Source organism: Photobacterium sp. GB-36 (assembly GCF_003026135.1).
GTDB lineage: Bacteria > Pseudomonadota > Gammaproteobacteria > Enterobacterales > Vibrionaceae > Photobacterium.
In genome coordinates this window covers 115,343-173,013 of sequence record NZ_PYNY01000006.1, presented here as the reverse complement: position 1 = coordinate 173,013, position 57,671 = coordinate 115,343, and the positions used below count along the sequence as shown (strand labels likewise).

Annotated in this window: 58 protein-coding genes (1 of these 58 cut by a window edge); 22 read left to right on the top strand and 36 right to left on the bottom strand. The window is 38.5% G+C overall.

The annotated features are described in order from the left end of the window. From flgL to flgB, 11 genes are all read right to left on the bottom strand, one after another. Window positions 1–900 carry a flagellar hook-associated protein FlgL gene (gene flgL, locus C9J46_RS08280; protein ID WP_107208356.1) on the bottom strand — a complete coding sequence of 300 codons (900 nt, stop codon included), beginning with the start codon at window positions 898–900 and terminating at the stop codon, window positions 1–3. Window positions 901–910: 10 nt separating this feature from the next. After that, window positions 911–2,278 carry a flagellar hook-associated protein FlgK gene (gene flgK / locus C9J46_RS08275; RefSeq protein ID WP_107208355.1) on the bottom strand — a complete coding sequence of 456 codons (1,368 nt, stop codon included), beginning with the start codon at window positions 2,276–2,278 and terminating at the stop codon, window positions 911–913. Between the two features lie 5 nt (window positions 2,279–2,283). Next, window positions 2,284–2,766 (bottom strand): rod-binding protein, encoded by a 483-nt coding sequence (locus tag C9J46_RS08270; protein ID WP_107287752.1) that lies wholly within the window; start codon window positions 2,764–2,766, stop codon window positions 2,284–2,286. A gap of 9 nt (window positions 2,767–2,775) precedes the next feature. Beyond that, window positions 2,776–3,897, bottom strand: coding sequence for a flagellar basal body P-ring protein FlgI (locus C9J46_RS08265; RefSeq protein WP_107290752.1), 1,122 nt, complete (start codon window positions 3,895–3,897; stop codon window positions 2,776–2,778). After that, window positions 3,897–4,565 carry a flagellar basal body L-ring protein FlgH gene (gene flgH / locus C9J46_RS08260; protein ID WP_005364296.1) on the bottom strand — a complete coding sequence of 223 codons (669 nt, stop codon included), beginning with the start codon at window positions 4,563–4,565 and terminating at the stop codon, window positions 3,897–3,899. The genes C9J46_RS08265 and flgH overlap by 1 nt, the downstream gene beginning before the upstream one ends. A 9-nt stretch (window positions 4,566–4,574) precedes the next feature. Beyond that, window positions 4,575–5,360: a flagellar basal-body rod protein FlgG gene (gene flgG / locus C9J46_RS08255; protein WP_107290751.1), complete on the bottom strand. Its 786-nt coding sequence runs from the start codon at window positions 5,358–5,360 to the stop codon at window positions 4,575–4,577. Between the two features lie 35 nt (window positions 5,361–5,395). After that, window positions 5,396–6,127, bottom strand: coding sequence for a flagellar basal body rod protein FlgF (locus C9J46_RS08250; protein WP_107246772.1), 732 nt, complete (start codon window positions 6,125–6,127; stop codon window positions 5,396–5,398). A gap of 12 nt (window positions 6,128–6,139) precedes the next feature. Continuing rightward, on the bottom strand, window positions 6,140–7,336 hold the full coding sequence (gene flgE, locus C9J46_RS08245) for a flagellar hook protein FlgE (RefSeq protein WP_107246773.1): 1,197 nt from the start codon (window positions 7,334–7,336) through the stop codon (window positions 6,140–6,142). Window positions 7,337–7,406: 70 nt separating this feature from the next. Next, a complete protein-coding gene (gene flgD / locus C9J46_RS08240) occupies window positions 7,407–8,084 on the bottom strand; it encodes a flagellar hook assembly protein FlgD (RefSeq protein ID WP_107208348.1) in 678 nt (225 codons plus the stop codon). Next, window positions 8,084–8,518 (bottom strand): flagellar basal body rod protein FlgC, encoded by a 435-nt coding sequence (gene flgC, locus C9J46_RS08235; RefSeq protein ID WP_005364289.1) that lies wholly within the window; start codon window positions 8,516–8,518, stop codon window positions 8,084–8,086. The genes flgD and flgC overlap by 1 nt, the downstream gene beginning before the upstream one ends. Window positions 8,519–8,520: 2 nt before the next feature. Continuing rightward, entirely contained in the window at window positions 8,521–8,883 is a 363-nt protein-coding gene (flgB, locus tag C9J46_RS08230) for a flagellar basal body rod protein FlgB (RefSeq protein ID WP_107246777.1), read from the bottom strand. 831 nt (window positions 8,884–9,714) lie between these two features. Between flgB and flgA the strand changes: the two genes are divergently transcribed. Continuing rightward, complete coding sequence (gene flgA / locus C9J46_RS08220; protein WP_233217723.1) at window positions 9,715–10,509, top strand: flagellar basal body P-ring formation chaperone FlgA; 795 nt, start codon at window positions 9,715–9,717, stop codon at window positions 10,507–10,509. Window positions 10,510–10,680: 171 nt separating this feature from the next. Here flgA and C9J46_RS21910 read toward each other — a convergent pair whose 3' ends face one another. Next, entirely contained in the window at window positions 10,681–11,253 is a 573-nt protein-coding gene (locus C9J46_RS21910) for a prepilin-type N-terminal cleavage/methylation domain-containing protein (protein WP_107259785.1), read from the bottom strand. 245 nt (window positions 11,254–11,498) lie between these two features. Between C9J46_RS21910 and flgM the strand changes: the two genes are divergently transcribed. The 3 genes from flgM (at window position 11,499) to C9J46_RS08200 (ending at window position 13,091) form a co-directional block, all read left to right on the top strand. After that, the gene (flgM, locus tag C9J46_RS08210) at window positions 11,499–11,780 is read left to right on the top strand and encodes a flagellar biosynthesis anti-sigma factor FlgM (protein WP_107259787.1); all 282 of its coding nucleotides are present in this window, start codon (window positions 11,499–11,501) and stop codon (window positions 11,778–11,780) included. 30 nt (window positions 11,781–11,810) lie between these two features. Then, window positions 11,811–12,278: a flagellar protein FlgN gene (gene flgN / locus C9J46_RS08205; RefSeq protein ID WP_107290750.1), complete on the top strand. Its 468-nt coding sequence runs from the start codon at window positions 11,811–11,813 to the stop codon at window positions 12,276–12,278. A 75-nt stretch (window positions 12,279–12,353) separates the two neighbouring features. After that, entirely contained in the window at window positions 12,354–13,091 is a 738-nt protein-coding gene (locus tag C9J46_RS08200) for a lytic transglycosylase domain-containing protein (protein WP_107259789.1), read from the top strand. Between the two features lie 284 nt (window positions 13,092–13,375). On the opposite strand, the gene C9J46_RS21650 is transcribed toward C9J46_RS08200, so the two are convergent. Next, a complete protein-coding gene (locus C9J46_RS21650; RefSeq protein WP_199187097.1) occupies window positions 13,376–13,528 on the bottom strand; it encodes a hypothetical protein in 153 nt (50 codons plus the stop codon). A gap of 419 nt (window positions 13,529–13,947) precedes the next feature. On the opposite strand from C9J46_RS21650, the gene C9J46_RS08190 reads away from it, so the two are divergent. Together C9J46_RS08190 and C9J46_RS08185 are read left to right on the top strand one after the other, a co-directional pair. Further along, the gene (locus tag C9J46_RS08190; protein WP_107287751.1) at window positions 13,948–14,757 is read left to right on the top strand and encodes a PhzF family phenazine biosynthesis protein; all 810 of its coding nucleotides are present in this window, start codon (window positions 13,948–13,950) and stop codon (window positions 14,755–14,757) included. Window positions 14,758–14,878: 121 nt separating this feature from the next. Further along, the gene (locus C9J46_RS08185; protein WP_107208340.1) at window positions 14,879–15,169 is read left to right on the top strand and encodes a YkgJ family cysteine cluster protein; all 291 of its coding nucleotides are present in this window, start codon (window positions 14,879–14,881) and stop codon (window positions 15,167–15,169) included. A gap of 70 nt (window positions 15,170–15,239) precedes the next feature. Here the strand turns inward: C9J46_RS08185 and C9J46_RS08180 are convergent, their stop codons facing one another. Beyond that, on the bottom strand, window positions 15,240–15,827 hold the full coding sequence (locus C9J46_RS08180; RefSeq protein ID WP_107290749.1) for a YceI family protein: 588 nt from the start codon (window positions 15,825–15,827) through the stop codon (window positions 15,240–15,242). A gap of 45 nt (window positions 15,828–15,872) precedes the next feature. Beyond that, a complete protein-coding gene (locus tag C9J46_RS08175; protein WP_107246785.1) occupies window positions 15,873–16,418 on the bottom strand; it encodes a cytochrome b in 546 nt (181 codons plus the stop codon). Window positions 16,419–16,670: 252 nt separating this feature from the next. Between C9J46_RS08175 and C9J46_RS08170 the strand changes: the two genes are divergently transcribed. After that, window positions 16,671–17,366 carry a pseudouridine synthase gene (locus C9J46_RS08170; RefSeq protein ID WP_107208393.1) on the top strand — a complete coding sequence of 232 codons (696 nt, stop codon included), beginning with the start codon at window positions 16,671–16,673 and terminating at the stop codon, window positions 17,364–17,366. Between the two features lie 120 nt (window positions 17,367–17,486). On the opposite strand, the gene C9J46_RS08165 is transcribed toward C9J46_RS08170, so the two are convergent. Then, on the bottom strand, window positions 17,487–17,993 hold the full coding sequence (locus tag C9J46_RS08165; RefSeq protein WP_105061909.1) for a lactoylglutathione lyase family protein: 507 nt from the start codon (window positions 17,991–17,993) through the stop codon (window positions 17,487–17,489). A 99-nt stretch (window positions 17,994–18,092) separates the two neighbouring features. Here C9J46_RS08165 and C9J46_RS08160 point away from each other — a divergent pair, with 99 nt between their 5' ends. From C9J46_RS08160 to dtpA (C9J46_RS08140), 5 genes are all read left to right on the top strand, one after another. Beyond that, window positions 18,093–18,968 carry a LysR family transcriptional regulator gene (locus C9J46_RS08160; RefSeq protein WP_107208337.1) on the top strand — a complete coding sequence of 292 codons (876 nt, stop codon included), beginning with the start codon at window positions 18,093–18,095 and terminating at the stop codon, window positions 18,966–18,968. Window positions 18,969–19,023: 55 nt separating this feature from the next. Then, the gene (locus C9J46_RS08155) at window positions 19,024–19,437 is read left to right on the top strand and encodes an NUDIX domain-containing protein (RefSeq protein ID WP_107290748.1); all 414 of its coding nucleotides are present in this window, start codon (window positions 19,024–19,026) and stop codon (window positions 19,435–19,437) included. Window positions 19,438–20,009: 572 nt separating this feature from the next. Then, the gene (dtpA, locus tag C9J46_RS08150) at window positions 20,010–21,488 is read left to right on the top strand and encodes a dipeptide/tripeptide permease DtpA (RefSeq protein WP_107208335.1); all 1,479 of its coding nucleotides are present in this window, start codon (window positions 20,010–20,012) and stop codon (window positions 21,486–21,488) included. 189 nt (window positions 21,489–21,677) lie between these two features. Beyond that, on the top strand, window positions 21,678–21,971 hold the full coding sequence (locus C9J46_RS08145) for a SemiSWEET transporter (protein WP_107208334.1): 294 nt from the start codon (window positions 21,678–21,680) through the stop codon (window positions 21,969–21,971). A gap of 552 nt (window positions 21,972–22,523) precedes the next feature. Continuing rightward, the gene (gene dtpA / locus C9J46_RS08140) at window positions 22,524–24,014 is read left to right on the top strand and encodes a dipeptide/tripeptide permease DtpA (RefSeq protein WP_107287748.1); all 1,491 of its coding nucleotides are present in this window, start codon (window positions 22,524–22,526) and stop codon (window positions 24,012–24,014) included. A 68-nt stretch (window positions 24,015–24,082) separates the two neighbouring features. Here dtpA (C9J46_RS08140) and C9J46_RS08135 read toward each other — a convergent pair whose 3' ends face one another. Next, window positions 24,083–25,339 carry an adenylosuccinate synthase gene (locus C9J46_RS08135; protein WP_005364252.1) on the bottom strand — a complete coding sequence of 419 codons (1,257 nt, stop codon included), beginning with the start codon at window positions 25,337–25,339 and terminating at the stop codon, window positions 24,083–24,085. A gap of 179 nt (window positions 25,340–25,518) precedes the next feature. Here C9J46_RS08135 and C9J46_RS08130 point away from each other — a divergent pair, with 179 nt between their 5' ends. Next, window positions 25,519–26,424, top strand: coding sequence for a LysR family transcriptional regulator (locus tag C9J46_RS08130; RefSeq protein ID WP_107208332.1), 906 nt, complete (start codon window positions 25,519–25,521; stop codon window positions 26,422–26,424). Window positions 26,425–26,527: 103 nt separating this feature from the next. Here C9J46_RS08130 and C9J46_RS08125 read toward each other — a convergent pair whose 3' ends face one another. The 6 genes from C9J46_RS08125 to C9J46_RS08100 form a co-directional block, all read right to left on the bottom strand. Beyond that, window positions 26,528–26,992 (bottom strand): copper resistance protein NlpE, encoded by a 465-nt coding sequence (locus C9J46_RS08125; protein WP_107246790.1) that lies wholly within the window; start codon window positions 26,990–26,992, stop codon window positions 26,528–26,530. An 82-nt stretch (window positions 26,993–27,074) separates the two neighbouring features. Continuing rightward, the gene (locus C9J46_RS08120) at window positions 27,075–27,380 is read right to left on the bottom strand and encodes a hypothetical protein (RefSeq protein WP_107208330.1); all 306 of its coding nucleotides are present in this window, start codon (window positions 27,378–27,380) and stop codon (window positions 27,075–27,077) included. Between the two features lie 90 nt (window positions 27,381–27,470). Beyond that, a complete protein-coding gene (locus C9J46_RS08115; protein WP_107290747.1) occupies window positions 27,471–28,259 on the bottom strand; it encodes a hypothetical protein in 789 nt (262 codons plus the stop codon). 1,001 nt (window positions 28,260–29,260) lie between these two features. Beyond that, entirely contained in the window at window positions 29,261–29,599 is a 339-nt protein-coding gene (locus C9J46_RS08110; protein WP_107206979.1) for a hypothetical protein, read from the bottom strand. Window positions 29,600–29,826: 227 nt separating this feature from the next. Then, window positions 29,827–31,737, bottom strand: coding sequence for an alkaline phosphatase D family protein (locus C9J46_RS08105; RefSeq protein WP_107287747.1), 1,911 nt, complete (start codon window positions 31,735–31,737; stop codon window positions 29,827–29,829). An 80-nt stretch (window positions 31,738–31,817) separates the two neighbouring features. Beyond that, window positions 31,818–32,696 carry a LysR family transcriptional regulator gene (locus C9J46_RS08100; RefSeq protein ID WP_107206981.1) on the bottom strand — a complete coding sequence of 293 codons (879 nt, stop codon included), beginning with the start codon at window positions 32,694–32,696 and terminating at the stop codon, window positions 31,818–31,820. A gap of 119 nt (window positions 32,697–32,815) precedes the next feature. On the opposite strand from C9J46_RS08100, the gene C9J46_RS08095 reads away from it, so the two are divergent. Next, window positions 32,816–34,192 (top strand): MATE family efflux transporter, encoded by a 1,377-nt coding sequence (locus C9J46_RS08095; RefSeq protein WP_107206982.1) that lies wholly within the window; start codon window positions 32,816–32,818, stop codon window positions 34,190–34,192. A 98-nt stretch (window positions 34,193–34,290) separates the two neighbouring features. On the opposite strand, the gene C9J46_RS08090 is transcribed toward C9J46_RS08095, so the two are convergent. The 7 genes from C9J46_RS08090 to C9J46_RS08060 form a co-directional block, all read right to left on the bottom strand. Continuing rightward, window positions 34,291–34,950, bottom strand: a complete 660-nt coding sequence (locus tag C9J46_RS08090) for an alpha/beta hydrolase (RefSeq protein WP_107206983.1) — start codon at window positions 34,948–34,950, stop codon at window positions 34,291–34,293. Window positions 34,951–34,988: 38 nt separating this feature from the next. Continuing rightward, window positions 34,989–36,266, bottom strand: coding sequence for an ABC transporter substrate-binding protein (locus C9J46_RS08085; protein ID WP_369917491.1), 1,278 nt, complete (start codon window positions 36,264–36,266; stop codon window positions 34,989–34,991). A gap of 19 nt (window positions 36,267–36,285) precedes the next feature. Then, a complete protein-coding gene (locus tag C9J46_RS08080) occupies window positions 36,286–37,731 on the bottom strand; it encodes an ATP-binding protein (RefSeq protein WP_107206984.1) in 1,446 nt (481 codons plus the stop codon). A gap of 84 nt (window positions 37,732–37,815) precedes the next feature. Further along, complete coding sequence (locus C9J46_RS08075) at window positions 37,816–38,547, bottom strand: response regulator (RefSeq protein WP_107206985.1); 732 nt, start codon at window positions 38,545–38,547, stop codon at window positions 37,816–37,818. A gap of 270 nt (window positions 38,548–38,817) precedes the next feature. Beyond that, window positions 38,818–40,077 carry a glycine betaine/L-proline ABC transporter ATP-binding protein gene (locus C9J46_RS08070; RefSeq protein ID WP_107259811.1) on the bottom strand — a complete coding sequence of 420 codons (1,260 nt, stop codon included), beginning with the start codon at window positions 40,075–40,077 and terminating at the stop codon, window positions 38,818–38,820. Further along, window positions 40,074–40,967, bottom strand: a complete 894-nt coding sequence (locus tag C9J46_RS08065; RefSeq protein ID WP_005364222.1) for a proline/glycine betaine ABC transporter permease — start codon at window positions 40,965–40,967, stop codon at window positions 40,074–40,076. The genes C9J46_RS08070 and C9J46_RS08065 overlap by 4 nt, the downstream gene beginning before the upstream one ends. 97 nt (window positions 40,968–41,064) lie before the next feature. Next, on the bottom strand, window positions 41,065–42,066 hold the full coding sequence (locus C9J46_RS08060; protein ID WP_107206987.1) for an ABC transporter substrate-binding protein: 1,002 nt from the start codon (window positions 42,064–42,066) through the stop codon (window positions 41,065–41,067). A 324-nt stretch (window positions 42,067–42,390) separates the two neighbouring features. Here C9J46_RS08060 and yidA point away from each other — a divergent pair, with 324 nt between their 5' ends. Continuing rightward, window positions 42,391–43,200: a sugar-phosphatase gene (yidA, locus tag C9J46_RS08055; protein ID WP_107206988.1), complete on the top strand. Its 810-nt coding sequence runs from the start codon at window positions 42,391–42,393 to the stop codon at window positions 43,198–43,200. Between the two features lie 63 nt (window positions 43,201–43,263). On the opposite strand, the gene C9J46_RS08050 is transcribed toward yidA, so the two are convergent. Both C9J46_RS08050 and C9J46_RS08045 read right to left on the bottom strand, forming a co-directional pair. Further along, on the bottom strand, window positions 43,264–43,641 hold the full coding sequence (locus C9J46_RS08050; RefSeq protein WP_107290746.1) for a YgiW/YdeI family stress tolerance OB fold protein: 378 nt from the start codon (window positions 43,639–43,641) through the stop codon (window positions 43,264–43,266). A gap of 200 nt (window positions 43,642–43,841) precedes the next feature. Then, window positions 43,842–44,441, bottom strand: a complete 600-nt coding sequence (locus tag C9J46_RS08045) for a TetR/AcrR family transcriptional regulator (RefSeq protein ID WP_107207113.1) — start codon at window positions 44,439–44,441, stop codon at window positions 43,842–43,844. A 187-nt stretch (window positions 44,442–44,628) separates the two neighbouring features. Here C9J46_RS08045 and C9J46_RS08040 point away from each other — a divergent pair, with 187 nt between their 5' ends. From C9J46_RS08040 to C9J46_RS08010, 7 genes are all read left to right on the top strand, one after another. Continuing rightward, window positions 44,629–45,741 carry an efflux RND transporter periplasmic adaptor subunit gene (locus C9J46_RS08040; RefSeq protein WP_369917489.1) on the top strand — a complete coding sequence of 371 codons (1,113 nt, stop codon included), beginning with the start codon at window positions 44,629–44,631 and terminating at the stop codon, window positions 45,739–45,741. Between the two features lie 4 nt (window positions 45,742–45,745). Continuing rightward, the gene (locus C9J46_RS08035; RefSeq protein ID WP_107206990.1) at window positions 45,746–48,790 is read left to right on the top strand and encodes an efflux RND transporter permease subunit; all 3,045 of its coding nucleotides are present in this window, start codon (window positions 45,746–45,748) and stop codon (window positions 48,788–48,790) included. A 178-nt stretch (window positions 48,791–48,968) separates the two neighbouring features. Further along, window positions 48,969–49,832, top strand: coding sequence for a phospholipase A (locus tag C9J46_RS08030; RefSeq protein WP_107207115.1), 864 nt, complete (start codon window positions 48,969–48,971; stop codon window positions 49,830–49,832). A 171-nt stretch (window positions 49,833–50,003) separates the two neighbouring features. Further along, window positions 50,004–50,492 (top strand): TIGR00645 family protein, encoded by a 489-nt coding sequence (locus C9J46_RS08025; RefSeq protein ID WP_107206991.1) that lies wholly within the window; start codon window positions 50,004–50,006, stop codon window positions 50,490–50,492. Window positions 50,493–50,631: 139 nt separating this feature from the next. Further along, window positions 50,632–50,976, top strand: coding sequence for a hypothetical protein (locus C9J46_RS08020; protein ID WP_107206992.1), 345 nt, complete (start codon window positions 50,632–50,634; stop codon window positions 50,974–50,976). Between the two features lie 111 nt (window positions 50,977–51,087). Next, window positions 51,088–53,004, top strand: a complete 1,917-nt coding sequence (locus tag C9J46_RS08015; RefSeq protein WP_107246811.1) for an ATP-dependent DNA helicase RecQ — start codon at window positions 51,088–51,090, stop codon at window positions 53,002–53,004. Between the two features lie 115 nt (window positions 53,005–53,119). Then, on the top strand, window positions 53,120–53,419 hold the full coding sequence (locus tag C9J46_RS08010) for a DUF406 family protein (protein ID WP_005364200.1): 300 nt from the start codon (window positions 53,120–53,122) through the stop codon (window positions 53,417–53,419). A gap of 63 nt (window positions 53,420–53,482) precedes the next feature. Here the strand turns inward: C9J46_RS08010 and C9J46_RS08005 are convergent, their stop codons facing one another. The 4 genes from C9J46_RS08005 to phaC form a co-directional block, all read right to left on the bottom strand. After that, a complete protein-coding gene (locus C9J46_RS08005; protein WP_233217721.1) occupies window positions 53,483–53,779 on the bottom strand; it encodes a DUF1496 domain-containing protein in 297 nt (98 codons plus the stop codon). Between the two features lie 97 nt (window positions 53,780–53,876). Continuing rightward, window positions 53,877–54,281, bottom strand: coding sequence for a DUF4332 domain-containing protein (locus C9J46_RS08000; protein WP_107206995.1), 405 nt, complete (start codon window positions 54,279–54,281; stop codon window positions 53,877–53,879). A gap of 111 nt (window positions 54,282–54,392) precedes the next feature. Next, window positions 54,393–55,802, bottom strand: coding sequence for an undecaprenyl-phosphate glucose phosphotransferase (locus C9J46_RS07995; protein ID WP_107246813.1), 1,410 nt, complete (start codon window positions 55,800–55,802; stop codon window positions 54,393–54,395). 211 nt (window positions 55,803–56,013) lie between these two features. Continuing rightward, on the bottom strand, window positions 56,014–57,671 hold the 3' portion of the coding sequence (gene phaC / locus C9J46_RS07990) for a class I poly(R)-hydroxyalkanoic acid synthase (RefSeq protein WP_107206997.1). The gene runs 118 nt beyond the window's last position; only the last 1,658 of its 1,776 coding nucleotides appear in the window; its start codon lies beyond the right edge, outside the window; the stop codon is at window positions 56,014–56,016.

The window sequence follows — 57,671 nt, the reverse complement described above, 5'->3', positions numbered from 1 at the left end:
TTACAATCGCTTAAACAATGAAAGGTCGTTAATTTTCATATAGCTTGCCTGTGTAGCCTGAAGCGCAGCCATGTAATTATTTAAACGAACCGATGCTTCACCATAATCCAACGCTTCTAGATCATTGGTTACGGCTTCAACAAATAACTTATTATCACCATGGCTGGTTTCCATTAAATCTAAATTATTATGGCGCCCACCAATATCGGTTACTGCTGCTAATACATTATCATGCGTCGTATCTAGAGTATTTAACGTTGCTTGTAAGGTGTTATTGAGATTTGCTGTCGGGGCTTGTAACTCGGTTATCGCGGCGTCAATCTGATTTAAGATATTATTACCGCCAAGATCGAGCATTTCTTGTGAAGCAAAATTGGCTTCCATCGTAACGCCTTTGGCTACCGTCACTACCCGCTTATCACTATTACCTTCAAAAATATAACCACCAGCAGGTTGTGCTGTAATCGCTGGGACATCACTTTGAGTACCGGAAAAAAGGTAATTACCCTCTTCATCTTGAACATTAAATGAAGACATAAAAGCATCGCGTAAGCTGACTAATTTATTCGCATAACTTTCTCTATCAGCATCTGAGATGGCACCATTTGACGCTAGTAACAACGTATCTCGCATATCTTTTAACGTATCACTTGCAGCCATTAAATGAACTTCTTGCGACGATAACGCGGTTTTCACATTATTAATGTTGTCTTGGTACTGATTTATCGCGCTATTTTCACGATCTAAATTCAATAAGTTAATAGAATCAATTGGGTTATCAGATAATTTGAGTAAGCGCTGACCAGTCGACATCTGCGCTAACACTTCCCCTAAGCCTTGGTTATTCTTTGATAGGCTAGTTAACATTAGCTGGCTAAATTGCGTATCACTGACTCTCATCATTCATCCCTTACAATAATCGTAATACTGAGTCGAACAGTTCATTGGCTGTACTGATCACTTTCATGTTTGCTTGATAAGCATTAGTAAATGTCATTAGGTTTGCCGCTTCTTCATCACTGTTAACCGCACTTAAATTATCTCGTGCTGCATTGGCTTGACTAAATAAGGTTTCTGCGGCTTTTTGATCAACGGCGGCTTGTCGCGTTTCTATTGCCGTTTTACCCACCATAGAAGCAAATGCATCATTCAAGGTCACACTCCCTAACCCTGTGATCGCCATTGGTTTCGTCGACAAATTGATCAAGGCTTGTAACGTATCACTGTTACCCGGTGTCCCATCTGAAGATAATGCCAGCTCAGCCGGTGTGATCGCGGTGATATCAAGGCTGGCCGCTGGTGAATTGGGATCGAATGAAAACAATGCTTGGCCTGGATTACCGTTTAAATCAAAACCCGTCGCGAGTACCTGATTAAATTCGGTTGCTAGGTTTTGTGCCATCTCATCAAGGGCTTGTTGGGTCGGTTTTAAGGTGTCTTTAAGATAGCTATCAAATGCTCCTAACTGCCCTCCTAACTCACCTGTAACTGCAAAGGTTTGCCCAGAAAAATTAATTTCAATATTCTTAATAAACGGCTCATTAACTATCGGAGTCGATTTTAATTGCGCAGCATCACTACCTAAGATCAAGGGCTGACCCGATGCCAGAGTGACTTGTAGGCTACCATCTGGTTGCTGGGTTGAACTGATCTCTACTACTTCAGATAGTTGTTTAATTAATACATCACGTTCATCAATAAGCTGAGAAGGATTACCGCCTGTCGCTTGTGTCTCAACAACGCGATGGTTTATATCAGCAATGTTGTTCATTAAGCTATTAGCATGCTCAATCGACGCCGTGGCCTTGTCACTGATACGTTTACCTTGACCATGTAAAGATTCAGACAAGGTATTAAAGCGACGAGATAACGCTTTAGCTTCATTAATAATTTGCTGGCGATTAGGGGTAGATTCAGGTTTAAGCGTCGCGTCATTTAGCGCCGAATATAAAGAATCAAGACCAGCACTAATGTTAAAGCCCTCGCCACCTAAAAGGCTTTCGAGCATCGTCATATTGTCTAAATTCGCATTGCTTGCTGCTTGTTGACTGGTTGCTGCCCATGTTTGCTTTACAATAAATTGGTCTGAAATACGACGTATGCTGGCAACGTCAACACCACTTCCCGCACTTAATATATCGTTGCCAGCAAGAGCACTCATCATTGCCTGCTGTCGACTAAATCCTGGCGTATTAACATTAGCAACATTATGAGCAGTAACATCAAGCGCCGTTTTATTGGCATTTAACCCTGTTAAACCAATATTAATCATATTCATAGCGATTACTGCTCCTTGTAAGATTGCAATGATTGTTGAAAAGCAGTACACGTTCGAATCGCCAATTGATTGGCCGCTTCATTGTTAACAGGCTTTGGTGTGTCTTGTTTTTCCAGTACTTGATGAGTTAATGCGGCACTATTTTGAACATCATTAAATCCTTGGTTAGGATTTAACTGTTTCATCAACATTTCTTTAATGCCTGTTTGCTGTTGTTTCGCCATTTCAATCGCTAACTGGCCATCATAAAAGTCGCGATAGACGCTCTGTTGTTTACTGGAAAATGGATTATCTTCATCAGCCAAGACATCACTGCTACTTCGCATCTGGCGTAAAACCATTTGTAAAAACATCGCTTCAAATTGCCCTGCAACCACCTCTAAACCTTGCTCATCAGATAGCGAATGTTTGATTTGCTGCAAACCATTATTATCATGGTATAGAACATTATTTTTGTTCATTACGCTGATATTGTCGTCGAACTTCATCTAACTCTCCTAAATCACTACCAGTTCTGCATTCAATGCGCCTGCTTCATGTAGCGCTTGTAGAATAGACATAAGATCATCAGGTGACGCACCTAAGCTGTTCACGGCATTTACGATAGTATTAAGCTCAGTCCCTTCAGGCCAAATGTACATTTGTGCCTCATCTTGGTTGATATCAACTTTAGAATTATTGACTCGCTCTGTTGTACCTTGGCTAAAAGCGTTAGGCTGGCTGATTTGATCACTTTCTGAAATCGTCACGGTAAGGTTACCGTGGCTCACAGCCGCTTCACTCACACGGACATTTTTGCCAACCACAACCGTTCCTGTTCTTGCATTAAATACCACCCGCGCGGCTGTTCTCCCTGTCATCACTTTTAAGTCTTCCAACATCGACATAAAAGTCACCCGCTGTTGTAGGTCTTGCGGCGCACGCATTTCCACTCGACCTTTACTTACCGCAGTCGCCACTTTTGGACCGAAAGTCGCGTTGATTGCACGGGAAATATTTTTCGCGGTGGTAAAACTCGGTTGGCGTAAATTTAACGTGACGATGCTGCTGTTATTAAAGTCCGTCGGTATTTCTCGCTCTAACGTGGCACCATTAGGAATTCGCCCTGTTGTGGGTGTATTGACCGTGATTTTTGAACCACTTTGCCCTTCTGCTTTTACCCCTCCAACGACGACATTCCCCTGTGCAACAGCATAAACTTCACCATCGATACCTCTAAGTGGCGTCAATAATAAAGTACCGCCACGTAGGCTTTTTGCATCACCAATAGAGGAAACAACAACATTAAGCTCTTGACCGGGTCCCGCCATCGCTTCAACGGTGGCTGTCACACTCACTGAAGCGACATTTTTTAGCTTTGGATCGATCCTATCACCAATTTGTACCCCAAACTGACGCAGCATATTGGTGATAGACTGGCTGGTAAATTTCACTTGATTTCGATCTCCTGAGCCATCAAGACCAACCACCAAACCATAACCCACCAGCTGATTTGAGCGTATGCCTTGCACATCCACTAAATCCATCATAGGAACTGCTGTTTTAGCGCTAACGTTAAGTGGCATCCAACCCAACGTTACCCACAAAAAAGACAGGATAAAATAAACTATTTTTTTCATTAGAAAGGCATCCATGGGCTAGTGAAAAATTGCGTTAACCAGCCTGCAGCATTGCTATCAGCCAGTGCGCCTCTGCCAGAATAAGTGATCCTCGCATCACCAATACGTTGAGAAGACACTTGGTTATGACGATTAACATCATCAACCCGAACCACGCCTGTTAAGCGTATGTATTCATCCCCTTGGTTTAGTCGGATCCACTTTTCACCACGGATCATCAGCACGCCATTAGGTAATACTTTATGTACAGTGACAGTGATTGCCCCTTGCAACTTATTGCCTTGAGTGCTGGCAGCAGTACCATCAAAACCACGATCACCGCTAACACTGGCTGAGAGATCATCAAAGGTTTTATTACCTAATGTTGGCGCTGCAAATTCAATAGAGGAAGATTTACCAAACTTGGTATTGGCTTTTTTGCTTGACTGCGTTTGCTCATCCAACTCCACCGTTAATACATCGCCGACCCGATAGGCACGGCGATCTTGAAACAAGGTCATCGAATAATTATGGCGATACAAGCTGCCATGCTTGGCTTCAGGTAAGCTGTAATCAAGATCCGGTGGCGCAAATGCAGCATCATTAGGTTCAGGCGGAATAAACTCTTCACGCACCGCACAACCTGATACAAATGAGAGAAAACATAGCAGCATTAAAAGCGTCTTCATCCTCACTCCTTACACGGCTTGAGCGACAAATTTCAGCATGTCATCAGCGGCAGAAACGACTTTGGCATTCATTTCATAAGCGCGTTGAGTGGTGATCATATCAACCATTTCTTCAACCACTTGCACGTTCGAACCTTCTAGCGCCCCTTGTTTCAAACTGCCTGCGCCATCAGTGCCTGCAATCATCTCTTGCGGCTGACCACTGGCTTGTGTCTCTTTATAAAGGTTACCGCCCACCGCTTCTAAGCCTGCTGGATTAATAAATTTCGCTAAGGTAATTTGCCCTAACTCTTGCGGCTGAGGATCCCCTGCTAGCGTCGCCGTGACAAGGCCATCAACACCAATGGATATCGTATTCGCTTCTTCAGGTATTTGAATTTGCGGTTGAAGTGGCAGACCTTGTCCGTTCACCATTAAGCCTTCAGAGTTAACGTGAAACTGGCCATTACGGCTAAACATCACTTCACCATCGGAATTTTCTATTTGGAAAAAGCCCGATCCCATTACAGCAAGATCCAACTGTTGTTGGGTATTTTGTGAATTCCCTTGCGTAAACACTTTTTGTGTACCGACTACACGCACACCACTACCAAGCTGTACTCCACTCGGTAATTGATTTAACTGATCAACTTGCGCCCCTGGTTGACGTTGAATACTGTAAAACAAATCTTCAAAAACAACACGATCACGCTTAAAACCTACCGTATTAACATTGGCAAGGTTGTTGGAAATCGCAGTCATTTTTGTATCTTGTGCTGCCATTCCTGTTTTACTGACCCAAAGTGCTGAATGCATGATGACTCTCCTTGTAATTATGTTTACCTACGTGATTAACGTGGGTTCATTAAGCGGGTTCCAGCTTGTGCTAAAGTTTCTGCGGTTTTCATCATTCGCACTTGCATTTCAAAGTTACGAGTTAGCGACATCACACTAACCAGCTCATTAATCGCCGACACGTTACTGCCTTCTAAATGCCCAGCCGTCATCGCTACACTCGGGTCTTGAGCAAAGACTTGGTCATTTACTGGATGTAATAAGCCATCACTTTGTTTTTGCAGTTGATTAAACTCCGGATTAACCAACTTTAATTGTCCGACTTCAAGCTTGGCACCACCGCCAGGAGGCACCACAGTCACCACACCTTTATCGCTGATTTCCACATCTTGATGTTCTGGTAGCACTAAGGCTTCCCCTTCTGACATCAATGGAAAACCGTTAACTCGCATCATGCCTTGATCATCAACACGAATGTTGCCAGCACGGGTATAGGCTTCATTACCAGCGACAGTTTGTACGGTAAAAAAGCCATCACCATTAATCGCAATATCCAGTGCGCGCCCTGTTTTGATCACATCCCCTGCATCAAAGCGTGTCGCTGCTGAGTTAGTTACAACCATAGTGCGACCATCAAATCCCGCGCCCTGTAACGGGATACTTTTCACTCGCTCCATATCAGCACGAAAACCTGCTGTGTCAGCATTTGATAAGTTATTTGAACGCACGTGCTGCGCTTTCATCACTCGGCTTGCGCCACTGGTTGCGGTATATAAAAAACTATCCATAACAGCCTCTCACTACACCGCGTTAAAGAGTGATTGCGTTAATTTATCTGACGTCGATATAGTTTTGGCATTCGCTTGATAGTTGCGCTGAGCGGTCATTAGGCTTACCAGTTCACTGGTGAGATCAACATTTGAGCCTTCTAAAGCGCCAGCAACTAATCCACCTAAGGTCCCCGTACTTGGCGCACCATTAACTGGGGCACCCGAGCTGAAGCTTTGGATCCAAGAAGTGCCATTGGTTTTTACCAATCCTTGAGGGTTGGCAAAATCAGCCAGCATCACTTGACCTTGTAACTGAGATTGTCCATTAGTGTAAGTAGCAAACACCATCCCATTATCTTCAACACGCACACCAGCAAGCTCACCCGAGGTATAGCCATTCGGCGCATTGGTACTCACGCCAAAATCCGCACCAAACTGAGTCGTCCCAGCTATATCAATATTGATATTCGCCGCATCCGCACCTGCAGGGTTGAAATTCACAACAAAAGGAGTCGTTGGTGATTGCAATGTACCGTCGGTATTAAAAACAACATTTTGGGTTTGCGTCGGGGTAGCCGCGCCATCAACGACCACATTTACCTGCCACTCATTGGCATTGGTTTTGGTGAAGTACTGTGTAACGGTGTGGGGGTTACCTAAAGAGTCATAAACTTTAGAAGTATAAGAAGAGTTAAAGCTGTCAGTCGCATTAGGGTCGAAAGGATTAATGGCAGGATCAATCACACTAGAACGGGCATCTAAGTTAGCCACAAAAGCAAGCTCATCTGTCGCTTTTGCTGGCAGTGAACCGGTGGTGATTTTTAAATTACCGACTGCGCCAGCTTGTAAATTGTTATTCGCATCAACGGTATAGCCTTGAAGCTTGGCGCCATTATTACTAACAATGTTGTTATCTTTATCAGAACCAAACACGCCTGAGCGGGTATATAAGGTTTGCCCAGTATGATCTTTAGTGACAAAAAATCCGCTTCCCGAAATCGCCAGATCTAACGGTCGACCAGTCCCTGTAATTGAACCTGTTTTATCAAAGTTCTGCGAAATAGCGGCAACTTCAACCCCTCCGGCTTGCATACCATTGTATACCGCTGAAAATTCAGTACGTGACTCCTTAAAACCCGAGGTAGAAACATTGGCAATATTATTACTAATAGTATTTAACTGAACATTGGTTGCGTCTAATCCACTTAATGCGATATCAAAACTCATAACTTCCTCTTCTCTTCATTCCTTGATTACTTTCGTTCACGGTCTAAACCAAGCGAAAGCTTAAATAGATTTACTCGCCAAACTGGCTAATTTGATAAAACGGTACTCGACCAATACCTTCAACATTTACCAACGCGGCACCGCCATTAGAGGGCACGCGGACCTGCGATACTTCTCCTGCGAGCAGAACACTGGGTTGTGGTATATCTTTCGCCACCTCAACACTGATTTGATATTGCCCTTTAGCTAAACCCAACGCGTTAGGATCAATCGTAAATTCTACTTCCCCCTTATTTTTAGGGCCTAACGGCATCACTTTTTTATTACCAAGTTGATCTGTTAAAACAATCGAGACGGTACTCGATGCATGGTCTAATTCGATCCGTCCTTGCTGCTTAGCATCCGTTAATGCAACCTCATTACCTTCAACATAAACGGTTTGCCCTACTAACCCTGCCGTTGACAGGACTTGCATGTTATCCAGTAAAACCATGCTGTTTTGCATCAACTTCGCCATATTCTCGGTACTTTCAACCTGAGAAAATTGCGCTAATTGGCCGACATATTCAGTGCCATCAAGCGGATTTAACGGATCTTGATTTTGAATTTGAGCCACCATTAAATTAATGAATTCATTTTTTAATGAGTTAGCATCGTTGGCATTATTCGGGTTACCCGCGACAGCCATATTGGTCGACTCAATCGCAGGCACATCGGTACTCAGTGCGTTAAATTGTGCAATGGTCATCAGTTACCCTCACCTAAACGAAGCAACCCTTGCTGCATGCTTTTTACATTACTCAGCACTTCTACATTGGTTTCAAAACTGCGGGTAGCTGACATCATGTCTGCCATCTCTGCGACTACATCTATATCAGGGTAATAAACATACCCCTCTTCATTGGCCAGTGGGTTACTCGGCTCAAAGCGTTTTTCAGCCTCTCCAGCATGTTGAACCACATCCATAATGCGCACTTCAGCACTCGGGTAATCTGCTTGATCCCCTGTTAATTGAGTTTTGTTGTAAACGGTGGCGAATACAGGTTTTAACGCCTTGTAAGCATCATTAGGATTAGCGGCAACAGCATCGGCATTCGCTAAATTACTTGCGACAGTATTTAAACGTATGGTTTGCGCATTCATTGCAGAACCCGCTATGGAATAAATATCAGTAAATGCCATTGTTAACGTCCTTTAATCACGGCAGCTAAGCCCTTAAATTTCATATTCATAAACGTTAAGCTGCTCTGAAAATCCATGTTGTTTTTAGTAAACTTTGCCTGCTCGACACTGAGCTCTACCGTATTGCCATCTTTTGAGTTCTGGTAAGGCACAGCGTAACCATCAGACACCACAAGTTGTGTCGGGGCTTTTTGTACTTTTCCAAAACCCATTTGACTTACAATGGCATCAAAACGAATATCTTTTGCTAGGTATCCAGGGGTATCTACATTTGCTAAATTACTGGCAAGCACTTTGGCTCTTTGCACCCGAAAATCGAGCGTTTGAGGATGAACACCAAGTGCATTTTCAAAACTTATTGCCATTAACCACTCCTTAGACAGTACAACCAAGATTGCAATAGAGTGTATTAATCCAAAATTCGTGCCAAAATATTTTTTAAATATTATCAGGGAGTTATATTTAAATACGGAAAGTTAACTTCCCATAGGGGAAATAATCGGAAAGGAAATAACACGATTGAACTAAATGTAATTATTCCTTTGATACTATTAATGAATCTATTTCAAACTTAATAACAGTTTTTATATTTAACTATCTCTATCTCAACATTTAAATATAATAAATATCTAGACATACCTGCATAAAAAGCTTGACTAAACACTAGGTATGAAGTTATTTTCCGCTCTCAAACCACATCATCCACATAGAAATATAAGTCTAATAAGTATTGGCACTAATCTTGCTCTTAATTATTAATACAAAAAACTTATCGAGAGAAAAATGTTTAAATTTATAGTTAGTTTTATTTTATTATGCTTATCACAATCAAGTTTTAGTGAAGAGATAACCATAACATTTATAGGAAAAGTAACGGAACCCGCAGAAAGAATAATATCAAGCAAAATCAAGAATATAGATGATATCAAGTCAGATAAAAGCCGTTTTAGTATCAAAGAAGAAGAGATACCATCAAACCCTTTAGCAAAGTTATATATCATGACTTACTATTGATGCTAAGTTATTATTAACAATTGAGTTTTAATATTTACAAGAGCACTCTTAAACCTAAATTATTTATTAAATCATAAGGTTATCATCAATAAATCAGATAACTTCATCTAATTAATGCCTTTGTAGAAAGCGACTATTAAAGGCATGCTAATTTAACATTAATAATGTAACTAAGAGTGAACATGTTGAAGATACTTGAAGTGGTGTCAAACCCAGCAAAAAAAGCATTTGTGAGTTTAACGTATTTAATAATTCTAGTTATATTTTTACCTTTTAGCGTTTTTGCTGATAATTTACAAGAGGTTAAATTAATAACCTCAAATAGCGTTAATATACAGAAAATTAAAAGCACCTTGGTAGACGAAATAAAAAATGAAATCCAGCATTACAGTGATATTCATGGCTGGAAAAAAGTGGTTCCAAATATAAAGGTCAATATTCCGAAGGCCATATCATCATTACCTCATTGCCCTGAACCTGTTCGTTTTACTGCACAAGATAATCAATCTCAGCCCGTAGGCAGATTAAAAAGACAAGTTAAGTGTGAAAGCCCAACAGTGAACTGGCGACTCAATGCAACGGTTTATGTCCAATTAACACTTCCAGTAATGGTAGCCCGCACGTTAATCCATCGCGACGAGGTTATTACAATGGATATGCTCGACAGCAAAAAACTGCAACTAAAAGCACCTAAGAACATCATCACTGATGCGGATCAAGTGATAGGGTTACATGCCATCCGTCGAATTCGCCAAGGACAACTGATTACTGAAAACGTGTTAAAAAAGCCGTTTCTGATTAACAAAGGGGATCAAGTACTGATTGTCGCTAAGAAAGGTAAATTTGAAGCATCAACCAAAGGAATGGCGTTAGAACATGGAAAAATGTACGAACAAATTAAAGTAGAGAATACAGCAACTCAAAAAGTCATTCATGCTCGTGTTGTTGCACAAGGGAAAGTAGAAACAATATTTTAAAATAAGCAAAAATAACCGCTACATTAAATATAAGCATTGATAACAAATAGAGCTCAACTTGTTGTTTTATGCTTCGCATCCCGACATTACATAAGAACAATCAACAATGATTATGCTTCTGTGAGAAAGCCCTATTCTTTTAATGAATAGAGCTACTTAATGTTTCGGTTATCAGCAATCAGATGTGAACAATGTAAAATGTGGTTTAGCTAGATTATCAACGTTATATTGTAAGTAGCATTTCTTTTGTTCAGGGTGACTATAGTAATCATTTACTTGTGGGAAAATTCTAAAATCACCGTCTGTATTTGTATAAAATTCAATGTTTAATTTGTGTGTTGCATTACCCTTTTTATCCAGAGGGTATACGTCAATATTAGCCAGTTTTTTTATTGCTTCGATGCCTGAATATTCAGTTTTAGAGCTAATAGAGCTAAACCACGGGTAATTATCATAATTTGATATACGAATGCCTTTATTTTCATTACTCGGTGTAGTGGAGCTTCCACTAAGCATAAACCTATAGCCATACTTATCAGTATAAATGTTTGCAGATGGTAATTCCGTCTTTGCTGCAAATATAGCAAATGAAGACTCTAAGGCCCCTTTTGTCGCTTTTAGGGTAGCTATTCTTGCATCACGCTGAATATTTAAGAATTTTGGGACTGCAACGACAGCTAATATTCCTAGAATAACAATAACAACGACGATTTCTATCAGTGTGAAACCTTTACTTTTTTTCATTCAAGACGCTCAACATGAAAATGGATTAAGCCATGCGTGATTTTAAACAATCACAATGAGTTTTCGGTATGCATAACAGCTTTGTTTCTTCGAGACCGTTCGATTACTATATCCACGAACGTTATCTATCGTATACGCTCTAACACTATTTTCGATAAAAATACTGAAACTGTCATTTCTTATTTAATCTTCCTATGAGTTTGGTCGCCTAAGTAAACTAAGCGTCTTGTTTAGGAATTAAAACGATGAAAATAGATAAAATTGCAACCGCGCAGTTTTCCCATACCCAGTTAAAACCAGCAGAACAACAGCCAAGTACTCTGCCCATCAAAAATAACGTCATAAACACACCCAGCACCATTGATAGCCAACTGTTAGCACAAGCACAGCAACCGTTAAATGCTCTACCTGATGTGGATATGGCAAAAGTGGAACAAATCAAAAATGCTCTAAACCGTGGGGAAATCAACCTCGATATTGAAGCGCTTTCGAGTGCGATTTTGCAATTTCATACCGGTCATGAATAAACACATTGCTAATATTATATGGAGTAAAACATGCCTAATCCTCACAATAAACAGCAAATGCTCACTGTACTTATAAAAGACATTCAGTGCGATATTGTTGATTACCGCCAGCTTTATCAACTGATGTTAAAACAGCACCAATGCTATTTGAAATTTGATGGTACGTTACTTTCGCAGCTAACGGAACAACAACTGCCACTGCTAAGCAAACTGACACAACGAAGCCAACAGCGCGCACAACAACTACATAAGCTCGGTTTACCCATTAATAATCAAAGCATGAATAAACTGATCCATGCTTTACCAAATGCAATAAAAAGCAAACTTCAGCAACAATGGCAAACGTTAGAAACCTTAGTAAAACAGTGCCATGACTTAAATCAGCGCAACGGAATATTATCAGCGAACTTCAGCGAATTGCTCAATCAAGTGTATACTCAAATGCCCCAACATAATGACAATAACGCTTATAGCTCACCGCATTTAATGCAGTATTAAAATTAAAGGCTAATGAGGTATCATTTGGGCAATAAAAAATGCACTATTCTCTCTCTACCTCTCAGTATGTTCATCATGCTGATTTTGTTATTGTTTGCAAATCCTAACCAAGCATCCACGCCAATACCCACCAAGTACCAAACGCAATTTGAACAACAAGTCAGTAAACATTATCAACGATTATCACCGCATAAAAAAGTGATCAATAAACAGTTCACGCGCCATCAAACAACGGTACAGCATATAATCAAACGGCTTGATGCTAAAAAGCTACCGCGTAATCTGGTATTAATACCAATGATTGAATCGACATTCGATCGCCATGCCGTCTCTCACGCAAAAGCGGCTGGTCTTTGGCAGCTCATGCCCGCAACAGCAAAGCGTTTTGGTTTAACTGTCTCCAAGACTAAAGATGAAAGATTCAATATTGCCCGTAGTACCGATGCTGCTATACAGTATTTGATCTTTCTCTATAACAAATTTGATCAAGATTTAAAGCTGACTTTAGCAGCCTATAATTCAGGGGAAGGACGTGTACAACGGGCATTAAAACGCGTCGTGGATAAACATTTTTCAGCTCTACGCTTACCGAATGAAACCGTTGATTACGTGCATAAATTTTACGCTTTAGAAAAGTTGGTCGATCTTGATACGTTAGTAAGCTCAATACCGAGAGCCCAGTCTCCCTTCGCAATCAATGCAGTATCTATTAATAATGATGTCGTGTTTCTAAAACAATTATTTGAAACCAAAACAGTGATTAACATGAAACCCATAAAGCCAATCATTACGCTTAAATCTTTATCAGACTAATCTAAAGAAAAATAACATAATTAATCAGCAGGTTGCCTAGTTGCAATAAAACGTTAGGAGAAAAATGCAATAGAAAAAACAATAAAATTACGGTAATAACAGAGGAAGTTTGCGGCGCCCAAAAATCTGAGAGCATATCGCTATTTGTTTCTCAGATACTTGGTCATAATGTATAAGGCTTTGATATAAATTGCTAAGGTAGTCTTGTTCCCAATGACTTAACGTTCAAAATAGAGTAATAATGCATGCATCATTAATCTTCTGAATAATTAATGAGCTATTGATCATAGCTCCCACTCTTTATCCCATTCGCGCTGCATGTGTAAGTTTTCAATTCGCTCGCGAACACTCACTTTTCTTTCTGTTGTCTTTGGTGCTACTTTTCTTTTTGTTTTAGCTTCTGTAGTTGTTCGTTTGATGTCAGTTTGCTTTGTCATGAATGTCTCTCTGTTAATACATAATCGTAAATAGCTATATCGGTCGATAATTGAATGTTGCCGTTATCAAGCAACAATAGTGCATGATATGGAAAGATATAGATAAGCTAGGAGGTCAATATATGGCTTTGCTGGTGAAGTTATTCAATTCATTAAAAGTAATATAAAGACTTGTTTACATAATACCAAAATTATTGCATAACTTCCACACAAACATTTTTATTCGGATTTGTAAACTGATTTTTTCTAACCAAATACCTTATGGTTCGCTTCTTGTTGTTCCCTGATGTAGATAATTAAAATCATCTATATATGGATGAATAAAAAACTATATATCAGAAACTTAACAATGAGTTAACAACATACGCAGGGTGACTTGCTACGATAATAATAAATAAGAGAAAGAAGAGTAGGAAATAATGGATATCGAGATCTATCAAGTTGATGCTTTTACCAATGAAACATTCAAAGGTAATCCTGCGGGTGTTTGCATTACAAAAGAAACGTTATCGAATGATTTAATGCTATCGATTGCAGCGGAAATGGCAGTATCAGAAACCGCTTTTTTATCATTAAATAACATGAACTTAAAATGGTTTACACCTCAAGCTGAAGTCAAACTATGTGGCCATGGTACACTTTCCGTTACTCATATTTTAAAAGAAAAAAAACTTTTTAACGTTAATGATACCGTGACATTTAATACCCTGTCAGGATCATTAAGCGCCTTAATTAGATCATCAACTATAGAACTCGATTTTCCGGCACCAATACTTGATTTTAATATCACACCATCCACAGAATTGTTAGCGTCTTTAGGCATTGAAGCTACACATGTTATTGCTTATGGTATTTTTGATTCGAAGATATTTATTGAAGTTGATAACGAAGAGATTGTATTAAATCTTGCGCCAAACTTTGATCGCCTAACAAAAATTGATGGTCGTGGTGTGTTAATTACTGCACCAACTCAGCGTGATGATCTTGATTTTATCTCTCGCTTTTTTGCCCCTTGGGTTGGCGTTAATGAAGATCCCGTAACAGGTTCAGCACACTGTGCTTTAACACTTTACTGGTCAGAAAAGCTCAATAAAGTAAAACTTAATGGTTATCAAGCATCTGCGCGTGGTGGATATGTCAGCACCGAGTTATTACCCAATGAACGTATAAAACTCATAGGCTCAGCGATTACAACCATAAAAGGTACAATGCAGTTACCTAATGTATAACGACATCTGATATATACGATATTTAGAACATGGCACATCATTGGAAAACATAAGATAGCAATGCCGTTTTGGGGTATGATGCGGCATTGAGTTACTTAAAGATAACTGTGTTTTTCAAGCTATGAACATCCCAATTAAAAATGAAACCACACCTGAAGTCTCATGCTCTAACTGTAAAGCATGCTGCTGCCGTTTAGAGGTGATGATTATCTCAGATACAGGTGTACCAGAAAGGCATATCAAACGAGATATGTGGGGAGGTGAAACTATGCTTCGACTCGCTGATGGTTGGTGCTCTGCACTTGATAGAGAGACCTTCATGTGTACGATTTATGAAAACCGTCCTTGGATTTGCCGCGAATTTGAAATGGGCTCTTACGAATGTGTTGATGAGCGTACTGAATTTCTATAGCTCCAATATCTATCACTAACGAGTTAGCGCTTACATTTTATATAAATGCTAACTCGTCTACCTTACTCAATTAAAGGCGGATCCCTTCAACATTGAGTTCTAACTCAACCTCTGTAGAAGCAGGGCCTAAATTTGTTTTAATATCATAATCTTTCAATGAGATCATTGTAGTACCAACAAATCCACGACGATAGCCGCCCCACGGATCATTACCTGCACCAACATGTTTAACATCAATCGTAACCGGCTTTGTAACGCCATTTAACGTTAAATCACCTGTCATGGTAGCGTTGCCATCCCCCGACTCTTTAAAAGAGCTACTAACAAAAGTCGCTTCTGGAAATTTTTCAACATTTAAAAAATCACTGCTGCGTAAATGTTTATCACGCTCAGCATGGTTGGAGTCCACACTCGCCGTTGCTATATTCACTTTAACTTTTGATGCTTCAGGCTGCTTTTCATCATAACTAAACTCACCATCAAAGGTATTAAAACGCCCTACCAACCAACTGTAACCAAGATGCTGGATACGAAATTGAATCGATGCATGTGAGCCATTAGTATCGATTTTATAATCGTCTGCTAGCGCTACTGATGACATACTAGCCGCAGCCAAAAGTGTGCAAGGAATAAAAGATCTTAGTAGGCGCTTTTTCATCATAATCTCCGTTTATGTCGTAATACGTCTTATCTAATTTTGTCATTATGCTTTGCCTAGCATGCGTTTTAGCGTGTTATCTTTATCTATAAAGTGATGTTTTAACGCGCCAATAGCATGTAAAAGAGCAAAACCAATCAACACACAAGCACCATACCAGTGAATAGTACCCGCGATATCTTCTTGATTTTGAATACTTGTAAGCGTTGCTGGAATATCAAATACACCAAAGATACTGATCGCTCTTCCATCGGCAGTTGAGATCAAGTAACCACTGAACATCACCACAAATAACAGCAGATACAATAGCCAATGCGTTTTTTGTGCGAGCCATTGCTCCCATTGAGCATGACTAGAAAGAGTGGCTGGTGCGTCAGTTAATGCTCTTAATAGCAACCTTACGATCAATACAAAGAATAAGATCAAACCAGTACTCTTATGAGTATCAGGCGCAGTGTTATACCAAGCATGATAATAATTTAAATCAACCATCCACCAGCCAAGCGCAAATAATCCAACGACAGTCAGCGCAACCAACCAGTGAAGTAAAATAATCATGGGGTTCCAATTTTTATTTGGTGTTTTTTTCATGGTTATTCGCTCGATGAGGAAAGTTGTTTTTAGCATAATAAACAAATAAGTAACAATTTATTAACCAACTTTGTCAGTGTTTGTGTATCAGACCGCTATATTTATTCGCATAGAAGATAAAAATGGATATTTACCTGTAAAGTGATAATGCTCTTTCGCATAAAAAACACTCGCTAAATTAAGGTTCAGGATTGCTAAATAGAAATGATAACGGATAATAATGCGCTTGTTTCCCTACTTGTGTTCAGTGTTATGCGTCTTGATAAATTTATTTGTAAAAGTACCCAACTGACTAAAGCAGAAGCCATAGAGCGAATACACGCCGGTAATATTAGCGTCAACGATGCTGTAATTATCAATGAAACAACACAAGTACATGAGAATAATACCGTTATCATGGATGGCAAAAGGCTAATTGCGCGTGAGTTTCGCTATATCCTAATGCATAAACCTGCGGGCACTATCTGCTCAAATATTGATGAAGTTTATCCCTCTCTATTTAACTACCTTGATATTGAAAATATCGCTGAATTACACATTGCAGGGCGTTTAGATGCGGATACCACAGGAATGGTACTGATCACTGATGATGGGCGTTGGTCATTTAACATCACATCACCAAATCAAAAATGCAGTAAAGTTTATCGGGTTGGTTTGTCTCGAGATATTGCGGCAGACGTGGCCGAAAAATTTAAAGCAGGGATCAAATTACAAGGCGAACAAAAGTTAACCGCACCAGCGATATTAACCATTATTTCAGTGAAAGAAGTATTGCTGACGATTACTGAAGGCAAGTTTCATCAGGTTAAGCGCATGTTTGCCGCTGTTGGTAATCGCGTCGTGTCTCTTCACCGTGAAGCGATTGGCGAGGTGACGCTTGATCTTGAAGTCGGGCAATGGCGTTACCTAACCAAAGACGAAGTCACCTCTTTTATTAAAGCTGATTAACCAAAACAAATACTGAAATATACAAAATCCGACTCATTTACCTTTCCTCAAAGAAAATGTAAAGCCGGATTTTGGTTATAACAACACCGTATTATTTACAACAAAGCTAACACTTAACGCTTATTTATATGCACCAGCACTGTAGTGTAATTCATAGCTATGAGAGTAAATTTCAATGATGTTACCAAATGGGTCTTCCATGTAAATCATACGGTATGGCTTCTCACCAGGGTAATAAAAACGTGGTGCTTTCATACGTTTTTTACCGCCAGCTGCAACGATCTTTTCTGCAAGCTCTTCAACATTAGGATCTTGAACACTAAAGTGGAATACCCCTGTCTTCCAATACTCGAAGTTATCTTCAGGATTGGTTTGGTTTTTAAACTCAAACAGTTCGATACCAATACGATCACCTGTTGATAAATGTGCAATACGAAAACGCTCCCAGTTACTACCAAAAACATCTGTGCACATTTCACCAATCGCGGAATCATCTTCAATAATTTCTGTTGGTTCCATGATCACATACCACCCCAGAACTTCGGTGTAAAACTTAACCGCAGCATCAAGGTCAGGTACTGAAATACCAATATGAGAAAAGCTACGTGGGTAAGTCTGATTTGTCATGGTTTGTTCTCTTCATCGTTATTGTTGATGTGAGTAGATTACAAATCACATGTTATTAAGTAAAATTATCATTCATAATAAAAATGAGTACGTTTTGTAATGATTAATCCCATTTGGTTACGTAGCTTTTGTACTTTGGTAGAAACTGGACATTTTACTCATACCGCTGAAAAGCTTTATATGACGCAATCCGGTGTCAGCCAACATATAAAGAAATTAGAGCAATATTTAGAGCAACCTCTGCTCACTCGCCACGGAAAAAAATTCACGTTGACTCACGCTGGTGAACGCTTGTACAACGAAGCTAACCAAATTGTATTGTCGCTTACAGATTTAGATAAAAGGATCAGTATTGATCCTCGTTATGAAGGCATGGTACGCATTGCTTCTCCTGGTAGCATTGGTTTGAAGCTCTACCCTCATTTGCTGGCTTTTCAACAACAATATCCTGAATTAGTTATTGATTATCGCTTTGCACCTAACCATGAAATAGAAACCTTACTTGCAGAGCAGCGTATCGATATTGGCTTTATGACACGCCTTTCAAATAAAGCCGATATAACCCTGAATGCCATGGGTAAAGAAGCGCTTTTGCTGGTTACGCCAGCCTCTATTTCATCGCCAAGTTGGGACAAGCTTACTGAGTTAGGTTTTATTGATCACCCTGATGGGGTTTATCATGCAAGCCAGTTACTCAGTGTTAATTACCCTGAGTTTAAGCATATTAACCAATTTAAGCGGTCAGGATTTTCTAACCAAATTAACCTTATTTTAGAACCCGTGAAACGAGGACTAGGGTTTACTATTTTACCTCGTTACGCTGTGGATGCCTTTCAAGATAAAGCGCATGTAAATATCCATTTATTTAACAATGAAGTCAGCGAGAATATATACTTAGGCACTCACGCCAACCGATTTATTCCTAACCGCGTTGCAGCTGTGATTGAAGAAGTAATGACCTGTCTAAGTGCTTAAACTATAAGAATGAAAAATGGCGCAACGTTTTTAGAGCAAATTATTGAGTAAATAAATGAGTAAAGTAATTGATAAGCTCGCTTGGGTTTTAATTCAAGACGGTAAATTTTTAGTAGTAAGATCTCAAGGTAAAGCGCTGTTTTACCTTCCTGGTGGTAAACGTGAAGCCGGTGAAAGTGACATTGAAGCACTAACCCGTGAAATCAAAGAAGAACTGTCCGTTGATCTTATACCAAACAGTATTAAGTACATGGAAACATTTACGGCTCAGGCCGATGGTAAGGCAGAAGGCATCTCAGTAAAACTGACGTGTTACTTTGCTGATTATTCTGGGGATCTTATACCTGCAGCTGAAATCGAAGAACAAAGATTCATTGATAGTACCGATGAAAGCCTGTGTTCTACCGCTGCATTAGCGGTATTAAAGTGGCTAGAAAAAACCTCACTGATTGCAGGAACACTTACCTAACAGATAAATATAGGTGTCGTTCAATCGGCACCTATCAAGAGTGTTAGACAAGCCCGAGCATCTTTGCAAGTAAATATCTTAGGTAATTCCTATCCATTGTTAGTTAATCATTATCGTTAATTCGTAATCGTAAATCGCTCTGCTATTATTTTAAATCCATATTCAACCTATTAACATCCTTCTTTACATCCCTCGTTAAAACGTATAACTATATTTAATAATTACCCACTTTATTTGCATATATAGCTAATATACAATCGTTCACACATGCTAGCCTTTATATTTTTCGCCATTTATTTACTGATATTTGGCAGCCACTCGAATTTTTTAACTCTTTTTTATTACTGTATTTCAATAATAAGATTGCAGCCAAAAAACTAACGCAAGCCACTGTTTTAACTACACATTAAAACTAGTGGCAATTAAATACAACCAACCAAAATTAACAACTTATATTTAGGTAATTGCTGATGACGGATAATACTAGTACTTTTTCAAATAGGTGTCTTTTTCTAACACTGAATAGCTAAAAATACAGAAAATAAAATAATTATAAAATTTAAGGGTACGCAATGTCCGAAGTAAATATATTTAAACAACCAAAACCTTTCTATTTAATATTTTCAATTGAATTTTGGGAACGCTTTGGCTTTTATGGTATGCAAGCGATTTTAACTGTGTATATGGTTAAAATTCTTGGTATGTCGGAATCTGCGTCATTTACTTTATTTGGTGCCTTTTCAGCACTGGTGTATGGATCTGTCGCGATTGGCGGCTGGGTGGGTGATAAAGTATTAGGAACCAAGCGTACCATCACACTGGGTGCCATTATTCTTACTGCGGGTTATGTTTTTCTTGGGCTTTCAGCCAGCCATGAAAATAGCAGTCCTATGCTGATTTACATGGCGATGGGCTTTATTACTATGGGGAATGGTTTATTTAAAGCGAACCCTTCAAGTTTATTAGCCAAAGTTTATGGCGAGAATGATCCCCGTTTAGACGGTGCCTTTACCTTGTATTATATGGCGATAAATTTAGGCTCTTTTTTCTCAATGCTATTAACACCTTGGATTGCAGAAAAATTTGGCTATGATTTGGCGTTTTCCGTCAGTGCTATCGGCTTGGTGATCACGATTGTGAATTTTATAATCAGTCACTCTACCGTGAAAAACGTTGGTTCAAAACCTGATATGAAGCCTGTTAATGTTGTGCATTATATTAGTGTATTAGTCGGTGCAATTGTGCTGAGCTTCGTCAGTGCTTTTTTGCTACAACATTTATTCTACGCACACGCTATTTTGGTGGTAGTGGGAATCACTATTGTTGCGTTGTATTTCAAAGAAGCATTAAAAACATCTGGTATTGAACGCGCTAAAATGTTGGTGGCATTTTTATTAATGTTACAGGGCATTGTTTTCTTTGTACTGTATTTCCAAATGCCAACCTCGCTTAATTTCTTTGCTATCCATAATATCTCTCATGATCTGTTTGGTATTAGTGTTGCGCCAGAACAATTTCAAGCGCTGAATCCACTATGGATCATGATTGCTAGCCCTGTTCTTGCCATTATTTATAATAAGTTTGGTGATCGTTTCTCTATGCCGTTCAAATTTGCACTCGGCATGGTGCTATGTAGCTTTTCTTTCTTAGTACTGACTTTTGGTTCGCACTTTGCCAATAGCCAAAGTGTTATCAGCTCTAACTGGTTAGTGTTATCTTACTTCTTCCAATCTATTGGTGAGCTGCTAGTATCTGGTCTTGGATTAGCGATGGTCGCTCAGCTTGTTCCTCAACGTATGATGGGATTTGCGATGGGTATGTGGTTCTTAACATCAGCAACGGCTGCGGTTCTTGCTGGCTGGGTAGCAACACTAACAACAGATTCAAGCAAGATTGTGGATCCACAACAAACATTAGCCATTTATAGCCATGTCTTTGGGGTGATTGGCTATGTTACTGCCGCGATTGCTCTACTTACCCTAATTATTGCGCCAAAACTAACACGCGTGATCTACGCTAAAGAGACAACAGAAGAAACTGCTGCAGCATAATATTTTCTAGCGATTTCTTTTAACGAAAATTTGAACAATGTACCCAAGCAGCTTCAAACAATAGGTTTTGATAATACGATAGGCCTTGTAGTTTGAAATTACTTGGGTATATTTTTAGCATTTTATCAGCAATATAGCTAAACTTTTAAAAATATTATTTATTATTAGTTGTTTAGGAGTTTAATTCATATGTCGCTGTTGGAGAGTTTAGGGAAGAAACTTGAACCGCTCATGTTGTTTATGGGGTTAGTAAGCCCAATTGCAACATTGCCTCAGTTATATAAGCTTTTTATATCCCATCCCAATCATGCCCATGGTTTATCGTTAACCACCTGGTCTATGTATGCGCTTATTTCTTTGCTCTGGTTTATTTATGGTCTCTACCATAAAAACCCGACAATTTGGGTTGGTAATTTTTTAGGATTTCTCGCTTACTTTGCCATGATGGTAGGCATAGTAATGAAGGCAGGTATCACCTTCTAGGTATTCATAAAAATGAAAGAATGGAATATCTTCCCTTCTTTTCATTAGTTTAAAGAAAATGGGCGAGTTGATAATTAACACGCTCATTTATTGTGATAACAAAGGCCATCTCAATATTGCATATTAGCTACTTCGCTATCATTAATTCGTAAATCACTCTGCTTTTTTAAAACCTATATAAACCTATTACCTCCCCCCCTCTTACGCATCGCTCCCAATATAAAACAAAGTTTTATATTTATTCATTTTTGGTGCGATTTTAAGTAATACACAACCTATTAAACACTGTGTAATTGATATTTTTCAGTCACTCGATATTTATAACTTTTTTCTCTATTATATTTTAACAATAAAAAAGTTGACCATTATAAATGTAACCTATTGTTTTTATGTTATAAATAAAAAACATAAAGCCATTAATTGCAATCAACCAAAAATAATAACTTATATTTACCCAATTGCTGATGACTATTCAAAATAGTAGCTTCGTCAAGAATGCAACCTTATCACAACAAAGATACAAAAAAACAACAATGCAAACTAAGGAATGTAATGTCTGACGTTAATATATTTAAACAACCAAAACCCTTCTATTTGATATTCTCCATCGAATTTTGGGAACGCTTTGGCTTTTATGGAATGAATGCAATTTTGACTGTTTATATGGTCAAAATTCTTAATATGCCAGAGTCTGCTTCCTTTACATTATTTGGTGCCTTTACAGCATTGATATATGGTTCAGTAGCGCTTGGCGGTTGGGTTGGTGATAAAGTTTTAGGAACCAAACGTACAATTACGCTTGGTGCAATCGTCCTGACAATAGGTTATGCATTACTTGGTCTTTCAGCGAGTCACGGTAATGGTAGCCCATCTATGATTTATATCGCGATGGGTTTCATTGCTATGGGTAATGGTTTATTTAAAGCTAACCCTTCAAGCTTACTGGCGAAAGTATACGGTGAAAATGACCCTCGCTTAGATGGTGCTTTTACCATGTATTACATGGCGATTAACTTAGGCTCGTTCTTTTCAATGCTTTTAACACCATGGATTGCTGACAAATTCGGTTATAACTTTGCGTTTTCAGTGAGTGCTATTGGTTTAATCATTACCATTGCAAACTTTATTGTGAGCAAAAAAACCGTTCAAGATGTTGGCTCCCCAGCTGATATGAAACCCATGAATAGCTTTTACTTTTTATGTGTTGTTATTGGTACAGTCGCTTTAAGCTTTGTGAGTTCATTCTTGCTTCAGCATTTATTTTACGCACATGCCATTCTAGTCGTTGCAGGTATTGCTATTGTTTCACTGTACTTTAAAGAAGCTTTTTCAACATCAGGCAACGAACGAGCAAAAATGCTCGTTGCTTTTGTACTTATGCTTCAGGGAGTTGTGTTCTTCGTACTTTACTTCCAGATGCCGACATCATTGAACTTCTTCGCCATTCACAATGTTGAACATAACATCTTCGGAATATCCGTTGCTCCAGAACAATTCCAAGCACTAAACCCAATGTGGATTATGCTTGCAAGCCCACTATTAGCGATTCTTTACAATAAGCTAGGCGAACGCTTTTCAATGCCGTTCAAATTTGCATTCGGTATGGTGCTATGTAGCCTTGCTTTCTTAGTCCTTCCAGTAGGTGCTAAGTTTGCAAATAGCCAAAGCATTATTAATTCTGGTTGGTTAGTGGTCTCTTACCTATTCCAGTCTATTGGTGAATTATTGGTATCAGGTCTAGGTTTAGCCATGGTGGCACAGCTTGTACCACAACGTATGATGGGCTTTGCTATGGGAATGTGGTTCTTAACCTCTGCAACAGCGGCTGTTATCGGTGGCTGGGTAGCATCATTAACAGCAGTACCGAGTAATATTGATGACCCACATCAGACACTTATCATATATAGCAAAGTGTTTAATGAAATTGGTGTTGGTACAGCCGCAATAGCTCTGATTACATTACTTATTGCGCCTAAATTAACGCGTATTATTTATGCAAAAGATACAACAGAAAAAAACAGTAACAGCGGCGGCTTAGAATAACAAATACAACAGCGGTCGTGTTAATAATTAACACGACCGCTGTTTTTATTTTTTACTTTGAACGTATATTAGCGAAGGATCATTTGATCACGCTCAGGACCAACAGAGACCATTTTAACTGGCACGCCCATTAGCTCTTCAATACGAAGTACGTACTCTTGTGCACCTTTAGGTAGCGATTCAAATGTACGACAACCTGTAATATCTTCTTCCCAACCAGTCATTTGCTCGTATACAGCCGTTAGTGATGCAGTTTGAGGCCAAATTGGGTTTTCAGTATGCTCACCGTTGTAAGCCACACAGATTTTCAGATCTTTCATACCTGTTAGACAGTCGATCTTAGTTAGTGCAATTTCAGTTGCTGCTTGTAGTTCAACACCGTTACGAGTAGCCACTGCATCGAAGTAACCCATATCACGTGGGCGACCGGTTGTTGCACCGAATTCTTTTGCATCTTCACGGAATTGATCTTGATCTTCCATTGCAGTGATCAACGTACCCGTACCTACTGAAGAGCTGAATGCTTTTGCTACTGCAATAACACGCTCAGGATGAAGAGCAGGTAAACCACTACCAATACCAGCGTAAGCTGCAGTTACGTTAGAAGATGTTGTCCATGGGTATTCACCGTAAACTAAGTCACGACCCGCACCCAGTTGTGCTTCAAACAACAACGTTTTGTCTTCTTTTTGTAGTGCTTTAAGTGGCTCTGTTACGTTACAAATACTGTCACGCCAAGGTTGAGAAACCTCTAATAGCCACTCTGTCATTTCTTCTGCTGTTTGGGTGAATTCAAAAGATGGGTATAGCGCTTTAAGTTGAGGAAGTTTCCAATCCATCATGAATTGAATACGTTCACGTAACACTGCAGGTTGTTTTAACCAACCAACAAGAATACCTTTTTTCATTACACGATCGCCGTATGCAGGAGCGATACCTTGACGTGTTGAACCGTAAGCACCATCACCTAGACGTTGTTCTTCTAAGGTATCTTCCAGTGCGTGAAGCGGTAGACATAATGTTGCACGATCTGAGATGCAAAGTTTCACTTCAACACCTGATGTTGCTACTTCTTCGATTTCTAAAGACAGTTTTTCAGGGCTGATCACCATGCCAGGGCCTAACACAGCAATACAATCAGGATTAAATACGCCGCTAGGTAATTGGTGCAATTTGAACGTACCAAAATCGTTAACAACAGTGTGACCTGCGTTATTACCACCTTGGAAACGGATACTTGCTGAAGCTTGGTCTGCTAAATAATCAACAATACGACCTTTACCTTCATCACCCCAGTTAGCACCAACAACAACAATAGACGACATAATTTAAATCTCCTCAAAAGCAATGACACCTATCCTATGCTCATCTAGTCAATAAGAATAATTAATAATCGTTATTAACTTGATAAGAATATCATATATGGAGTATGGTTAATCTTCTCTACTCAATATGTTATGTATGATAATAAATATCATCTACTGCTTAGGAAATCATTGCGAATATGATTGATATCCACTGGCTCAATACCTTTGTCGCTTTGGCAAAGCACCAGCACTTTGGTAAAACTGCAGCTGCGCTACATATGACGCAACCTAATGTAAGCCTTCATCTCAAGCAATTAGAACAAACCACGCGGGTTAAGTTAATTGAGCGTAACCCTTTTCGTTTAACTCAAGCCGGTGAACGTCTGTTACAAAGTGCAGAAAATACTTTAATGGAACTGCAAATTTGTCAGGCCGATCTGAACGCTATCAATGAGCTTAATCGCGGTACTTTAACCATAGCAGCCAGTGATATTATTTCTCGTTTGTTATTAATTAGCCCTTTTCAGTCTTTCAAGAAAGAATATCCAGGGATTGATCTGTCTCTTTTTAATACCACTTCATCTCAAGCAACCGAGTTAGTCAAAAGCGCGAAGGCGGATCTTGGGTTCGTTATTGCACAGAAAGAGAGTCAACCACTGCATTTTACTGAATTACGACAAGTTAAATGGTGCGCATTAGGTAATGGCTTATCACGCTGGCAGGCATTGTCGGCTAACCCTTCACAAATCATCCCAGCCGAACCTCTCGCAGCAGAAGAACCCACCTTGATTTTGCTCGGCCACGATACCCGAACCCGTGAATTAATTGATATGGCATTGCCTTTATTAAAATTAAAAAAATACCATGTAATGGAAGTAGGCAGTGTAGATGCGCAGATTGATTGGGCGGAAGCGGGATTTGGTGTCGCAATAGTACCGAGTTTTTCTTTACATTCAAAACCACACTTACAAACACAAATAACACCACTGCCTGATTTCCCGACAACCAGTTTGGGATATATCGTGCGTCAAAACCAAGTGCTTTCACGAGCGATTAAGCAACTCTTACGCTGGGTAGATGATGAAATCCAACGCTCTCAGTAATACTCGCGATCTTCATCGCATATCCTAGCACTAGATATAAATTAAGCCCTGTGATCAGGGCTTAATATATATGCTAACAACAAAGTGTTCCGAGCATAATGGGTTATTTGTGATCTTGTTTTTTTAATGTATACGCATCAGCAAGATCACCTTGGACACGCTTACCATCTTTATCTAAATGGAAGATACGTTGTTCACCCACGAAATACTGAGCTGTTTGACCACCACCTAAATTCAAGGTGATCGTATCGCCTTTATCATTCCAGTCAAACTTACCTTCTGTAGTTAAAGGTTTGGTTTCTTTATCTTGATAAGTTTGATCTAAAATGTAAGTGCCATTGTCTTTTAGCGTTAAGCTTGTTTCAATTCCAGAACAATCAGCACAAGGCTCAATACCTGTATACTCCCCCATCCAATCAAGTGAGTTCTTCGCATTATCAGCAGCCTGTGATAATTCTGTAACTTGATCATTCGCCGCAGATGCCGTTGATGACGTTTTATCTGAAGCTTGATCACAACCCACAAGTACTAAACCAAGAAGGGCTGTAGCTAAAAGTGTTTTTTTCATCTTAATCTCCTTGAAATAACACAAAATATTATGGATATGTACACGTCATAAAACAGAACACCATAATAAACTATGTTATCAATTACTCAGCAGTTGCATCCTTAACTGCGTCTTTCATATTGTCCGCAGCTTTGCCTGCATCATCTGCCATCTCTTTTGTGGCATCAACTGCTTTATCTGCAACATCATTCGCCGCTTTTGCTGTATCGTCAGCCGCTTGCTTTGTGGCATCAACAGCATCATTGGCAACTGCTTTGGTTGAATCAATCACTTGTGTTGCGGTATCTGATGCCTTGTTTTGCATATCTGTCGCGGTTTTATCTGTGCTTTGGTCACAGCCAACAAGTGCTAAACCGAGAATTGCAGCAACTAATAATGTTTTTTTCATCTTAATCTCCTTAGAAAAAACAAGATACCTTGAAACTCGCAACTGAGAGTTTCACGGTATCTTGCTATAATATTCGAAATTTTAGGACGCTTAATTTAGTAAATCTGATGCTTTTTTCTCTAAATCATCAGCAGCATTTTCTGTTTTATCAACAGCAGAATCGGTCATTTCAGCGGCTTTTTTTTGCGCAGCTTGAGCTGAATCATCGACAGACTTCATTGCATCATTTGCGGCATTTTTTACGTTATCTTCTGTCACTGCTGTTTTATCCACTGCAGCATCTTTCATTTCTGTCGCTGACTGTTTCATTTCATCCATTGAATGATCCGCGGAATCTTCAGCTTTATTGACCGCATCAGACGCTTCAGTTGCTTTTTCTTTTGTCACATCTATTAACGCTTTTGAATCATCAGCAACAGTATCTTTTACTTCTGATACTGAACTATTCATTTCTGCAACTGCCGCAGAAGTCTTTTCATCGGCTGATGAATTTGTTAAAGAGGTTTTCAATTCAGATGCTTTTTCTTTCATAGAATCAACAGAATCATCAACAACTTGCTTTGATTTATTAACCATGTCAGTTGTTTTCTCTTTTACAGCATCTGTCATCTCCGACGCTTTTGTAACCGCTGAATCACTTAATTCAGCCGCTTTATCAACCATTTTGTTGGTTTGATCTTTGACTACGTCAGCAGCATCGGACACCGTATTTTTAGTTGCATCTAACGCCGTACCTGATTGTTCCGTCACTTTATCTTTCATTTCAACGGTTGAATGTTGGGCAGCAGATGTACTATCTGTAGCTGTATTTTGTTTTGCCTGATCACAACCAACTAAAAATAAACCTGCAATAGTCATCGCGATAATTGTTTTTTTCATACAAACCCCTGTAACGAATACTGTTTTAATATGACCCTGACAGTATCTATCTACTAGATAAACCTATGTCTTAATGACGTCATTTCCAAGTCAATAATAGGTCAATTTATTACTTTTAGGTATTAAATCTCTTTTAATTCAAGATGGAAAATATGAAAAATGGAAAATAATATAACATTATTTTCCATTCTTTTTCTAAATAGGTAGAATTTCTCATTAATTGAAATATTCAATATATTAATAACAACCATGTCAATTTTTAATACATTTATTATTCTATACTTTTCACAACCCTTATATAATAATCACCCATTGCCTAAGAAAAAAACTGCCCATTAAGAATAAACAGAATAAACAAATAATATTTCAAGACCTAAACAATGTAATGAGAAGCTATTATTTATCAAAAAAATTCTAAATTTAATAGTGTGTTTTTTCTATCCGTTAGTGAATACCCTATTGCGGAAATAACGACGATTAAGGCAGATGCGATCCAAAAACTATGATGAATATATTAATCAAAAAATGAATCTAATTCACGAATAAACATACATGTAAAAAAGGCGGAGACGAGCACAGCAACACAGCGGTGATATCAGCTAACACACCCGATATAAGCGTAGCAAAATGCGTTAACCAACAATAATAATTGTTCTATATATTCAGTTTCTGATTACCCAGGAATCTTATTCTTAAGTACTAACACATCAAAACGTATAATCCATATCGGTTGTGATACTAATAGTAATAATGAAAAAGTTGTAGTACCTTAAAAGTAATTAACCTGTACTGCGAACATTTCCACACCATCTTTTATTAACTAATTAACATATTCCTTTTTATATGTTTTGATATCCATCATTCAGGTGCATAATATGTAAGTAATAACTATGTTTTAATTTTATAAGCTATGATAATGAGTAAAAGACTTTACCTTTGAGAATAGAATGAATAGAGATTAATTTTCCAATGTAAATAAATAGTTATTACTTTATTTAATATTAATAAGTATTAATATCACAACCACATGAAATAAGCTCATATTCTGTAGGTCCGAATAACTTACATTCTTTTTTAAACAGTATAACATCAGAACCAACCGGACAAAAAACACTCGACTTGATAGGAACATTCACTGCTTTTTCACTGTCTTCTGGTATAACTTTTAAAACTAATTCTCGTTCTTCAGTTTCAAACTTTGAGAACGTTTCTGTTACTTCACCAGCAACAGAATCAATGTCATAAGTCTTTTCAGCAACGAAAAAAAGAGCCCCAGCCAAACCTGCAAAAGATAAAAACAAAAAGGCAACAAATACCTTTTCATTGTATAACTGGCTCATCAATCGTTTTCTCAAAATACGTAACCCTATAACAAACTCTCTTTGAGCAATGCCTTACAATTTAGCATTTTAGGCCCCTCAAATTAAGCTATTTTATGTCTAGAATCTTATAAAAAATGAAAACAAATGAATAAACACTCAAAAATAATCAGCATCAGTACTTTAACCCATTGTTATAACAAGGATAAAAAATAATGACACCCAGTTAACACAGTTTGACATAACCCTTACTTTTTTACTGGGAAATGGATAGTTTCACCTTCAGCAGTTAAAATTTCTATCACTTTAGGCGTACCATCTGATGCAAGATATAACTCTCCTATTGCACTTCGATTCACCAATCTGTGCGCGCCTGTAATATCAGGATCACGCTTTTCAATCAGCAATTTCTTACGCTTGGTAAACCAGTTTAACGGGGAATGAGGACTATATAATGCTCTATCCATTGCATCACAAAAGCGTAATAACCGATTAGGGAATTCATTTTTTAAACCACTACACGTGATCTGATAAATATGAAATTTACCTTTGTGGTTACGAAGCGTTATGTCATAAGCAAAAGAATAATGAACATCACCAGATAAAATAATAAATTGAGTCGGTGTTTTGGTATGGGTAAAAATACTCAATAGCGTATTGGCAGAGCCCGGATGCGCCATCCAGTTTTCTGCATCAACAAGCAACGGTTGCCCTATCCATGTCATCATTCGTTGCAATGTTTCAATAAACTTTACACCGAACATTGGTGCGGCAGAGACAATAATCACCGCTGGTTCATGTAATAATTCCTGTTGAAACTCAATCATGGCTTCCCAATCCATTAACCCTGATGGACGGTTATCATTCGATTCTGAACGCCAACGTCGAGTACGCGTATCTAATACCACCATTTTAGGTGTGGTTGAAATGGTATAGTGCCATTGCTCAAACTGATTTAACCGCGCAATAAATGCATCTTGTGTTTGATTGCAGGGCTCAGCAAAGTAGCGCTTGGCGTCATCAAGGAACGGCTGTTCAAATTTCTCGGGAGCATTGCCCCACGCCTGACATAGCCAGTAACTCATGAGTGCATTACCAATAATTCGGCGTGAAAATAAGTTATTAAACGCTGCAGTTTCCCAGCGACGATTAAGCATATAATCATCCGTCACATCATGATCATCGAAAATCATATACGTCGGAATATGTGCAAACAAACGCTGAACTTGCGGTAGACCTTGAACAAAATCATCCATAATATGGCTTTCTTGGTGCCATTGTTGCTGCCATCTAGGCGCAATTTGGACCCCACCACAGGTGAAATTCTGTTTCTCGAACCGTTTACGATCAACCAAATCCCACAATGTTGGTGACCATACCAGCAAATACATCGCAAAATATTCACTAAAACTGATCAGATGATTTTCACATTCTCGCGAGCTAAAGATAGGCACCACACGATCAGGCAATAATTTACCTAACCATGTTTGAGTATCAATATACGTTGGTAATAATTTATCTCGTCCATATAAATGATAAGGACTCTGATACAAGGCTTCTGTATCTGCAATGCTAGTCTGTTCAAACGTTTCAGAAGGTAAACCTAGCAATTGGATCACTTGTTCAATCGCATCAAGTGTTGGACCTGCAACATGATCAGCGTAAATTTGATCACCACTCATCATTAATAAACTTGGGCGTTCAAGAGTGGGTTGCTCAGCCACTTTGCTATCTGCTACCACTAAGCTGTCTTTACTTGGGTAATGAGGGTTACGACAAGAACCATGTAACACATAATCGGCTCTAGTGTTGATCACTATGTTGATCATGGATTCATTATCGTAGGTTAATGACGGAATTAAATCGGTTAAAAGCCCTTGCTGGGTATCAAGCTGGTAAGCAAGTGGAGTATTAACTGCAAATTCACCTTCAAACTGTGCGAGTACAACCCATGCATGTTTACCAATTTGAATTTGATGTTCATCTGCAATAATGGCTTGATAACAAGGGGTATCATCACCTTGTTGATATAAGTAAAAAGTAGCATCCAATCGTTCCGTGGTCACAAACCATAGTACTAATTGCGTTGCTGTCGCTTTCCGTAAAATAGGACCGGCAATAATAAGTGGTAAGGATGATGCTGGTGCTTCTTTAGACATTTACTTCTCAACTCGCGCGTAATAATTCAGTGTCATTCACTGCGATACCATCAAAACAACAATAGATAATCAAACTTAATCTATTGAGTAAACATTTTCTTTAGTTCTTGCTGAATCCATTTTATAACGGGCCCTGTCGCTCGATCACGGCGTTTAACAACACCCATTTCAATCCATTGCGAAGCGGGAATATTTTCCATCGACAGTTTTACAACCCCTTCGGAGAAAAAGTCATATGTAAAAACATGATCAGGCACAAATGCCCAGCCCATATTTCTCAAAACAAACGAGGTGATTGAATAGTAGCTGTCAATTTGCCAATAATTTGCGGATAACGCTTCACTGTGGTGGCGTCCACTTCGATCGCAAATTAATAGTTGACGGTGCTGGCTTAATTGCTGCACTGTGGGTGCTGAAATTTGTGCTAATGAATGATTTTTCCCCACAATTAATGATGAATTAAATTCACAAATTGGTGTAAATTCTAAACTACTCGGCAAAGTTTTACTGAAAAATAATATGCCAATATCCGCCATTTTTTCATCTACACGGCTTGCTATATCATCTTTCGAGCCATTAATAATGGTTAATTTCACCAATGGAAATGTCTCAGAAATACGTTGAAAGAAATCTTCAAAAGCGGTTAATGGTGATGCTTCATCCATTGCGATGGTCAGGGTAACTTCTTCACCTTGCGTTAACGTCAATGCCCGAGATTGTAACCGTTCACATTGGGCTAATACGACCTTTGCTTCTTCATACATTTGCTGACCTTCAGGGGTCAGGATTGGTAATCTGGCACTTCGATCGAATAATTCAAACCCTAAATCTGCTTCTAAGTTACTAATTGCAGTACTGATCCGTGACTGTGCTTTTCCTAACCGCCGAGCGGCTGCCGAAAAAGAGCCTTGTTGTACTGAAATAACAAAAGCATTGAGTTGATCTAATGTCCAATCCATAAATCAATCCATCCGATAATCAGATATATAATATCTTTGAGCAATCTAACATACGGATATAATACAGCGATTCCCACCAACTGAATAGCCTGTGGGTAGACCATTTTATGAGAATATTTATGCACAGTAATGAACCGATGCCGTCGTCGAGCAATATATCTAAAAACTTTTGGCGTTATACCATCCCTTCTATTGCAGCAATGATGGTTAATGGACTCTATCAAATTGTTGATGGGATCTTTGTCGGCCACTACGTTGGCTACCAAGGCTTAGCCGCAATTAATATGGCATGGCCGATAACATTTGTATTATCAGGCTTAGGCTTGATGGTTGGTATTGGCAGCGGGACGCTAATTTCAATCGCCCGCGGTGAACAAAATGAGCTTAATGCTCAGCGCGCTTTTAATACCGGTTTGATCCTAACTTTTATTATTAGCTGTCTTTCATTTGCTGCGTTTACATTGTTTGGCGACTATTTTTTACAACTTCAAGGGGCGCAACAAAACATTAAGCACCTTGCTTTAGACTATGTTTCTACTTTTGGTAATGCAGCCTTTATTACTGTATTGGCAGGCGCAATGCCAATGTTGATCCGAAATGATGAAAGCCCAAAAATCGCAACCATGTTATTAGTAATAGGCGCACTGACTAACATTCTTCTTGATTATGTGTTTTTAGGATTAATGGGTTGGGAATTGAAAGGTGCTGCCATTGCGACTTTGATCGCACAAGGTATTACCTGTGTTGGTGGCTTGATTTATTTTCGCTCTCAATACTCGACTTTAAAACTAAAAATTTCACTGCCTGATTTTTCATTGTCAGAAAGTAAAAAGATCATGGTGTTAGGCTTATCAGCACTGATCATGTACCTCTATGGTAGTTTTGTTGTCGCACTACACAATTATCAATTCATGATATATGGCACAGAATTAACCGTTGGCGCTTTTGCTATTGTCGGTTACATGATGACGATGTACTACTTGGTAGCAGAAGGTATTGGTGAAGGTTTGCAACCGCCAGTAAGTTACTACTTCGGTGCGAAACAACCGCAAAATATCCGAAAAACGTTAATATTAGCCATGAAAACAACGGTGATTGCAGGTATCGCTTGGTTCTTGTTACTGACAAGCTTCCCATCAACTTTGATCAGTTTGTTTAACAGCAGCAACAGCGCGCTGACATTAGAGGCGACCCAAGGTATTCGTTTACATCTGTTTGCAATATTTTTAGATGGCTTTATTGTCTTGGCAACAATGTACTTTATGTCGGTGAATCAAGCGTCAAAAGCATTAGTGATCTCAATTAGTAACATGCTAATACAACTACCGTTTTTGTATTTCTTACCAAAATTACTTGGCGTTGTTGGTGTATGGTTAACCATGCCAATATCCACTATAGTATTGAGCTGTATTGTTGCGGTTATTGTTTGGCGTGATATCAATAAACGTTGTAAGCCGCTTGATTCACTAGAAAATCAAGCTCCCCTGATCGATTAATAAGTAAAGCAATCGGCAATAAAAACGCATCAGATCGATAACCGCTCTGATGCGTTTTATTTTTCACTACAAATCTTTAAATCCATTTAAGGTCAGATTTAAGACAGTGTTTGTTTTATCCATGCTGAAATATCCTCAATTTGAGGCATGCAAACCTGATGCTCCATGGGGTATGTACGCCAGTGCGGTTTAAATCCCGCCTTAATGACATCATCTCGTGCCATTTCACCTAATTTAGGAATAACAACGGGATCATAAGAGCCATGCATAATTTCAATCGGCATATTACGATTCACATCGCTATATTGAATGACCTCTGCAGTTGGGAAATAAGTTGATAGTGCCAATATTCCCGCTAATGGCTTGGAGTAGCTTAATCCTGCTTGATAAACTACCGCACCGCCTTGTGAAAATCCCGCAAGAATAATACGTTCAGAAGGAATGCCACGACTAATTTCACGTTCGACAAGATCTATTACCTTTTGAGCAGATTCCATCAGTTGTGCTTCATTAATTTTACGATATGTATCTAATGAAATAATGTCATACCATGCTGGCATTAAGGCATTACCATTAATGGTGACATTCAGCGTCGGTGAGTGAGGAAATATAAAACGTATTGGCGATGTTTCTTCTAACTGTAAATGCGGTAACAAAGCCTCAAAATCATGGCCATTAGAGCCTAAACCATGTAACCAAATAACACTGGCTGTCGCGGGCACATTGGGTTCTATTTCAACACTCGCTAAATAATCCATTTTCCTATCCTTATTCTTTTCCAAATACAGACACGCAGTTACATTGCTGATTTTACTGCGCGAGATAAGCGAACAGCTGCCATTTTAGGATCCGCGCTTGGATCATCAAAGAAACGGCTTACAACATCAATGATTGCACTTTGAACATCACTGGATGTCGCTAAATTATGCGAAAAACTGGGGACAAGCGCATTGTTTTTTGCTGCAACCTTAAATGCTTTCATTGAGGCTAATGAACAAGAGTCAAATCCCTTTAACGATACATCCTGACGGATCGGGATCGAACCTTTATATAAACTAAAAGCTCGTTGAAATGGCTTGGTTAATAGTATTTGCGCTAAATCTTGTTGTGCTATTTCATCTTCTTCATTACTTTTTAATTTGAAAAAAGTAATAGTATCAAGATTATAAGAAAACATACCTTGTGTTCCCGGTACAGGTACGCATAAATAATCCTTACCTGCAATTTTGTGTTCGCTAGTGAACTCGCCTTTTGCCCAATCTCCCATTATTTGCATTGCGGCTTTGTCATGCATGAGCATTTCGGTGGCTTGGTTCCAACGACGCCCTTTTGCATTTGGATCTATATACTGTCGCATCTTTTTGAACTGACGGAACACCTCAACCATCTTATCACTACTAAGCTCAGTTAAATCTAAATCAACAAACGCTTTCGTATAATCTCTTGCGCCAAGTACGCTTAACGCCACCGCTTCGAACAAAGTCGCATCTTGCCAAGACTCGCCACCATGAGCTAATGGGATATAACCTGCCGCTTTGATTTTGTCAGCCGCCACATAAAATTCAGCTAAGGTTGTGGGTACTTTTGCGCCTGCAAGTTTAAATATATGTGGATTGATCCATAGCCAATTGACACGATGTAAAGTTACTGGTGCTGCCACATAATGACCGTCATATTTTATCAACTGAAGATCATTAACGATTTGCTGCACTTCAGGTAATAACACGTTATCCCAATGATCTTGTTCTGCAACTTTATCAAGTGATGTTAGAAAGCCTAAACGTCCCCACTCTTGAATATCTTGCCCTTTTAACTGTGCCGCGGTGGGTGGATTCCCCGAGATTGCCCGCATTTTTAGGACGGTCATCGCACTTTGGCCACCACCACCTGCAATGGCAAAATCTTTCCAGTGATGCCCTTTCGTTTCCATTTTCTCTTTTAAAACTTGAATCGCTTTAGATTCGCCTTTTGACGTCCACCAATGCAATACTTCAACAGTCCCTTCTGCAAAAGCTGGCTGACAAACAAGCAGTAATAAGGCGCAGAGACGCCATTGCTTGATATTCATTTTCATCTTATATCCGACAATAACATTAAGCATTTTTTAATAACCGAGGAAGTACAACAGTCACTAACAACCCACCTTTAATACTGTTTTTGATCGTTAACTGACCACCATGAGCTCGTACGATATTGCGTGAAATTCCCATCCCAAGCCCATGCCCCGTATTGTCAGTCGCTAAGCGAACATAGGGTTCAAATACCGTTTTTAGCTTTGTATCAGGGATCCCTTGTCCCTTATCACTAATGGTGATGATCAGTTTATCTGGACTATCAATGACATTTATCGTCACGCTGTGTCCATATTTCACACCATTATCGATTAAGTTACTTAAACAACGTTTTAAAGCTAACGGTTTTGCCATAATCGGCAAAATAGGGTGTTGAGGTAAACGAACTTTGGTGTCTTTATGATTATGATGTTCAGCAATACTATTTAATAAAAGTTCGACATCAATGGTCACCAAATTCTCATGTAAATCGGTATCTTTTACACACTGTAGCGCCCCTTTCACCATGATTTCGAGTTCATCGAGATCGTGATTAAATTTATCAATTTTTTCATCATCATCGATCAATTCTGCACGTAACCGTAAGCGAGTAATCGGCGTTTTTAAATCATGTGATATAGAGGAAAATAGCTGTTCACGATCTTCAATATATTTTCTTAAACGCAACTGCATTCGATTAAATGCTTGCGTTGCCATCACTAATTCACTCGCCCCTTGCTCTTTTAATGGCGGCTGGTAAATATCAAGACTTAACGCGTTAGCAGCATCCGCCAATTGTTTTAATGGTCGTGTTTGTCGTCTTACCATGATGTAAGTAAACAGCAGTAATAAAACGGTACTAAAGGTTAGGAATATAATTTGCTGGCGCGTAATAATCTCATCTTTTAGCATCATATAAGGGGCAGGCAATAACGCTGCAATATATAACCACTGACCTTTATCAAGCTCTATTTGCACCACTAAAATAGGGGGATTAAGTGGCTCTAAACTTAGCGTATTATGTACCCAAGAACGCGGTAGATCTGACAGCAAAATATCATTTTTTAATACATGCAGCGTTTCTGGTCGTGAAAACTCAACCTGAATATTACTAAGGGTAGGTAATTTTTCATGTAACACCGTTTTAAAAACTGACACTGCCATTTCTTTTTGTTCAGTATTTTTAATTGGCTTAATATTGATTTCTTGATCATTAAACGATACAAAAAACCGTGTCCCGCCCATATTGCGCAACTGCTCTAATACAATATGGCGATATTCTAGCGGCAATGATTGAAAGAAATTCACTGTCGATGCAAACATGGTTGCCATGCTCGCAGATGTTGATTGCAACCCCTCTAAATCTCGTTTTTTTGATTGGGTGTACCAAATGCCTGTTGCGATCACTTGAGCAAGAAAGACGGCCAACAAAGTTAACCATAAAGTACGTGAAACCAATGATTTAGGCCACAATGATTTCCATTTCATAATTCAATATCTACCTATCTCAAGATATTAAAAAAGTGTGGCTATCACCACACTTAATATTATTTCTCTATAATGTGGCTAACTTTACACATGGTCGTTATAACGAACATCGGCAGTAAATATATAACCGTTACCACGACTGGTTTTAATTAAACGCTGAGTACGACCTTTGTCGCCTAAACGGTTACGTAAACGACTTAATGCGACATCAATACCACGCTCTGACGGTTGTGCATCTCTTCCTCGAGTCGCACATGAAATAGTATCGCGATCTAAAATTTGATTCGGTCTCGATAGAAATAGCATCAACAATGAATAATCACCACTTGTTAACTCAAACGCTTCATTATTAAGTACATTCACTAAACGATGTGCTGTGGTATCTAAACGCCAATTAGAAAAACTAATAAATTTTGCACTAGGGTTAGAATGTTGGTTATCTGACACTTTGCTACGACGTAATATCGCTTTAATACGAGCTAACAGCTGTCTAGGACTAAAGGGTTTGGCGATATAGTCATCGGCTCCAATTTCAAGTCCTATGATTTGATCCATCTCTTCAGAAACAGCCGTCAACATAATAATAGGGACATCTGACTTTTTGCGAATATGCTGACATAAGGTAAACCCATCATCACCAGGCATCATGATATCGAGAAGAATCAAATCTGGATATCCACCAGCAAGGCAACGTTTCATTTCCTCGCCTTCCGCGGCAGTTTGGACTTCAAAACCGTTCTTGGTTAAGTACTCCTCCAGTAGTTCACGGATTTCTTTATCATCATCAACGACGAGGATTTGTTTAGAGATACTCATGTCTTTTGCTCACCATACGACATTAGACTATTTCTCGCTTTTAATCAGCGAATGCATTGAGAAATAGAGCGAATATAGGCTATTTACTATTTCGTGTATTTGACCACTATTTAAAAAAAATGTCAGCAATTTGCGCTATCCATGACGCATTATCGGTACCTTGTTAACATATTTAATACCTTACAACGAAAAAACCAGTGGTAATTACTAATAAAAGCAATAACACACTGGTTATATTTTTATCGCCAATCAATGGTAAGAAAAGCTGACTTAAGCGACTTTAGATTCTACTTTTTTAATGACTTCAACATTTTTATCTGATGCCGCGTCATTTGCATGATCACTCAATACTTCAGCCAATGTTGAACGAGACAATCGCCCTGTTACCTGTCCATCAGCATCCACTACTGGCAGTGGATGATCACTATCTAAAGTCTCAGGGATCACGGTTTCAAGTAGCGCATCAGTTGAAACTGCTGGGACATCTTCGAGCATTGAAGCGTCTATTGCATTAGCATAATCAGATTCTTTTACGCTCTCTAATTTCTCTTGCGTGATGACCCCTTGATAACCTTGATTATCAACGTAATACGCGAAATCATCTTTTACTTTACGCATTTCAGCAACAGCTTCGCCAATCGTTTCAGAAGAGATACGAACAACTTGTGGCTTCATAACCGTTTCAACCGTCAGTGCTCGAGCACGGTTAACGTCTTTCACAAACGCTTCGACATAGTCGTCAGCTGGGTTTAATAAAATATCAACAGGTTTACCCTGCTGCACTAATACCCCATCTCGTAAAATGGCAATACGATCGCCTAACCGTAATGCTTCATCTAAATCGTGGGTAATAAAGACAATTGTTTTATGTAACTTTTCTTGTAACTCAATAAGCTGATCTTGCATTTCACTTCGGATCAAAGGATCAAGTGCAGAGAATGCTTCATCCATTAATAAAATTTCAGCATCAGTACATAATGCGCGAGCTAAACCAACACGTTGTTGCTGACCACCAGAAAGATTTGCTGGGTAGCTATTTTCATATCCCGTCAAACCAACAGTCGCTAACCACTCTTTGGCTTTGACTTGCCATGCGCTTTTACTCAGTCCCTGTACTTGCAACCCATAGCCAACATTTTGTAAAACCGTGCGATGCGGCATTAAACCAAAGCGTTGAAAAACCATCGACATTTTATGACGGCGAAAATCCTGAAGCTGCTTTTCATTGAGTGACATAACATCTGTCCCTTCAATTTCAATGACCCCTTCAGTTGGATCAATCAAGCGATTAAAGTGACGGATCAGGGTTGATTTACCAGAACCTGATAGGCCCATAATCACAAAAATTTCACCCGGGTAAATATCTAAATTGATATCGCTTAATCCAACCGTATGACCGGTTTTCGCTAAAATGTCATCTTTAGATGCACCATCTTTCACTTGTTGAACAACTTTTTTTGCTTTTGGACCGAACACTTTATAGAGGTTTTTCACTCTAATGAGGGGATCCTGCTTTGATAATGAACTCATGATCGACCTCCTAAGTGTTGCTGTGTACGTTTAGCATAGCTTTGTGATATACGATCAAAAATAATTGCGAGCGCAACAATCGCTAAGCCGTTTAATAAACCTAAGGTGAAATACTGGTTGGTAATCGATTTTAATACCGGTTGACCTAACCCTTTCACACCAATCATTGAAGCAATAACAACCATCGCAAGTGCCATCATGATGGTTTGGTTTATCCCTGCCATAATATTAGGCATTGCCAGTGGGATCTGCACCCCAAATAAGCGCTGCATTGGGCTTGCGCCATAGGCTGTCGCTGCCTCAAGCACCTCTTCATCAACCAAACGAATACCAAGATTGGTTAAGCGGATCACTGGTGGGACAGAATAAATAACAACAGCGATTAAGCCTGGAATTTTACCAAGACCGAGTAACATAACAACGGGGATCAAATAAACAAAGGCAGGCATAGTCTGCATCACATCAAGTAGTGGTGTGACAACCCGCTGAACCTTCTCAGAACGTGCCATAGCAATACCTATTGGTATTCCGATCCCTATGGCAACCATCGTAGAAACTAAAATAATACTCATGGTTCGCATGGTATTATCCCACATACCAAACACACCGATGAAACCAAAAGACAACACGACACCAAGTGATAATTTCCACGATCGGCTTGCGACGAAAGCAATCGCTGCCAATACCGCAATCACTATCCACCAAGGAGTGGCGAGTAAAAGTTTTTCAAACCAGATAAGAAAAGAAAGAAGAGGATCGAAGAAGCCTTCGATTGTGTCGCCATATTCACGAGAAAAAGAACGATAAGCACCGTCCAACGTTTTTCGAATTTCAACTAGCTGAGCACGCTCAAGCTGCGGAAATTCAGTTAACCATGATTTATCTGACATAACTGTTATCCATACATACTACTTTTATTCCCCACTTACGCTATATCCTTAGCGAAGTGGCTACAGTGGTAGTTAGCTACCACTGTAGACGTACAGCTTACAAATCAGCTAAAGCACCACGTACTTTATCTGCAACTTCAGGAGAAACCCACTTCACCCAAATATCTTCGTGATTCGTTAGAATCTCTTCCATTACGGTTTCGCCATCAGCTTGGTTATCTTCCATCCACGCTAAAAGGCTATTCATTTGTGCATTAGTAAAAGAACGTTGACCTAGGTATTTCACCGCTTCAGGTGCACGTTTCGCAAACGAGGTGGTAATAACGGTATCGACTTCTGACGGTGGGTACATAGAAACTTTCGGATCAACACATTCAGGCTTGGTTAAACACTCTTTAAAGTACTTCGCATCAACGCCTGAGCCAAAGTCCACTTTTACCATTTTGTATTTACCTAACACCGCTGTCGGTGCCCAGTAATAACCAAACCATGCTTCACCACGCTCATAAGCTTTAGCAATTGAACCTGAAAGGCCTGCACCTGAACCTGGATCAATAAGATCAAACCCTGCATCTTCAAGTTTTAGTGCTTCGAATAGGTTACCAGCAGAAATCTGGCAGTTCCAACCTGCTGGACAATTATAAAATGCTGCTTTTTCAGGATCTTCTGGGTGAGTGAAAAGTTTGGCATTCTTCTTAATGCCCGCAATAGTCGCTAGGCTTGGATCTTTTTTCACCATGTATTCTGGAACCCAAAAGCCTTCTTCACCACCATCAGAAAAGCTCGTACCTGCATATTGGATACGCCCTTCTTCAACACCACGATCTAACGCGGCTTTCATCGAATTACTCCAAAATTCAGGTGCAATATCCGGTTCGCCCTTCTCAACCATTGATGTACCAGTCGGCATCGTATCGCCAGGAACAAGATCCGTTTCACAACCATACCCATGCTGTAAAATGAAACTGTCGACGTTGGCTAATAATGTTGCTGAGTTCCAATTCATATCAGCAATAGTGACTTTTCCACATTCACTTGCATGAACTTGAGATGCTGACATTGCTGATAGCAATACCGTCGCAGCCAGAAGCTTTCGCATAAATATTATCCTTATCATTTATATCGAATCGGTCAGCGCAAACGAGTAAAAAACAATTTTTCTGTGCGCTAATAACTACTCAAAAGGCAATTTATTGTGCCAATTTATTTAGTAGTCTAAACAAATTAAACTAAAAACACCAAGTTTATTAACAATAAATAATTATTTGGTAACAATTTTTAATAATACATTAATGCTTATTACATTCATAAACTTGTCAGCGATTAATGATCAAAAGAACGCTTATTAAACATTATTCTTATCGTTTTCGGCGCTCAATTTGCTTATGATGAAAACCGTTTTAATTCTGTAATGGGTAGAATGATGTATAAATTAGTTGCGCTTGATATGGACGGTACTCTTCTGAGTTCTGACGGTACGATTTCCCAAGAAAATAAAGCTGCAATTTCAGCGGCTCGCAAGCAAGGGGTATCAATTGTGTTAGCGTCAGGACGCCCTTTAGAGGGTATGACATGGGCACTAAACGAACTAGAAATGACAGGCAGTAATGACTTTGTTTTAAGTTACAATGCTTCACTCGTTCAACGCGTCTCTAATAAAGAGATTATTCGTAGCGAAACATTAACGGGTTTGGACGCTAAAAACATTGCTTCACTGGCTCATGAGCTTGGTGTTCATGTTCATGCATTTACTCGTCGTCAAGGCCTGATTACACCAGAAAATAACTATTACACTGATCATGAAGCAAAAATTAATGGTCTTGAAATTACTGTTGAAGACTTTGCAACACTAGAAAATGACGAAGAAGTGATGAAAGTAATGATAATCGATGAACCTGATCGCCTATCAGCCGCCATTGCTCAATTACCAAAAGCGTTTTATCAATCCTACACGATTGTACAAAGTGCTCCCTTTTTTCTTGAATTTATGAATCCAAATAGTAATAAAGGTGTAGGTGTTGAAGCGCTAGCAGAATACTTAGACATCAAACAAAGTGAAGTTATTTGTATGGGGGATGCCGGCAATGATCACCATATGATTGAGTATGCTGGTCTTGGTGTTGCAATGGGAAATGCAACAGAAGAAACGAAAGCTATCGCTAATTTTATTACTGACACTAACAATAATGCAGGTGTTGCCAAAGTTATTCAGCAGTTTATTTTAGATAAATAACAAAAAAATCGCTATTTCTAAATCAGAAATAGCGATTTATTCAAATTATTTTTGAGGAAATAATTAGTTAGCTAAAGCAACGGCTTTTACATCAATCGTACGCTCAGACCAATCTTTGTCTACTTCGCCACGGATCTTAAGTTTCGTTGATGGTGTTGCATTCACGCCGTTCCAATCATTATGATCGATTTCAACTTTGATTTCACCGGTATTGTCTTTAAACATGTAATCATCATTACCCAGTGAAGTTGTGATGTAACCTGTTAATTCAACAGCCGCGTCATCTTGTGCATTTTTAACTTGGCTAATTGTATTAATAACAGGTGTTACTGAAGGACCAGTGAACCCACCGTGAGCAGGTTGTGCCGGTGCAGCGGTAGTTGCAGCAAACGCTGACGTTGATGCAAGAAGAAAAGCAGAAACAACTAATAATTTTTTCATCACGTTAATCCGATGTTATGAATATTATATTACGGTTGACAATAAGTGTTATTGCTAAAGCAAATATACACCACCATTCAATAACTACAAATAAGTATTTACTTTCCCAACCTATTTCTTAGAGGGATTATATCATGCTATATATCAAATAAACGTGAAGTAATATTGTAAATATCGAGATATCTTTTTTATGAAGAATATTACTTGGCAATAGCAAACGAATTCAAAAATACATCAACAACAGTATTAATATTTTCTTCTACTTGCATACCTTCACAAGGTGGCGCTAGCTCCATGACTTGAGGCCAGAAAAATAAGCCTTGGAATAAACTCATGTAGATATTTGTTAACAAAGCGACATCTTTATCAACAATTGCTTTTTCTTCAATAGCCAATTTAAACCAATCTGCAATTGCACTGGTGCTATACAAATCTTTCACTAAGTTTTTAGCTAATTCTGGCTGGCGAATAAATTCCATTACAATAATACGAGAAAGAGAAATACCATACGTATGGTACAAAATATCAACTTCACGACGTGTAATTTCAATTAACTGTGTTTTTAATGGCATTTGTGGATCAAAATGGTATTGCACATTTTCATTCACTGAGTCTTGAATGATCTTCAATACTGAAATAAATAGCGTTTCTTTACTATCAAAATGACGATATAAAGTCCGTTTTGATACTTCAGCAACCTGTGAAATTCTATCCATATTGGCAGCAATAAATCCATGTTCGATAAATTCTGCTTTTGCTGCCGCAATAATTGCTAAATGTTTACGTTCTGTTTGCTTCATTGATTCACTGCCTATTTTCACCACCTGTGATCCTAATCTAACATTTTGTCACAAAAAAGTACACTTAGTAGTTTACAAAATACCATTCCCCCATAAAATACACCCAAAAGTTTACTTGTTATATTTCCATACAAATAAACATGTTTTCTAATTTTTATACCGTCCCATACTGATAGCGGAGAATCCGGTGAAAACTCAATCAGCAATGTCTAAAATGGCATCATTCTCATTTAGTAAACTCGCAGTGAGTTTTTCAATCGTGCTTGTCGCACTGTCAGGTTGTGGCGATAAAGAACAACAAGAACAAGTTCAAGAACCCATCATTAGCCCTGCGCTTACTGAAATTGTAAAGCCCAAAGCAAATACTAATTTGAGCTTTAACGGTGTCATTCGTTCTGCGCAACGTGCCGATTTATCATTTCAAGTTACAGGTCGAGTAAACCATATCTTTGTTAACGAAGGTGACCGTGTGACTAAAGGTCAACTATTAGCAAAGCTTGATCCCAAAGATGCCCAAACTATTTTTGCCGCTGCACAACTTGAATTAACAGATGCAAGCAAAGCTTACCAACGTGGTAAAGCCATCTATGAAAGCAGCCAAGCGATTTCTAAAAGTGATTTAGATAAACTTATTGTCCGATATAACTTGGCACAAAACCGGGTAAAAGAAGCGAAAAACAAGCTAAATTACACCCAGTTAGTTGCACCATTTAGTGGTATCATTGGACGTAAATTAATTGATAATCACGTTCAAATTCAAGCTAATAATCCGGTATTAACATTACATAATATTGATGACTTAGAAGTGGTTATTAATATTACAGACAGTGTCATGCTTGCAGGAATGACATGTAATAAAGCTGTTGCAGAGTTAAATAACAATACAGATCAATTATTACCTTTGAGTTTGCGTACCTACTCAACCCAAGCCGATCCGATCACACAAACCTTCTCTGTTGTCCTTAGTATTAACGACGACAAAGGGTTAAATCTCTTACCAGGTATGCCCGTTAAAGTTTCTCCAAACCTAGCATTGTGTCCACAAGAAAACCGAAACCCAATTATTGTTCCACTGGCATCTGTCGTTCCAGATAACAAGAGCAAACAATTTGTATGGGTGGTGAATAAAGACAATTCAGTATCAAAACGCTACATCACAGTGGGGAGTGTCAACAAAAACTGTATTACCGTTCTTAATGGCCTAACAGTTGGTGAACGTATTGTCATCGCTGGTGTATCTAAGTTGAAGCCAGGTATGGAAGTACGCCCATACACTGATAACACAAAAAATGGAGCGTAAATAGATGGATATCGCTCGCTATACCATCGCCAAACGAACAAGTGTTTGGGTGATCATTGCACTGATCTTAATTGGCGGTTACATCAGTTACTTAAAGCTAGGTCGTTTTGAAGATCCTGAATTTGTGATCCGCCAAGCCGTCATTGTTACCCCTTATTCAGGAGCAACAGCACAAGAAGTTTCCGACGAAGTCACAGATGTCATTGAAGGTGCGGTGCAATCTTTACAGGAACTAAAAGAAGTTAAGTCTGTTTCCAAACAAGGGATGTCAGAAGTTACTGTTGAGATAAAACTTGAATTTTCAAAAGATCAGGCAGCGCTTCAACAAGTTTGGGATAAGCTACGTCGTAAAGTTGTTGATGCCCAACGTCTTCTTCCTCCTGGTGCTGGCCCATCAATCGTAAACGATGACTTCTCTGATGTTTATGCGCTATTTTTCGCTGTAACGGGAGAAGGCTTTACCGATAAGCAAATACAAGACTATGTTGATTCACTGCGTCGTGAACTTGTGTTAGTACCTGGTGTAGCTAAAACGGCAACATTAGCAGAGCAACAAGAAGGTATTTTTGTTGAGATCACCAGTGAGCGCTTAGCTAATTATGGTTTGTCAGTTGATAACGTTTTATCAGTATTACAAAAACAAAATATTGTTAATGTTGCAGGTAGTCTGACATCTAATGGTATGCGTTTACCTGTTATTCCAACACCTAACGTTAATTCATTTGAAGATTTACGTAACCTTCAAATTGGTATTGGTGATAACCATACTGTTTTACGTTTAAAAGACATTGCCGATGTTAGCCGAGGTTATCAAGAACCCACTAGCATGCTAATGCGCTTTAATGGTGAACGGGCGATTGGCTTTGGTATTTCCAATGTCACTGGTGGTAACGTGGTTGATATGGGTGATGCGGTTAAAGCGCGTATTGCTGAACTTGAAAACCAACGTCCACTGGGTATGGATCTTCATATTATCTCAATGCAATCAGACTCTGTTCGTGATTCGGTAACGAATTTTATCGATAACTTGATTGCTGCTGTGGTGATTGTTTTCATCGTTTTACTGCTATTTATGGGTATTCGATCTGGCGTGATTATTGGCTTTGTATTGCTTTTAACAGTGGCCGGTACTCTATGCATCATGTTAATTGATGACATCGCAATGCAACGAATTTCGTTAGGTGCGCTGATCATCGCATTAGGCATGTTAGTAGATAATGCCATTGTGGTAACTGACAGTATTCTGGTACGCCTCCAAAACAATGAAGATCGTAATGTCGTTATTCCAGAGGTTGTCAATGCAACTAAATGGCCGCTTTTAGGCGGTACTGTTGTGGGTATTTGTGCTTTCAGTGCGATTGGCTTATCACCGTCAGATATGGGTGAATATGCCGGTTCGCTATTTTGGGTGATCTTATACTCAATGTTACTTAGCTGGGTCTTTGCTGTTACCGTAACACCGTTACTGTGCCATCAGTTCTTAAAAGTTAAGATCAAACAACAAGATACTAAGCCAAGTAAAATTGTAGAAAGTTACAAAGCTTTATTAACTTGGGTTTTGTCACACCGTAAAATAACTGGGGCATTGCTACTGGCAACACTGGTTGGCGCTATTTGGGGGATGAAATTTGTACCACCTGGCTTTATGCCAGAATCACAACGTGCGCAATTTGTTGTTGATGTCTACCTTCCTCAGGGAACAGACATCACCAATACAGAAAAAACGATCGCTCGGATTGAACAAGATATTACCAATAAAGAAGGTATCGGGAATATCTCAAGCTTCATTGGTGGTGGTGGCTTACGCTTTATGCTGACTTATGCACCAGAAGCACGCAATCCAAGTTATGGTCAATTACTGATTGATATTGATGATTACCGTAACATAGCTCCATTACTTGTTGAGTTACAAACTGAGCTTGATAATAAATACCCAGAAGCCTCGATCAAAGTATGGAAATTCATGCTAGGTCGTGGGGGCGGTAAAAAAATTGAAGCCGGTTTCCAAGGCCCTGACAGTAGAGTCCTACGTGATCTTGCTGAACAAGCGAAGTCAATCATGCTGTCTGATCAAAACTTGATTGCCGTTCAAGATGATTGGCGTCAACAAGTACCTGTTATTAAACCTGTTTATTCAACAGAAAAAGCGCAACGTTATGGACTAACCAATCAGGAAATTAGCCAAGCAATTGCACAAACGCTATCAGGTCGAACGGTTGGTGTATATCGTGAAGGAAATGACTTAATTCCAATTGTTGTTCGTGCGCCAGAAAGTGAACGTACTCATGAACGTGCTATTGAAAACACAGAAGTCCATAGTCGTATGGTCAATGGACCAATCTCTGTTAGCCAATTAATCGAATCTGTTAATGTCACGTGGGAAGATGCCATCTTACGTCGAATTAACCGTATACCAACCATTTTGGTTCAGGCAGATCCTGCACCAGGTGTACTGACGGCCGATGCATTTAATGAACTGCGTGGAAAAATCGAAGCTATCGAGTTACCACCAGGTTATAAATTGACATGGTACGGTGAATATAAAGCATCCAAAGACGCAAATGAAGGACTCGCGATTTCTGCACCTTATGGTTTTGCTGCGATGATTTTATCCGTGATATTTATGTTTAATGCATTAAAACAGCCATTGATTATTTGGCTAACAGCGCCATTAGCTATTATTGGCGTTACCATTGGTCTGGTTATTTTCCAAACACCTTTCGAGTTTATGGCTATTCTTGGCTTCCTTAGCTTAATTGGTATGATGGTTAAAAATGCGATTGTTCTGGTTGACCAAACAGATGTAGAAATAAAAGAAGGCAAAACACCTTATCAAGCGATTATTGACTCAGCCTTAAGTCGTGCACGCCCTGTTTTACTTGGTGCATTAACCACAATTTTAGGCGTTGCTCCTTTACTTATTGATCCTTTCTTCAAGAGTATGGCAGTAACAATCATGTTTGGTTTATTGTTTGCAACCATTTTAACTTTGGTGATTATTCCACTACTTTATGCAGTACTGTTTAAAGTGGAAATCGAATCACAATAGTAACCACATAGCCAGATATCTTATCCAAGGGACGTATTGTAATACGTCCCTTTTTCATACTTATTTTAATAAATAAACCCAACCAATTTATGATTTCATTAATATCTGTATACATAATATAAAAATTCTGTCTATGATAATAAGAATTTACTCTTAAATGACTGTGACGATAAAAATTATGACGCAATTTGTATGGCAACCAATTAGATACCCTCTACTTTTTTCTACCCTGCTAATTGGCTGTTCTTTTTTTTCTAGTAATGTTTTAGCTGAAGAAGTGGTTAATAACTCGTTAGATTACTCAAGCTCAAATAATCTATTGCTTCAGCAGTACAAAGACAATTACGTTCTACCTTTTTACTACACTCAAAAACCTAACTATCAAGAATACCAATCGATTATTCCTGAAGACGGTAAATTAAGTAAGTACAACGTTAACTTTCAGATCAGCCTAAAGTACCGTTTAGCATCTGGTGTTTTAAATAGAAACGACAAGCTCTATGTTACTTATACACAGCGTTCAAATTGGCAAGCGTACGCTTCTTCAGCCTATTTTAGGGACACTGAATATGAGCCATCTATTTTTTGGACCCTTCCTGAAAAAGCCGAAAATAATGCGTTGGGGTATGCTGGAACAACGGTTGGTCTCGTCCATGAATCTAATGGTAGAGGCGGCGAACAAGAAAGAAGCTGGAATCGTGCATTTGCTGATTTCACATTCGAACATAACAACTACACATTAAGTATCAAGCCATGGCTACGTCTCGACTTTGGTGCAAAAGATTACAATAAAGATATTACCAACTACATGGGATACGGACGCATCAGCATGAACTGGGCTGTTGATAATAATAATCTGATTTCATTAACCGTGCGTAACGCTTTAGAAAGTGGATTTTCACGTGGTTATGAGCGCATTACCTGGAGTTTTCCAATCTATAAGCGCCTACGTGGATATATGATGTTAGAAAGTGGTTACGGTATTTCGATCTCTGACTACAACCATTACGATAATGCAGGTGGTATTGGTTTTTCTTTTTAATCAGTAAAGAGGTTCTATCTGTAATCTTAAGATAGAGCCTTTTATTTACTTCAAGCATAAAATTTTCAGCAAAAAATGCTTTCATCGTGCATTCTAACTATTCACTTCTAGATTTTCGATCTAAAATCCCACTTTAGATTACCCTTCCCCCCTTTTACGAGACACTTTGTGATGGAAAAACTATTTGAACGAATAATGTATGGGTCACGTTGGTTAATGGCACCTATCTACTTCGGTCTCAGCTTTGTGTTATTGGCACTTTCAGTGAAATTCTTTCAAGAGATATTTGATCTAATCCCAGTTATTATCACAATGAAAAGTATGGACTTAGTTCTGATTATTCTTTCACTTGTTGATATTGCTCTTGTTGGCGGACTCGTTGTTATGGTGATGTTTTCTGGCTATGAAAACTTCGTTTCACGCCTAGATCTCGATGATCATGACGACAAATTAGGCTGGTTAGGTAAACTTGATGCAAGCTCATTGAAAAACAAAGTATCAGCCTCTATTGTTGCAATATCTTCAATTCATTTATTAAAAATATTTATGAATATAGAAAATATTGATAACTCAAAATTAATATGGTACCTGCTAATTCATATTACCTTTGTATTATCTGCTTTTGCTATGGGATATCTTGATAAAATCACAAAACACTAAGTAAACAGCAACGCAAGGATGCGTTCACGCGTTATCTACAAACGATTTATTTTTCCTTTTTCTCGAATAATTAGCAATAAACATCATATTGGAACACTATATGCATTTTCTTGTTATATCCCAATAACGAGAAAGACCAATGAAATTATACTTATTGTTTTTTGTGCTTCTTTCATCACCATCAGCGTATAGTTTTAATAATCATTCCCCTATTACTACCTTCGAAGCAAAAACAGCATTAACGTTTGATTCTTCAAACTGTAATACACTCCTCCAACTATCATTTTTCCATGCTGGCTTATGTGCAAACAAAGCGTTAAACAATTTTCAGCCACTTTCGTTAAAACCAACATCATCTCACTATCAAGAAGCAAATATCGCCATAAGTTTTGATTCTGATACACGTTTGTATATCACGTCGTATAGTGAGAATGATGCTTATGGTTTCCATTTACATATTCCTTTAAATATATTTAGTCGGTAGGAATACAACGATAATTATTTCGCAATTTTGTAACGTGATTTAATATCTCATTCCCCTTATGACATCAACATACGGTATGATGCTATCAATTAAGACAATTGAGTATTCAGCATGTATCATCAAACACTTAAAAAATATTTTGGTTTTGATTCTCTTAGAACAGGTCAGGAAGAAGTCATTACTCGTGTTCTTGATGGCCATTCTGCAGCCGCTATTTTTCCTACTGGCTCGGGTAAATCACTGTGTTACCAACTCCCAGCAATTGAATTACCACACTTAACACTGGTGATCTCACCACTCTTAGCATTAATGAAAGATCAGTTGGATTTCCTTGCATCAAAAGGTATTCCCGCAGCATCTATCGACTCAAGCCAAACTTGGCAACAGACTCAGCAAGTTATGCAAAATATTCGCCAAGGCGAAATTAAAGTATTAATGATCTCTGTTGAGCGATTGAAAAATGAGCGCTTTAGACATTTTATCAGTCAAGTCCCTATCTCATTACTCGTCGTTGATGAAGCTCACTGTATTTCAGAATGGGGGCACAATTTCAGACCCGATTACCTGAAATTACCTTATTACCAACAGTCTTTAAATATTCCACAAGTATTACTACTAACAGCCACGGCGACGCCAGCTGTTATTAATGATATGCAAGATAAATTCAATATTGCAAAAGATGATATCGTCGTAACAGGTTTCTATCGCAAGAATCTTGATCTCTCTATTTTGGCAGCCCAAGATGATGAAAAATTGGATGTACTACAGCAACAATTGATAGCACAACCCAATACACCATCTATTGTTTACGTCACTTTACAGCATACTGCAGAAGAGATTGCGGCAACTCTCACAAGTAATCATATTCCCGCTCAAGCTTACCATGCAGGTATGGATGCCGATCGCCGCCAGCATATACAACAACAGTTTATGGCAGGAGAAATCAATTGCATTGTTGCCACCATCGCCTTTGGCATGGGGATCGACAAATCTGATATTCGCCAAGTGATACACTTCGATCTACCAAAATCAATTGAAAACTATAGTCAGGAAATAGGTCGTGCTGGTCGTGATGGTGAAAACTCAACCTGCACAGTCATTGCAAATAAATCAGGTCTAAATGTGCTACAAAATTTCATTTATGGAGATACTCCTGATCGCAGTTCGATAGCAACCGTATTACATGAAATCAAAGCACAATCACAACAGTGGGAAGTAATGAATAATCGGCTATCAAAAGATGCCAATATTCGATTATTGCCTTTAAAAACACTATTGGTCTATTTAGAGATTCGCCAGATCATTGAGCCTCAATATACTTATTTTGCTGATTACCGTTACAAGCTCAACATTAGCCAGCATGAAATTTTATCGCATTTTAATAATGAGCGTCGCCAGTTCGTCGAAGCAATTTTTGCTTGTTCAACAAAAGCAAGAGTATGGAATACACTAGATATGGACGCATTATGGCAAGGCTATAATGCAGATAGAAAACGTGTTGTTGCTGCGATTGACTATTTTAATGAAAAAGGTTGGATCACTTTAGAAAGCAAACAAATGACTGACGTATATGCTATCAAAAATCATCACTTTGATATCGGTGTTGAGAGTGAGGCGCTGTATCAACTGTTCCAACAAAAAGAGCATAGTGAAATAAAACGTATCAATAGTATGATTGATTTTTTTGAAAGCAAAACCTGTTTAAGTTATCAATTAGCGCGTTATTTTGCTGATCATCATGCTCCGGAACATTGTAACCATTGCTCTGTTTGTCGAGGAAAAAGTATCACATTGCCACCATTACCGACACTACCAGAGGTTTCCGATCACGTTTTAACCCAATGGTGCGATCAATTCATCAATGCATGTGATATAGCACCATCTGTTGCTGCTATTACACGATTTTTAAATGGTATGACAACACCATTGACCACCAAGATAAAAGCCAAGCAATTTGATGGTTTTGGTCAACTTGAAGCGTACCCCTTTGAGCAAACTTTTGCTCACATTACACGCTTATATGGCTAATCTATGTTAATTCTTTATCAATTTAGATATATGAAACTCACTTTTCATTATTAATGAATAGCGATCTACATCACAACGTTCTAGAATAGCCCCTTAACCGATGGGGATTAAAGTTATGACTATTGAAAAAGAAGAATACCAAGTTTGTGAAGCATGTGGTGTATCAGGTGAACTCGGTTTTATCATCAAAGAAAACGATGATACTGCAGACGTTCAAATCTTTGCTCAAGGTAAAGATGCACTAGAAGTAGAATTAGCAAACTACCTTGCACTAGCAAAAGAAGTGAATGCTAACTACAAAGTTGAAACAACCCCAGTAGATGAAAATAGCACTGAATTAACAGCGCGTATTCAATTCGAATGCAGTGCTGAGAAGCTAATTTTCGAACTTCGTAGCCGCTCTCTAGCTAAGTAATTATTGTTCTTTAGCTTAAGCCAGCAATGATTATCAATATAGATAATCATTGCTGGCTTTCTTTTATTTTACTGGTACTAAGTTTTTCCACATTAAACGACCGTTTAATTCCACTTCATTTTCAACAGCGCACTGAAGTTTATAACCACCAATATCAATAATCGCGCCCAATGAATAAGCTTTATCCTCATAGAAGCATAAACGCTGATTAGTTACTTGCCCATCAAGATTAAACTCAATACTTGGCTCTATTTTTGACGTATCTGTAACACTGTAGTTTTTCGCCTGTGTCGGTAGGCTTAAGAGCATCATTACTAAGCAACTTATTACGAAACAATTAATAGAACGCCCGTTCATCATCCCAAACTCCATTCAAATCCTTTATTTCTATAGGCGACTATATATTTCAAATAATAAAAAAGCAGCCAAAATGGCTGCTTTCTGATTAGATAAAATATTAATATTCAATTGCTCGAGGCAATTCCTTCGCTTGTGCAATCCAATCTTGAACACTTTTCAATGCCGGTAATTGACGAACTAGTGCCTTTTCTTCATTCACTTCTAGCATTTTTGCATGTAAATTTTCTGCATTACGCTGCGCAAGTTCTGGAACCGTATCAACACCAGAAAACTCTAGTAAATCAGCGTATTGAGTGCTAATACCTTTAACACGAGATAAATCAGCTCGGTTAATCCACTTTAATACTAATTTACTACTAATGCCCGTTGCTTCAGCAATAGCTTTTCGGCCTGCAGGTTTCTGACCTTTATCTAATAATTGCTCCATCGTATGGACATCTGCCGCTTCTAATTTAGCCGCATATACTTCACCGATACCTTCAATAGTTGCTAGTTTAGTCATTACCCGCTCCAAATATTAAATAAAGCCCGTCGTTACAACATAATAGACAACAGAAAATTAAAAAACTCAAAAAAATGCAAAAAATAATTTCAATCCAGTAATGGAGGTAAATTAATATGCCGTTTCGCTGACAAAGCCTTTAAAAATGGTTAAGAAAATAATCTTTAAATCTAAGACTAAGCTCCAATTCTGCATATAACGAATATCATATTGAATTCGTTTTTCCATCTTATCAAGCGTGTCCGTTTCACCACGATAACCACTTATTTGTGCAAGCCCCGTGATGCCAGGTTTGATTTTATGACGAATCATATAGTTATCGACAAGAATTCGATATTCTTCATTGTGTGCGACAGCGTGAGGACGCGGACCTACAATCGACATGGTGCCTTGCAATACATTAATAAACTGTGGCAATTCATCTAGTGATGTTCGACGAATAAACGCACCGAATTTAGTCACTCGTGGATCATTTTTAGTTGCTTGTTTCACCACATGGTTATTTTCCATTACTTTCATGGAACGGAATTTCCACACTTTAATTTTGTTACCACGAAGACCATAACGATCTTGCTTAAATAAAATAGGACCAGGCGAACTCAATTTAACACCGATAGCAACAGCGATAAGTACAGGTGAGATAAGAAGTGTAATCACACTACCAATAATCAAATCTTCCAGACGCTTAATGTAATCACCAATACCTTCAAAAGGACTCGCAAAAACACTCAATGTCTCCACATTACCCACACGACAAATTTGAGAAGCATTCAAATTATAAGTAAAGAGATCAGGTACCACAAAAGTATCAACCGTTGTATCTGATAACTGATGTAAGAAGAAATGTATACGTTCTTTGGCAACCATAGGCAAAGCGACATACACATCATCAATTTCGCCTTTTTTTGCAAAGGAAATAAGCTTGTTAACTTTCCCTTTACACTGAGATTTCGTTAAATAACTAAAGCGTTCTTCACCACGATCATCATAATAACTAATTTCAAAATTCGTATTTTTGTATTTCTCTAATAATGCTTTCTCTATTGCTAAACCCGCTGTTGTCATTCCTAGAATAGCAATACGATGTGTTTTTTTATGGCGACCAATGTATTTAGTTACATAATAAACAGCAACACGCGAACTCCAAATAATCAGAAACGATAATAAAAACCACGAAAGTCCTATATTTCCAATAAAGCCCCGTACATTGACATGATCAATAAAAGCGAAGAAAAACGTTATCGATAAAACACAGAACTCAACAAGTAAAAAGTTACCTAATAAGCGCAAAGTCATTCGTCGATAGTTAGCACGATTTTCTTTGTCATAAAAACCAACGTAGTGGCCACAACCGACGAAAGTAACGCTGATAAAAATACCGTATAATAAATCAAACGGTGATGGTTCTTGGGCAAAAAATGCATAGACAAGAGTAAGAGAGAAATTTATAACTAAAAAATCAAAAAAATTAATTATAAATGAATAACCATCATCGGCTACTTCAAGAGTTTTTCTATTCATTAACACGCCCGTTTTATTTCCAATAGGAAAATTCTACATTCTGACAATTATTTTTATTTTTGTTCAGATATCAACATCGTAAATCGTTAAATAATACATGAATCACAACTAGTATATACATTTTATCTAAAATGGCTGATTTAAAATATCATATTTATGTCAAAAAAAAAGCTCAGCATTTATAATGCTGAGCCTTATTCATTCAGAGGAGTTATTTAAGTGGCAGTGTTTCTTTTACATAATCTCCAGGCGCTGTATAAAGTGCTTTATAATTATCACTTCCAATTTCGCGTGCCGGCACTTTTTCTTTCTTATTAAAATCCCCTAACCAAGTATCCCAATGCGTCCACCAAGAGCCATCTTGACGTTTAGCATTATCTAACCAAGATTCTGGGTTTTCTTCTTGCTTATCACTTAGCCAAAAACCATATTTATTCTTTTTAGGATGATTTACAATCCCAGCAATATGACCAGACTCTCCTAGTACAAATGTCGACTTCCCACTTAATTTCTGAGCGCCTCTGTATGTACCTTGCCATAAAGCGATATGATCTTCTTGAGTAGAAATAAAGTATGTTGGTACTTTGATTTTAGATAAATCAATAAAAACACCACCAATTTTTATTCCTTTATTATCGACTAACTTATTATTTAAATAAAACTCGCGTAAAATAGTACTATGACATGCAGCTGTAACATTCGTACTATCACCGTTCCAATAAAGTAAATCGAAGTCTATTGGGCTATTACCTTTTAAGTAATTATTGACATAATAATTCCAATAAAGGCTATTTTCACGCAATAAACTAAACGTCACACTCAAAGAGCGGCCGTCCATATAACCATTTACATCATTCTGTGCTTCAATTGCTGATACTAATGGATCATTAACATAAGCACCAATTTCACCCGGTTGTGAAAAATCGAGTAATGTTGTGAAGAATGTTGCTGATTTAATACGATTACGCATGCGTTTTGCTGCGTAATACGCCAGAGTAGTAGCTAATAATGTACCACCAATACAGTAACCCGCTGCATTGATTTGTTTTTCGCCAGTGATATCTTCAATAGCGTCAACGGCAGGGATAACACCGTCTAGTACATAGTTTTCAAAATCCACCTCCCTTTGTGGTGTACCTGGATTTCTCCAAGACATCATAAAGACAGTATGACCTTGCTCTACAAGCCAACGAACCATTGAGTTATTTTCACGTAAATCAAGGATATAATATTTATTGATAAACGGAGGAACAATTAACAATGGTGTACTATTAACATTTTCAGTTAATGGCTTATATTGAATAAGTTCAAATAACTCATTTTTAAATACGACGTCACCATCAGTATTTGCAATATTGACACCCAGTTGGAATGCGTCGCGATTAGTCATGCGAATTTTCAGGACATCCGCACTGCTCTGCATGTCTTCTTGCAGTAACTCCATCCCTTTAATTAAGTTTTCACCATTAGTTTCAACGGTCAACTTAGCCAGTTCTGGGTTTGTAGTAACAAAGTTTGTTGGCGACATCGCATTGATTGCTTGGCGTGAAAAAAAGCCTAAACGCTCTTTTGCCTTCTCATCAACACCTTCAATAGAATCAATCGCTTCACGCATTGAGTCGCTAAAAAGCAAATAAGATTGCTTAATATAATTGTAAAACGCTTCATTTTCCCACGCAGGATCGCTAAAACGTTTATCATCTTTTGCTGGTTTAATTAGAGATTGTCCACCATCAGTTGATGGCATCGCGATGTTCTGCCAGATTTTTACTTGTTTTTCCCACCAATCCATTTGGACTTGAGCAAGTGCTGCTGGCTGTGATGCTGCTTTTTCAAAAAACTCTGCAGTATCTTCCAAATTAATATCAT

Coding starts and splice junctions, on each gene's coding strand:
- flgL (WP_107208356.1), bottom strand. CDS start 900: ATGAGAGTCAGTGATACGCAATTTAGCCAGCTAATGTTAACTAGCCTA.
- flgK (WP_107208355.1), bottom strand. CDS start 2,278: ATGAATATGATTAATATTGGTTTAACAGGGTTAAATGCCAATAAAACG.
- C9J46_RS08270 (WP_107287752.1), bottom strand. CDS start 2,766: ATGAAGTTCGACGACAATATCAGCGTAATGAACAAAAATAATGTTCTA.
- C9J46_RS08265 (WP_107290752.1), bottom strand. CDS start 3,897: ATGAAAAAAATAGTTTATTTTATCCTGTCTTTTTTGTGGGTAACGTTG.
- flgH (WP_005364296.1), bottom strand. CDS start 4,565: ATGAAGACGCTTTTAATGCTGCTATGTTTTCTCTCATTTGTATCAGGT.
- flgG (WP_107290751.1), bottom strand. CDS start 5,360: ATGCATTCAGCACTTTGGGTCAGTAAAACAGGAATGGCAGCACAAGAT.
- C9J46_RS08250 (WP_107246772.1), bottom strand. CDS start 6,127: ATGGATAGTTTTTTATATACCGCAACCAGTGGCGCAAGCCGAGTGATG.
- flgE (WP_107246773.1), bottom strand. CDS start 7,336: ATGAGTTTTGATATCGCATTAAGTGGATTAGACGCAACCAATGTTCAG.
- flgD (WP_107208348.1), bottom strand. CDS start 8,084: ATGACCATTGCACAATTTAACGCACTGAGTACCGATGTGCCTGCGATT.
- flgC (WP_005364289.1), bottom strand. CDS start 8,518: ATGGCATTTACTGATATTTATTCCATAGCGGGTTCTGCAATGAATGCG.
- flgB (WP_107246777.1), bottom strand. CDS start 8,883: ATGGCAATAAGTTTTGAAAATGCACTTGGTGTTCATCCTCAAACGCTC.
- flgA (WP_233217723.1), top strand. CDS start 9,715: ATGTTGAAGATACTTGAAGTGGTGTCAAACCCAGCAAAAAAAGCATTT.
- C9J46_RS21910 (WP_107259785.1), bottom strand. CDS start 11,253: ATGAAAAAAAGTAAAGGTTTCACACTGATAGAAATCGTCGTTGTTATT.
- flgM (WP_107259787.1), top strand. CDS start 11,499: ATGAAAATAGATAAAATTGCAACCGCGCAGTTTTCCCATACCCAGTTA.
- flgN (WP_107290750.1), top strand. CDS start 11,811: ATGCCTAATCCTCACAATAAACAGCAAATGCTCACTGTACTTATAAAA.
- C9J46_RS08200 (WP_107259789.1), top strand. CDS start 12,354: ATGCTGATTTTGTTATTGTTTGCAAATCCTAACCAAGCATCCACGCCA.
- C9J46_RS21650 (WP_199187097.1), bottom strand. CDS start 13,528: ATGACAAAGCAAACTGACATCAAACGAACAACTACAGAAGCTAAAACA.
- C9J46_RS08190 (WP_107287751.1), top strand. CDS start 13,948: ATGGATATCGAGATCTATCAAGTTGATGCTTTTACCAATGAAACATTC.
- C9J46_RS08185 (WP_107208340.1), top strand. CDS start 14,879: ATGAACATCCCAATTAAAAATGAAACCACACCTGAAGTCTCATGCTCT.
- C9J46_RS08180 (WP_107290749.1), bottom strand. CDS start 15,827: ATGAAAAAGCGCCTACTAAGATCTTTTATTCCTTGCACACTTTTGGCT.
- C9J46_RS08175 (WP_107246785.1), bottom strand. CDS start 16,418: ATGAAAAAAACACCAAATAAAAATTGGAACCCCATGATTATTTTACTT.
- C9J46_RS08170 (WP_107208393.1), top strand. CDS start 16,671: ATGCGTCTTGATAAATTTATTTGTAAAAGTACCCAACTGACTAAAGCA.
- C9J46_RS08165 (WP_105061909.1), bottom strand. CDS start 17,993: ATGACAAATCAGACTTACCCACGTAGCTTTTCTCATATTGGTATTTCA.
- C9J46_RS08160 (WP_107208337.1), top strand. CDS start 18,093: ATGATTAATCCCATTTGGTTACGTAGCTTTTGTACTTTGGTAGAAACT.
- C9J46_RS08155 (WP_107290748.1), top strand. CDS start 19,024: ATGAGTAAAGTAATTGATAAGCTCGCTTGGGTTTTAATTCAAGACGGT.
- dtpA (WP_107208335.1), top strand. CDS start 20,010: ATGTCCGAAGTAAATATATTTAAACAACCAAAACCTTTCTATTTAATA.
- C9J46_RS08145 (WP_107208334.1), top strand. CDS start 21,678: ATGTCGCTGTTGGAGAGTTTAGGGAAGAAACTTGAACCGCTCATGTTG.
- dtpA (WP_107287748.1), top strand. CDS start 22,524: ATGTCTGACGTTAATATATTTAAACAACCAAAACCCTTCTATTTGATA.
- C9J46_RS08135 (WP_005364252.1), bottom strand. CDS start 25,339: ATGTCGTCTATTGTTGTTGTTGGTGCTAACTGGGGTGATGAAGGTAAA.
- C9J46_RS08130 (WP_107208332.1), top strand. CDS start 25,519: ATGATTGATATCCACTGGCTCAATACCTTTGTCGCTTTGGCAAAGCAC.
- C9J46_RS08125 (WP_107246790.1), bottom strand. CDS start 26,992: ATGAAAAAAACACTTTTAGCTACAGCCCTTCTTGGTTTAGTACTTGTG.
- C9J46_RS08120 (WP_107208330.1), bottom strand. CDS start 27,380: ATGAAAAAAACATTATTAGTTGCTGCAATTCTCGGTTTAGCACTTGTT.
- C9J46_RS08115 (WP_107290747.1), bottom strand. CDS start 28,259: ATGAAAAAAACAATTATCGCGATGACTATTGCAGGTTTATTTTTAGTT.
- C9J46_RS08110 (WP_107206979.1), bottom strand. CDS start 29,599: ATGAGCCAGTTATACAATGAAAAGGTATTTGTTGCCTTTTTGTTTTTA.
- C9J46_RS08105 (WP_107287747.1), bottom strand. CDS start 31,737: ATGTCTAAAGAAGCACCAGCATCATCCTTACCACTTATTATTGCCGGT.
- C9J46_RS08100 (WP_107206981.1), bottom strand. CDS start 32,696: ATGGATTGGACATTAGATCAACTCAATGCTTTTGTTATTTCAGTACAA.
- C9J46_RS08095 (WP_107206982.1), top strand. CDS start 32,816: ATGCACAGTAATGAACCGATGCCGTCGTCGAGCAATATATCTAAAAAC.
- C9J46_RS08090 (WP_107206983.1), bottom strand. CDS start 34,950: ATGGATTATTTAGCGAGTGTTGAAATAGAACCCAATGTGCCCGCGACA.
- C9J46_RS08085 (WP_369917491.1), bottom strand. CDS start 36,266: ATGAAAATGAATATCAAGCAATGGCGTCTCTGCGCCTTATTACTGCTT.
- C9J46_RS08080 (WP_107206984.1), bottom strand. CDS start 37,731: ATGAAATGGAAATCATTGTGGCCTAAATCATTGGTTTCACGTACTTTA.
- C9J46_RS08075 (WP_107206985.1), bottom strand. CDS start 38,547: ATGAGTATCTCTAAACAAATCCTCGTCGTTGATGATGATAAAGAAATC.
- C9J46_RS08070 (WP_107259811.1), bottom strand. CDS start 40,077: ATGAGTTCATTATCAAAGCAGGATCCCCTCATTAGAGTGAAAAACCTC.
- C9J46_RS08065 (WP_005364222.1), bottom strand. CDS start 40,967: ATGTCAGATAAATCATGGTTAACTGAATTTCCGCAGCTTGAGCGTGCT.
- C9J46_RS08060 (WP_107206987.1), bottom strand. CDS start 42,066: ATGCGAAAGCTTCTGGCTGCGACGGTATTGCTATCAGCAATGTCAGCA.
- yidA (WP_107206988.1), top strand. CDS start 42,391: ATGTATAAATTAGTTGCGCTTGATATGGACGGTACTCTTCTGAGTTCT.
- C9J46_RS08050 (WP_107290746.1), bottom strand. CDS start 43,641: ATGAAAAAATTATTAGTTGTTTCTGCTTTTCTTCTTGCATCAACGTCA.
- C9J46_RS08045 (WP_107207113.1), bottom strand. CDS start 44,441: ATGAAGCAAACAGAACGTAAACATTTAGCAATTATTGCGGCAGCAAAA.
- C9J46_RS08035 (WP_107206990.1), top strand. CDS start 45,746: ATGGATATCGCTCGCTATACCATCGCCAAACGAACAAGTGTTTGGGTG.
- C9J46_RS08030 (WP_107207115.1), top strand. CDS start 48,969: ATGACGCAATTTGTATGGCAACCAATTAGATACCCTCTACTTTTTTCT.
- C9J46_RS08025 (WP_107206991.1), top strand. CDS start 50,004: ATGGAAAAACTATTTGAACGAATAATGTATGGGTCACGTTGGTTAATG.
- C9J46_RS08020 (WP_107206992.1), top strand. CDS start 50,632: ATGAAATTATACTTATTGTTTTTTGTGCTTCTTTCATCACCATCAGCG.
- C9J46_RS08015 (WP_107246811.1), top strand. CDS start 51,088: ATGTATCATCAAACACTTAAAAAATATTTTGGTTTTGATTCTCTTAGA.
- C9J46_RS08010 (WP_005364200.1), top strand. CDS start 53,120: ATGACTATTGAAAAAGAAGAATACCAAGTTTGTGAAGCATGTGGTGTA.
- C9J46_RS08005 (WP_233217721.1), bottom strand. CDS start 53,779: ATGATGAACGGGCGTTCTATTAATTGTTTCGTAATAAGTTGCTTAGTA.
- C9J46_RS08000 (WP_107206995.1), bottom strand. CDS start 54,281: ATGACTAAACTAGCAACTATTGAAGGTATCGGTGAAGTATATGCGGCT.
- C9J46_RS07995 (WP_107246813.1), bottom strand. CDS start 55,802: ATGAATAGAAAAACTCTTGAAGTAGCCGATGATGGTTATTCATTTATA.